Origin of the sequence: Streptomyces sp. NPDC048417, from assembly GCF_040651615.1 — a bacterium.
Taxonomy (GTDB): domain Bacteria; phylum Actinomycetota; class Actinomycetes; order Streptomycetales; family Streptomycetaceae; genus Streptomyces.
The window spans coordinates 1-55448 of sequence record NZ_JBEZKI010000040.1; the positions used below are offsets into that span (position 1 = coordinate 1).

Annotated in this window: 54 protein-coding genes, 2 tRNA genes and 4 pseudogenes (1 of these 60 running past the window's edge); 35 read left to right on the plus strand and 25 right to left on the minus strand. The window is 69.8% G+C overall.

Features of this window, described 5'->3' with window-relative positions; translation table 11 throughout:
• Window positions 1–7: 7 nt before the first annotated feature.
• Entirely contained in the window at window positions 8–118 is a 111-nt protein-coding gene (locus tag AB0D59_RS43410; protein WP_362577025.1) for a hypothetical protein, read from the plus strand.
• A 29-nt stretch (window positions 119–147) separates the two neighbouring features.
• Window positions 148–987: a hypothetical protein gene (locus tag AB0D59_RS43415; RefSeq protein ID WP_362576893.1), complete on the plus strand. Its 840-nt coding sequence runs from the start codon at window positions 148–150 to the stop codon at window positions 985–987.
• A 107-nt stretch (window positions 988–1094) separates the two neighbouring features.
• Here AB0D59_RS43415 and AB0D59_RS43420 read toward each other — a convergent pair.
• Window positions 1095–1844 (minus strand): annotated as a pseudogene (locus tag AB0D59_RS43420) (IS481 family transposase); the annotation flags it as partial.
• Between AB0D59_RS43420 and AB0D59_RS43425 the strand changes: the two are divergent.
• Window positions 1844–2287 (plus strand): annotated as a pseudogene (locus tag AB0D59_RS43425) (transposase); the annotation flags it as partial. The pseudogenes AB0D59_RS43420 and AB0D59_RS43425 overlap by 1 nt on opposite strands.
• Here the strand turns inward: AB0D59_RS43425 and AB0D59_RS43430 are convergent.
• Together AB0D59_RS43430 and AB0D59_RS43435 are read right to left on the minus strand one after the other, a co-directional pair.
• Window positions 2273–2872: a hypothetical protein gene (locus tag AB0D59_RS43430; RefSeq protein ID WP_362576895.1), complete on the minus strand. Its 600-nt coding sequence runs from the start codon at window positions 2870–2872 to the stop codon at window positions 2273–2275. The pseudogene AB0D59_RS43425 and the gene AB0D59_RS43430 overlap by 15 nt on opposite strands.
• 298 nt (window positions 2873–3170) lie before the next feature.
• The gene (locus AB0D59_RS43435; RefSeq protein WP_362576896.1) at window positions 3171–3749 is read right to left on the minus strand and encodes a DUF4241 domain-containing protein; all 579 of its coding nucleotides are present in this window, start codon (window positions 3747–3749) and stop codon (window positions 3171–3173) included.
• A 268-nt stretch (window positions 3750–4017) separates the two neighbouring features.
• Here AB0D59_RS43435 and AB0D59_RS43440 point away from each other — a divergent pair, with 268 nt between their 5' ends.
• Window positions 4018–4194, plus strand: a complete 177-nt coding sequence (locus AB0D59_RS43440) for a hypothetical protein (protein ID WP_362576898.1) — start codon at window positions 4018–4020, stop codon at window positions 4192–4194.
• A 298-nt stretch (window positions 4195–4492) separates the two neighbouring features.
• Here the strand turns inward: AB0D59_RS43440 and AB0D59_RS43445 are convergent.
• Window positions 4493–4564 (minus strand) — tRNA-Cys (locus AB0D59_RS43445).
• A 209-nt stretch (window positions 4565–4773) separates the two neighbouring features.
• Here AB0D59_RS43445 and AB0D59_RS43450 point away from each other — a divergent pair.
• The 4 genes from AB0D59_RS43450 to AB0D59_RS43465 all read left to right on the plus strand — a co-directional run bounded on the left by AB0D59_RS43450 (window position 4774) and on the right by AB0D59_RS43465 (window position 10057).
• The gene (locus AB0D59_RS43450) at window positions 4774–6207 is read left to right on the plus strand and encodes an MFS transporter (protein WP_362576900.1); all 1434 of its coding nucleotides are present in this window, start codon (window positions 4774–4776) and stop codon (window positions 6205–6207) included.
• A gap of 183 nt (window positions 6208–6390) precedes the next feature.
• Window positions 6391–8184, plus strand: coding sequence for a DEAD/DEAH box helicase (locus AB0D59_RS43455; RefSeq protein ID WP_362576901.1), 1794 nt, complete (start codon window positions 6391–6393; stop codon window positions 8182–8184).
• A gap of 364 nt (window positions 8185–8548) precedes the next feature.
• Window positions 8549–9190, plus strand: coding sequence for a helix-turn-helix domain-containing protein (locus AB0D59_RS43460; RefSeq protein WP_362576903.1), 642 nt, complete (start codon window positions 8549–8551; stop codon window positions 9188–9190).
• 78 nt (window positions 9191–9268) lie between these two features.
• Window positions 9269–10057 (plus strand): S16 family serine protease, encoded by a 789-nt coding sequence (locus AB0D59_RS43465; RefSeq protein WP_362576905.1) that lies wholly within the window; start codon window positions 9269–9271, stop codon window positions 10055–10057.
• 50 nt (window positions 10058–10107) lie between these two features.
• Here AB0D59_RS43465 and AB0D59_RS43470 read toward each other — a convergent pair whose 3' ends face one another.
• The 7 genes from AB0D59_RS43470 to AB0D59_RS43500 form a co-directional block, all read right to left on the minus strand.
• The gene (locus AB0D59_RS43470) at window positions 10108–10293 is read right to left on the minus strand and encodes a hypothetical protein (protein WP_362577027.1); all 186 of its coding nucleotides are present in this window, start codon (window positions 10291–10293) and stop codon (window positions 10108–10110) included.
• 16 nt (window positions 10294–10309) lie between these two features.
• Window positions 10310–10894, minus strand: coding sequence for a helix-turn-helix domain-containing protein (locus AB0D59_RS43475; protein WP_362576907.1), 585 nt, complete (start codon window positions 10892–10894; stop codon window positions 10310–10312).
• Between the two features lie 81 nt (window positions 10895–10975).
• Window positions 10976–11857 (minus strand): glycine betaine ABC transporter substrate-binding protein, encoded by an 882-nt coding sequence (locus AB0D59_RS43480; protein WP_362577028.1) that lies wholly within the window; start codon window positions 11855–11857, stop codon window positions 10976–10978.
• Window positions 11858–11943: 86 nt separating this feature from the next.
• The gene (locus AB0D59_RS43485; RefSeq protein WP_362576909.1) at window positions 11944–12798 is read right to left on the minus strand and encodes an ABC transporter permease; all 855 of its coding nucleotides are present in this window, start codon (window positions 12796–12798) and stop codon (window positions 11944–11946) included.
• A complete protein-coding gene (locus AB0D59_RS43490; RefSeq protein WP_362576911.1) occupies window positions 12795–14027 on the minus strand; it encodes a betaine/proline/choline family ABC transporter ATP-binding protein in 1233 nt (410 codons plus the stop codon). The genes AB0D59_RS43485 and AB0D59_RS43490 overlap by 4 nt, the downstream gene beginning before the upstream one ends.
• On the minus strand, window positions 14020–14667 hold the full coding sequence (locus AB0D59_RS43495) for an ABC transporter permease (protein WP_362576913.1): 648 nt from the start codon (window positions 14665–14667) through the stop codon (window positions 14020–14022). The genes AB0D59_RS43490 and AB0D59_RS43495 overlap by 8 nt, the downstream gene beginning before the upstream one ends.
• A gap of 27 nt (window positions 14668–14694) precedes the next feature.
• The gene (locus AB0D59_RS43500) at window positions 14695–15177 is read right to left on the minus strand and encodes an Lrp/AsnC family transcriptional regulator (protein WP_351748245.1); all 483 of its coding nucleotides are present in this window, start codon (window positions 15175–15177) and stop codon (window positions 14695–14697) included.
• Between the two features lie 121 nt (window positions 15178–15298).
• Between AB0D59_RS43500 and hppD the strand changes: the two genes are divergently transcribed.
• Window positions 15299–16447: a 4-hydroxyphenylpyruvate dioxygenase gene (hppD, locus tag AB0D59_RS43505; protein ID WP_362576915.1), complete on the plus strand. Its 1149-nt coding sequence runs from the start codon at window positions 15299–15301 to the stop codon at window positions 16445–16447.
• A gap of 490 nt (window positions 16448–16937) precedes the next feature.
• On the opposite strand, the gene AB0D59_RS43510 is transcribed toward hppD, so the two are convergent.
• Entirely contained in the window at window positions 16938–18440 is a 1503-nt protein-coding gene (locus AB0D59_RS43510) for a tetratricopeptide repeat protein (protein ID WP_362576917.1), read from the minus strand.
• A gap of 91 nt (window positions 18441–18531) precedes the next feature.
• Here AB0D59_RS43510 and AB0D59_RS43515 point away from each other — a divergent pair, with 91 nt between their 5' ends.
• Complete coding sequence (locus AB0D59_RS43515) at window positions 18532–19938, plus strand: FAD-linked oxidase C-terminal domain-containing protein (protein WP_362576919.1); 1407 nt, start codon at window positions 18532–18534, stop codon at window positions 19936–19938.
• A 45-nt stretch (window positions 19939–19983) separates the two neighbouring features.
• On the opposite strand, the gene AB0D59_RS43520 is transcribed toward AB0D59_RS43515, so the two are convergent.
• Entirely contained in the window at window positions 19984–20397 is a 414-nt protein-coding gene (locus AB0D59_RS43520) for an SsgA family sporulation/cell division regulator (RefSeq protein ID WP_362576921.1), read from the minus strand.
• Between the two features lie 239 nt (window positions 20398–20636).
• On the opposite strand from AB0D59_RS43520, the gene AB0D59_RS43525 reads away from it, so the two are divergent.
• Together AB0D59_RS43525 and AB0D59_RS43530 are read left to right on the plus strand one after the other, a co-directional pair.
• Window positions 20637–22178 carry an RDD family protein gene (locus tag AB0D59_RS43525; protein WP_362576922.1) on the plus strand — a complete coding sequence of 514 codons (1542 nt, stop codon included), beginning with the start codon at window positions 20637–20639 and terminating at the stop codon, window positions 22176–22178.
• 68 nt (window positions 22179–22246) lie between these two features.
• Window positions 22247–22948: an RDD family protein gene (locus tag AB0D59_RS43530; RefSeq protein ID WP_362576924.1), complete on the plus strand. Its 702-nt coding sequence runs from the start codon at window positions 22247–22249 to the stop codon at window positions 22946–22948.
• A 71-nt stretch (window positions 22949–23019) separates the two neighbouring features.
• On the opposite strand, the gene AB0D59_RS43535 is transcribed toward AB0D59_RS43530, so the two are convergent.
• Window positions 23020–23313, minus strand: coding sequence for a hypothetical protein (locus AB0D59_RS43535; RefSeq protein WP_362576926.1), 294 nt, complete (start codon window positions 23311–23313; stop codon window positions 23020–23022).
• Window positions 23314–23736: 423 nt separating this feature from the next.
• Between AB0D59_RS43535 and AB0D59_RS43540 the strand changes: the two genes are divergently transcribed.
• Together AB0D59_RS43540 and AB0D59_RS43545 are read left to right on the plus strand one after the other, a co-directional pair.
• On the plus strand, window positions 23737–26085 hold the full coding sequence (locus AB0D59_RS43540; protein WP_362576927.1) for an immune inhibitor A domain-containing protein: 2349 nt from the start codon (window positions 23737–23739) through the stop codon (window positions 26083–26085).
• Between the two features lie 121 nt (window positions 26086–26206).
• Window positions 26207–26539 (plus strand): hypothetical protein, encoded by a 333-nt coding sequence (locus tag AB0D59_RS43545; protein ID WP_362576929.1) that lies wholly within the window; start codon window positions 26207–26209, stop codon window positions 26537–26539.
• A gap of 35 nt (window positions 26540–26574) precedes the next feature.
• On the opposite strand, the gene AB0D59_RS43550 is transcribed toward AB0D59_RS43545, so the two are convergent.
• Both AB0D59_RS43550 and AB0D59_RS43555 read right to left on the minus strand, forming a co-directional pair.
• Window positions 26575–27159 carry an isochorismatase family protein gene (locus tag AB0D59_RS43550; protein WP_362576931.1) on the minus strand — a complete coding sequence of 195 codons (585 nt, stop codon included), beginning with the start codon at window positions 27157–27159 and terminating at the stop codon, window positions 26575–26577.
• A 152-nt stretch (window positions 27160–27311) separates the two neighbouring features.
• Entirely contained in the window at window positions 27312–28658 is a 1347-nt protein-coding gene (locus tag AB0D59_RS43555) for a nicotinate phosphoribosyltransferase (protein ID WP_362576933.1), read from the minus strand.
• Between the two features lie 57 nt (window positions 28659–28715).
• On the opposite strand from AB0D59_RS43555, the gene clpS reads away from it, so the two are divergent.
• The 9 genes from clpS to AB0D59_RS43600 all read left to right on the plus strand — a co-directional run bounded on the left by clpS (window position 28716) and on the right by AB0D59_RS43600 (window position 36851).
• Window positions 28716–29033 carry an ATP-dependent Clp protease adapter ClpS gene (gene clpS / locus AB0D59_RS43560; RefSeq protein ID WP_351701234.1) on the plus strand — a complete coding sequence of 106 codons (318 nt, stop codon included), beginning with the start codon at window positions 28716–28718 and terminating at the stop codon, window positions 29031–29033.
• Window positions 29034–29100: 67 nt separating this feature from the next.
• Entirely contained in the window at window positions 29101–29706 is a 606-nt protein-coding gene (locus AB0D59_RS43565; RefSeq protein ID WP_362576935.1) for a DUF2017 domain-containing protein, read from the plus strand.
• 331 nt (window positions 29707–30037) lie between these two features.
• On the plus strand, window positions 30038–31477 hold the full coding sequence (locus tag AB0D59_RS43570; protein WP_362576937.1) for an amino acid permease: 1440 nt from the start codon (window positions 30038–30040) through the stop codon (window positions 31475–31477).
• Between the two features lie 141 nt (window positions 31478–31618).
• Window positions 31619–32041: a M67 family metallopeptidase gene (locus tag AB0D59_RS43575; RefSeq protein WP_362576939.1), complete on the plus strand. Its 423-nt coding sequence runs from the start codon at window positions 31619–31621 to the stop codon at window positions 32039–32041.
• Window positions 32042–32495: 454 nt separating this feature from the next.
• Window positions 32496–32591, plus strand: coding sequence for a putative leader peptide (locus AB0D59_RS43580; protein WP_362576941.1), 96 nt, complete (start codon window positions 32496–32498; stop codon window positions 32589–32591).
• Between the two features lie 87 nt (window positions 32592–32678).
• Window positions 32679–32957 (plus strand): MoaD/ThiS family protein, encoded by a 279-nt coding sequence (locus AB0D59_RS43585; protein WP_362576943.1) that lies wholly within the window; start codon window positions 32679–32681, stop codon window positions 32955–32957.
• Between the two features lie 7 nt (window positions 32958–32964).
• Entirely contained in the window at window positions 32965–33915 is a 951-nt protein-coding gene (locus AB0D59_RS43590) for a cysteine synthase (protein ID WP_362576945.1), read from the plus strand.
• A gap of 248 nt (window positions 33916–34163) precedes the next feature.
• Window positions 34164–36224: a putative Ig domain-containing protein gene (locus AB0D59_RS43595; RefSeq protein ID WP_362576947.1), complete on the plus strand. Its 2061-nt coding sequence runs from the start codon at window positions 34164–34166 to the stop codon at window positions 36222–36224.
• A 123-nt stretch (window positions 36225–36347) separates the two neighbouring features.
• On the plus strand, window positions 36348–36851 hold the full coding sequence (locus AB0D59_RS43600; RefSeq protein ID WP_362576948.1) for a hypothetical protein: 504 nt from the start codon (window positions 36348–36350) through the stop codon (window positions 36849–36851).
• A 3-nt stretch (window positions 36852–36854) separates the two neighbouring features.
• On the opposite strand, the gene AB0D59_RS43605 is transcribed toward AB0D59_RS43600, so the two are convergent.
• Window positions 36855–37313 carry a type II toxin-antitoxin system PemK/MazF family toxin gene (locus AB0D59_RS43605; protein WP_362576950.1) on the minus strand — a complete coding sequence of 153 codons (459 nt, stop codon included), beginning with the start codon at window positions 37311–37313 and terminating at the stop codon, window positions 36855–36857.
• A 240-nt stretch (window positions 37314–37553) separates the two neighbouring features.
• On the opposite strand from AB0D59_RS43605, the gene AB0D59_RS43610 reads away from it, so the two are divergent.
• The gene (locus tag AB0D59_RS43610) at window positions 37554–38306 is read left to right on the plus strand and encodes an MBL fold metallo-hydrolase (RefSeq protein ID WP_362576952.1); all 753 of its coding nucleotides are present in this window, start codon (window positions 37554–37556) and stop codon (window positions 38304–38306) included.
• 127 nt (window positions 38307–38433) lie between these two features.
• Here the strand turns inward: AB0D59_RS43610 and AB0D59_RS43615 are convergent, their stop codons facing one another.
• Both AB0D59_RS43615 and AB0D59_RS43620 read right to left on the minus strand, forming a co-directional pair.
• Complete coding sequence (locus AB0D59_RS43615; RefSeq protein WP_362576954.1) at window positions 38434–39681, minus strand: PTS transporter subunit EIIC; 1248 nt, start codon at window positions 39679–39681, stop codon at window positions 38434–38436.
• 132 nt (window positions 39682–39813) lie between these two features.
• Entirely contained in the window at window positions 39814–41112 is a 1299-nt protein-coding gene (locus AB0D59_RS43620) for a PTS transporter subunit EIIC (RefSeq protein WP_362576955.1), read from the minus strand.
• Between the two features lie 189 nt (window positions 41113–41301).
• On the opposite strand from AB0D59_RS43620, the gene AB0D59_RS43625 reads away from it, so the two are divergent.
• Window positions 41302–41535, plus strand: coding sequence for a PTS glucose/sucrose transporter subunit IIB (locus AB0D59_RS43625; RefSeq protein WP_362576957.1), 234 nt, complete (start codon window positions 41302–41304; stop codon window positions 41533–41535).
• A gap of 35 nt (window positions 41536–41570) precedes the next feature.
• Here AB0D59_RS43625 and AB0D59_RS43630 read toward each other — a convergent pair whose 3' ends face one another.
• A complete protein-coding gene (locus AB0D59_RS43630; RefSeq protein ID WP_362577030.1) occupies window positions 41571–42773 on the minus strand; it encodes a transposase in 1203 nt (400 codons plus the stop codon).
• Window positions 42774–43398: 625 nt separating this feature from the next.
• Here AB0D59_RS43630 and rph point away from each other — a divergent pair.
• The 3 genes from rph (at window position 43399) to rdgB (ending at window position 45319) form a co-directional block, all read left to right on the plus strand.
• Complete coding sequence (gene rph / locus AB0D59_RS43635; protein ID WP_362576959.1) at window positions 43399–44139, plus strand: ribonuclease PH; 741 nt, start codon at window positions 43399–43401, stop codon at window positions 44137–44139.
• Between the two features lie 130 nt (window positions 44140–44269).
• On the plus strand, window positions 44270–44680 hold the full coding sequence (locus tag AB0D59_RS43640; RefSeq protein WP_362576961.1) for a hypothetical protein: 411 nt from the start codon (window positions 44270–44272) through the stop codon (window positions 44678–44680).
• Window positions 44681–44713: 33 nt separating this feature from the next.
• Window positions 44714–45319 (plus strand): RdgB/HAM1 family non-canonical purine NTP pyrophosphatase, encoded by a 606-nt coding sequence (gene rdgB / locus AB0D59_RS43645; RefSeq protein WP_362576962.1) that lies wholly within the window; start codon window positions 44714–44716, stop codon window positions 45317–45319.
• Window positions 45320–45363: 44 nt separating this feature from the next.
• On the opposite strand, the gene AB0D59_RS43650 is transcribed toward rdgB, so the two are convergent.
• From AB0D59_RS43650 to bcp, 3 genes and pseudogenes are all read right to left on the minus strand, one after another.
• Window positions 45364–45448: transfer RNA gene (locus AB0D59_RS43650), tRNA-Leu, on the minus strand.
• A gap of 53 nt (window positions 45449–45501) precedes the next feature.
• A pseudogene (locus AB0D59_RS43655) lies at window positions 45502–45687 on the minus strand (HNH endonuclease signature motif containing protein); the annotation flags it as partial.
• A gap of 138 nt (window positions 45688–45825) precedes the next feature.
• Window positions 45826–46293, minus strand: coding sequence for a thioredoxin-dependent thiol peroxidase (gene bcp / locus AB0D59_RS43660; protein ID WP_362576963.1), 468 nt, complete (start codon window positions 46291–46293; stop codon window positions 45826–45828).
• Window positions 46294–46389: 96 nt separating this feature from the next.
• On the opposite strand from bcp, the gene AB0D59_RS43665 reads away from it, so the two are divergent.
• From AB0D59_RS43665 to AB0D59_RS43675, 3 genes and pseudogenes are all read left to right on the plus strand, one after another.
• The gene (locus AB0D59_RS43665; protein ID WP_362576964.1) at window positions 46390–46719 is read left to right on the plus strand and encodes a DUF3618 domain-containing protein; all 330 of its coding nucleotides are present in this window, start codon (window positions 46390–46392) and stop codon (window positions 46717–46719) included.
• Window positions 46720–46743: 24 nt separating this feature from the next.
• Window positions 46744–47094: a co-chaperone GroES gene (locus AB0D59_RS43670; RefSeq protein WP_351322974.1), complete on the plus strand. Its 351-nt coding sequence runs from the start codon at window positions 46744–46746 to the stop codon at window positions 47092–47094.
• Between the two features lie 175 nt (window positions 47095–47269).
• A pseudogene (locus tag AB0D59_RS43675) lies at window positions 47270–47620 on the plus strand (SMR family transporter).
• Between the two features lie 20 nt (window positions 47621–47640).
• Here AB0D59_RS43675 and AB0D59_RS43680 read toward each other — a convergent pair.
• Window positions 47641–49968, minus strand: a complete 2328-nt coding sequence (locus AB0D59_RS43680) for a transglycosylase domain-containing protein (protein ID WP_362577032.1) — start codon at window positions 49966–49968, stop codon at window positions 47641–47643.
• Window positions 49969–50600: 632 nt separating this feature from the next.
• On the opposite strand from AB0D59_RS43680, the gene AB0D59_RS43685 reads away from it, so the two are divergent.
• The 4 genes from AB0D59_RS43685 to AB0D59_RS43700 are packed head-to-tail and all read left to right on the plus strand — an operon-like array spanning window position 50601 to window position 54111.
• Window positions 50601–51386, plus strand: coding sequence for an ABC-2 family transporter protein (locus AB0D59_RS43685; RefSeq protein ID WP_362576966.1), 786 nt, complete (start codon window positions 50601–50603; stop codon window positions 51384–51386).
• Window positions 51379–52194, plus strand: coding sequence for an ABC transporter permease (locus tag AB0D59_RS43690; protein WP_362576968.1), 816 nt, complete (start codon window positions 51379–51381; stop codon window positions 52192–52194). Before AB0D59_RS43685 ends, AB0D59_RS43690 begins: the two co-directional genes overlap by 8 nt.
• A 31-nt stretch (window positions 52195–52225) precedes the next feature.
• Window positions 52226–53299 (plus strand): ATP-binding cassette domain-containing protein, encoded by a 1074-nt coding sequence (locus AB0D59_RS43695; RefSeq protein WP_362576970.1) that lies wholly within the window; start codon window positions 52226–52228, stop codon window positions 53297–53299.
• A 32-nt stretch (window positions 53300–53331) separates the two neighbouring features.
• Complete coding sequence (locus tag AB0D59_RS43700; RefSeq protein WP_362576971.1) at window positions 53332–54111, plus strand: DUF1707 domain-containing protein; 780 nt, start codon at window positions 53332–53334, stop codon at window positions 54109–54111.
• Between the two features lie 557 nt (window positions 54112–54668).
• Here the strand turns inward: AB0D59_RS43700 and AB0D59_RS43705 are convergent.
• Window positions 54669–55448, minus strand: partial view of an SGNH/GDSL hydrolase family protein gene (locus AB0D59_RS43705; RefSeq protein ID WP_362576973.1) — the 3' portion only. 561 nt of this gene lie beyond the right edge of the window; the window shows 780 of its 1341 coding nt (coding positions 562–1341); the start codon falls outside the window, past its right edge; it ends in the stop codon at window positions 54669–54671.

Below are 55448 nucleotides of genomic sequence, written 5' to 3' on the forward strand. Positions count from 1 at the left end.
GATGAAGATGCAGCACCGGATCACAGCCCCGGTCACCGGCACGCTGAGCGAACTGCGGGTCGTGGTCGGCCAACAGGTGGAGCCCGGACCGCCGACGAGCCGTGGCCCCACTGCGTAGAGCCGCACGACAGTGAAGCGGCAGACGAGATGCACTCTCCGGACGAGATCCGGATCCTGCGTCGCATCCATGCAGCAGCGGCCGAGCGGCGGCTCCGCGACCCCCAGGCACCCGCGATCACGCCCGAGGAACGGGAGATCGAGCAGCGGCTCCGCAAGGGCCACCCGTGGTTCGACGGCCCGATTCCCATGATCCCCGTGGCCCAGCTCTACGCCCGCGACGTCCCTCTCCCGGCCAGCCCTCCCGGAGCCGACCTTCTCCAGGTCCTGTGGTGCCCTTGCGACCACGAGGAGTTTGCACACCCCCGAACCGCCCTCTTCTGGCGTTCCTCCGCCTCCGTCACCGACGTCCTCGAGGCCCCGCCCGAGCCGCCCGTGATCCAGTTCGACTGGTACCTGCCGGAACCGTGCTTGCTCGCGCCGGAACAGATCACCGAATACCCCAGCCCCCTGGAGCTGAGCAAGGAACTGCAGCAGCAGTTGGGCGACGTGAACCTGTGGGAGACAGCCGGATTCGCGTGGGACAGCACCGGCGCGTTGGACCCGCAGGAGTTCTACTTCCGCAACCTGTGCCACGCCCCCGGGTGGAAGACCGGCGGCTGGACCCGCTGGGGCCTCACCGACCCCATGCCCCGCCCGTGCCCCGAATGCGGCACCGAGACGACCCCGCTCCTCACCATCGCGTCCTCGGAATGGAACTCCGGCAGCAAGAGCTGGATGCCCGAGGAGGAACGGACGAACCCGACTCCGCTCCTCCTCGGCACCCCGCCCTCGAACTTCACTGTCCTCGACATCGCCAGCGCCTACAGCCTGCAACTCCACGTCTGCCCTGCGTCCCCGGAGCATCCCCACATCGAACTGGTCCAGTGAGCCCTCGGGGAAGTCCTCCGCGCCGACGCGTACGCCGCGATCGGCACTGCGATCGACTCTCCAGTCAGTAGCCTTGGCCAACTACCAGATGATCCAAACGACGGGCCCTAGGTGTATTGACCCGCAGGGTTGTTGACGCGGCTGATCGGGGGCTGGCCTAGGAGTGCGGTGTGGCAGCGATGGTAGTTGTAGGTGTGAAGGAATGTGTCGAGGGCTGCTGTTCGCTCGTCGTTTGAGGTGTAGGGCCGTAGGTAGGCCCATTCGTCGAGCAGGGTGCGGTTGAAGCGTTCGACTTTGCCGTTGGTCTGGGGCCGGTAGGCGCGGGTGAGCTTGCCGGTCGCGCCGAGTTGGTGGAGGGCGGCTTTCCAGGCCAGGCCCTTGCGGTAGGCCCAGGCGTTGTCGGTGAGGACCCGTTCGATGCGGGTGATGCCGTGGGCATGGAAGAACGCGGCGGCGCGGGTGAGGAAGCCCGCGCAGGTCGCGACCTTCTCGTTCGGGTGTACCTCGCTGTAGGCGAGGCGGGAGTGGTCGTCGACCGTGGAGTGGATGTAGTCGAATCCCATGCTGCGGATCGGGCGGCCGGCGTCCCGTCCCAGGACCTTGTGGCCGCCTCCGTCGGGGATCCGGCCGAGTTTCTTCACGTCGATGTGGATCAGTTCACCTGGCCGCTCGCGTTCATAGCGGCGGATCACGGTGCCGGTGGGCCGGTCGAGCCAGGCGAGGCTGTGCAGGCCGTGGTGGGTCAGGATGCGGTGCACGGTCGAGGCGGGCAGGGCCAGGACCGGGCCGATCCGCGCCGGCCCGAGCTTGCTGGCCCGCCTCAGCTCGCAGACCTGTTCCTCGATGGCGGCCGGGGATCCATCTGGTTGGGGAAGGTGGGCGTCGCCCTTTGGCCCTGCTGATCACTCCGGGTCAGTGGGGCGACGCCCCGCAGCTCATCCCCGTCATGGAACGTATCCGCGTCGGCCGCCTCGACGGCGGGCGTCCCCGCACCCGGCCAGACCATCTCGGCGGTGACAAGGCGTACTCCTCCCGCCGCACCCGCCGCTACCTGCGGAGACGGCAGATCAAGCACACGATTGCCGAGCCAGGCAATCAGCGGGCCAACCGCAAGCGCCGCGGCTGTCGCGGCGGTCGACCCACTGACTTCGACAAAACGATCTACAAGCGCGGAAACGAAGTTGAACGGACGATCAATGCGCTCAAGGGCTCCCGGGCCATGGCGACCAGGTACGACAAGAGAGCGTATGTCTTCCACGGCACCGTCACCCTCGCCGCGATGCGGTTATGGCTCCGATGAGGACCTGCCGGACAGCTCCCGGCTGTCCTGACGGCCGTAGCGCTCCCTATCCCGCGCCACCCCTTCGGCACTCACCGATGACTGGATGGTGTACACATCTCCGATACGGTCGTCGCCGCGCCGACGCTGTCGCCATTCTTCGTGAGCCCGGAACACCATGACGGACACCTGTGAAGCAGGCTGCCAGTGCCGTGTGAAGGTCGGAGCATTCACGTCCGGGGCGTCTTCCAGGGGTACACCCTGCTTCCCCAGCAGCCGCTCCAGTTTGTCGAACCGGAGGTGGCGGTCGAAGCGCCCGTACCGGTCGCGAATTGCCCTGTTGACGATGCTGCCGCCCAAGTACGACAGCCGATGCACCTGCAAGGTGAAGTGGTGCCCCTCCCAAGGATGGTCCGGTGTTTCCCGAATCCAGAAGAACTCAGCCATTCCGTAGTCGCGCCACAGGCTGTGGTCGTCAAGGGAGTTCTCGGCGAAATCGGAACCCAGCATCGCGGTCACCCGGTCGGGACTGTCCGTCGGATTGGCACCGAGCACCGTTCCGGAGGCGACCACGTCCATGTAGAACGCAAGGGAATGCGGAGTCAACTGGTCTTCCTTGACGGGGCGCCGGGTATCAGAAGCGACGGCCTCAGCATATGCGACCGGGGACGCCACGAAGATCCGCCGGACAGGCCCTGGCTTTCCCCGCACGACGACCGGGGCGAAGGGGTACCTCGTCTATCAGCTGTGACGCTCAGCTTCCTTGACGTCCTCCGGGAAGGCGTCCACCAGGCCGAAGTCGATGATCGAGTTGTCGAGCTCCTCAATCGCCGTGTGCACTCTGGAGGTTCGCCGCGGTCCCAGTCTCGGGCAGTGCGGCCTCGCGCCCATGGTCGGCGGCTCTTTACTCTCCCCCGTCGGCGGAATGGAGCTGGAAGTCGACGACGACGCAACCAACCTGTCCGTCATCGGTGCGGCCGATCCAGACGGGGTAGGCCCCGTCGCCCCGGCCGGCACGGAAGGCGATGAGGTTCGGCTCGGGCTCCGTGCTGGGCAGTTCGACGGTGAAATGGCTGGCGAGGGGTATGAACAGGTCCTCGTCCAGCTGGTCTTCGATCACCGTCAGAGTCGCATCCATAAAAGCCGCTGTGCCGGTATCCACGCCAACCCCGTAGAACTGGCCCTCGCCGAGCAGCCCCAGGTCCTCGTCGGGCCGGAGGGCCATTTCCCACTCGCGGGGCGGGATGTCCAGGAACGTGACCCTGGCCGCAGCGACACCGACCCCGCGTGTCGTGCGCAAAAGCGACAGCGTGACCGGGAACTCGCCCGGGCTCCGGTCTGCAGGAATAGTTCTTCGAGTTCCAGGTCCCAGGCGTTCGTCGGTACGTCGTGGATCACCACTACGGACTGCTCGGAGGGTGGTCATTACATGCGGCGCGAGCACACGTTGGGTGGACGGCCGGCCCAAGACCGTCCCATCCATGGCGCACCCCCGCTACACTCCCCACCGCTGGGCCGTTGACCAGCAGAAATACAGAAGTCCGGCTGGAGTACTAGCTCTACAGCCCGCCGGAGAATTGCACGGACGCTGACGCGGTATTTGTCGTTCACCATGATCGGCCGGATGAGTTGCGTGTGCGGACCGATACAGCGGTAGCGGCGATCTGGCCGGCTGGGGGTGTGGCGGCAAGCCTGTAAAGGGCAGGCCTCGGCCCAGCGACGATCGGAATACGTATGTCGACCGTTCCCTCATGCTCGAATTCTGTTGCCGTGAGATTACCCGTGGGACGTTGGCTGAGGCGCTCGACGATCTGGTCGTTGCAGAGTTGGTGGTGCCGAAGGGGACGCACCGCGAGAAAGTCTCCCACGGGGTCACGGGAACGATTGACGAGATTATCCGCGGTGTCGGCCTGTCCATGCGCGATTAGGTTTAGTCCGACCGCTCATGTGGCTACTCTGATGCCCGGGCTCCGCCGTTGGGGCTGGGCACACCGCTGCCGTCACGGAAGTCGCTGGGCCGATGCACGAGCACGGTTGCGATGACCCACGAGGCATCGAACCCGTTCTGGGGCAGCTTCACAGACTCGGGGGCGACTCTCGTGGAGCGGTGTCACCACGCGGTCGCTCCCCGAGCGCGTTGACTGAGACGGGAACTGAGACGAGGGCCAACAGGGCGACCCCCTTCTTGGAGTGACGCCCTTTCGTTCTGCCTGGTCACGCAACCAGAGGCCATGGCGGGAATCGAACCCGCGTAACTCGCTTTGCAGGCGAGTCCCTAAACCACTCGGGCACACGGCCGTTGCCGACTTCGTCCCTTCGGCCGTGTCGGTGATTTGAAGGTACGGGTGGGTGGGGGAGGGGCTCAAGAGGGGCGGTGGGGCTGCAACGGGACTGCCATGTGGCGTTCATGAATGGGGGGCGGACCGGGGGGGCTACGACCAAGGTCCGAGGTGAGGTGGGGCTCGCGACAGGGGTCAAAGCGGGGCTTGGGCCTTACCGTGGTGAGCATGACCGCACTTGAGCCCAGCGACGCCGTTGTCGCAGATGAGACGACAGATGACGCAGCCCGTGGCGAGGGTGTGCTGGGGCGGTCGTACCGGGCGCTGAGCGTCGGGATCGTGTCCGTGGTGCTGCTGATCGCCTTCGAGGCGACCGCCGTCGGGACGGCGATGCCCGTGGCCGCCCGGGAGCTGGACGGGGTGTCGCTGTACGCGTTCGCCTTCTCCGGGTACTTCACGACCAGTCTGTTCGGGATGGTGCTGTCCGGGCAGTGGTCGGACCGCAGGGGGCCGCTCGGGGCGCTGACGACAGGGATCGGGGCCTTCGCCGCGGGGCTGGTCGTCGCCGGGACCGCTCAGGTCATGTGGGTGTTCATCCTGGGGCGGGCCGTGCAGGGGCTCGGGGGCGGGCTGGTCATCGTCGCGTTGTACGTGGTCGTGGGGCGGGCCTATCCGGAGCGGTTGCGGCCCGCGATCATGGCCTCCTTCGCCGCCGGCTGGGTGGTGCCGTCCATCGTCGGGCCGTTGGCCGCCGGGGCGGTGACCGAGCACCTCGGGTGGCGGTGGGTGTTCCTCGGCATCCCCGTGCTCGTGGTCTTTCCGGTGGCGCTCGCCCTTCCCCAGATACGGCGACGGGCCGGCGGGCCGGTCGCGCAGCGGGCGCGGGAGACCTTCGAACGCCGGCGGATCCGGCTCGCGTTCGGTATCTCTCTCGGCGCGGGGCTGCTGCAGTACGCGGCTCAGGACCTGCGGTGGGTCTCCCTGCTGCCGGGGGTCGTCGGGGGTGCGCTGCTGGTCCCCGCCGTACTCGGGCTGCTGCCGCGCGGGACCTACCGCGCGGCCCGCGGGCTGCCGTCGGTGGTCCTGTTGCGCGGGGTCGCGGCCGGTGCGTTCGTCTCCGCCGAGTCCTTCGTGCCGCTGATGCTCGTCACCCAGCGGGGCCTGTCGCCCACCCTCGCCGGGTTCTCGCTGGCGGCGGGCGGGGTGACCTGGGCGCTGGGTTCGTGGGTGCAGGCGCGGCCGCGCGTGGCGCCGTACCGGGAGCGGCTGATGACCCTCGGGATGGTGCTGGTCGCCGCGGCGATCGCCACCGCGCCCAGCGTGCTCGTGCACGGCGTGCCGGTGTGGATCGTCGCCGTCGCCTGGGGCTTCGGCTGCTTCGGGATGGGGCTGGTGATCGCCTCGTCCAGCGTGCTGATGCTGCGGCTCTCCACCCCGCAGGAGGCCGGCGCCAACTCGGCCGCCCTGCAGATCTCCGACGCCCTGTCGAACGTCGTGCTGCTCGCGGTGGCCGGCGCCGCCTTCGCCTCCCTGGGCGGCGGCAGCATGACGGGGACGGCCGGTTCCGGTTCTCATCCGGTCGCCTTCGCCGTCGTGTTCCTGCCGATGGCCGCCGTGGCGCTCGTCGGGGTCTGGGTGACGACCCGGCTTCGTGATCTGTGACGTGGGTCCCACCCGAGGGGGAGACGGGCTTGTCCGCGCGTTGACCGCCATGGGGCGCCGGTAGGGTGGCCCGGTTGTCATACGCATACGTAGCCGCCCGACCCCCTTACTACGGAGACCGTGACTACCGCCCGCCCGTCGCCCGCCACCACCCTCAACGGAGGGCCCTCCGGGCCCACACCTATGTCTGCCTCTGCTTCCTCGTCCTCCCATCACCTCTCGCCGGCCTTCCCCGGCCGGGCGCCCTGGGGTACCGCCAGCAAGCTGCGTGCCTGGCAGCAGGGGGCCATGGAGAAGTACGTCCAGGAGCAGCCGCGTGACTTTCTCGCCGTCGCCACGCCCGGCGCCGGCAAGACGACGTTCGCGCTGACCCTCGCGTCCTGGCTGCTGCACCACCATGTCGTGCAGCAGGTCACCGTCGTCGCCCCCACCGAGCATCTGAAGAAGCAGTGGGCGGAGGCGGCGGCGCGGATAGGGATCAAGCTCGACCCCGAGTACAGCGCCGGACCGCTCAGCCGGGAGTACGACGGGGTCGCCGTCACCTATGCCGGTGTCGGGGTGCGGCCGATGCTGCACCGCAACCGGTCCGAGCAGCGCAAGACGCTCGTCATCCTCGACGAGATCCATCACGCCGGTGACTCCAAGTCCTGGGGCGAGGCCTGCCTGGAGGCGTTCGAGCCGGCGACCCGGCGGCTGGCGCTGACCGGTACGCCCTTCCGGTCCGACACCAACCCCATCCCCTTCGTGACGTACGAGGAGGGGCAGGACGGGATCCGGCGGTCCGCCGCCGACTACACCTACGGCTATGGCAACGCGCTCGCCGACCATGTCGTGCGGCCCGTCATCTTCCTCTCCTACAGCGGCAACATGCGCTGGCGGACCAAGGCCGGGGACGAGATCGCCGCCAGGCTCGGCGAGCCGATGACCAAGGACGCCGTCAGCCAGGCCTGGCGTACGGCGCTCGATCCGCGCGGTGAGTGGATGCCGGCGGTGCTGCGCGCCGCCGACCAGCGGCTGACGGAAGTGCGGAAGGGGATCCCGGACGCCGGGGCCCTGGTCATCGCCTCGGACCAGGAATCCGCCCGCGCCTACGCCAAGCTCATCCGCGAGATCACCGGGAACAAGGCCACCCTCGTCCTCTCCGACGACACCGGCGCGTCCAAGCGCATCGACGACTTCAGTGCGAGCGACGACCGGTGGATGGTCGCGGTGCGGATGGTGTCCGAGGGCGTCGACGTCCCCCGGCTCGCGGTCGGGGTGTACGCCACCACCATTTCGACTCCTCTCTTCTTCGCCCAGGCCGTCGGCCGTTTCGTGCGGTCCCGGCGGCGTGGCGAGACCGCGTCCGTGTTCCTGCCGACCGTCCCCGACCTGCTGACCTTCGCCAACGAGATGGAGGTCGAGCGCGACCACGCCCTCGACAAGCCGAAGAAGGACGGCGAGGAGGACCCGTACGCCGAGTCCGAGAAGGAGATGGAGGAGGCGAACAAGGAGCAGGACGAGGACACCGGCGAGCAGGAGCAGTTCGCCTTCGAGGCGCTGGAGTCCGAGGCCGTCTTCGACCGGGTGCTGTACGACGGCGCCGAGTTCGGTATGCAGGCGCACCCGGGGAGCGAGGAGGAGCAGGACTACCTCGGCATCCCGGGACTGCTGGAGCCCGACCAGGTGCAGTTGCTGTTGCAGAAGCGGCAGGCCCGGCAGATCGCGCACAGCCGCAAGAAGCCGGACGACGAGGCCGACCTGCTGGAACTGCCCGCGGAACGGCGGCCCGTCGTCTCCCACAAGGAGATGATGGAGCTGCGGAAGCAGCTGAACACGATGGTCAGCGCGTATGTGCACCAGAGCGGCAAGCCGCACGGGGTGATCCACACCGAGCTGCGCCGGGTGTGCGGGGGGCCGCCGAGCGCGGAGGCCACGGCGGGACAGCTCCGGCAGCGGATCGCCAAGGTGCAGGAGTGGGCCACGCGGATGAGGTAGCCGGTCGGCCCCGGGTGAGCGGGGGCTGTTCCCGCCCACGCGTCGGAGCCGGGCATCGACATGGCCTCGCGCCTTTTCGGGCGCGATACCTGAGCGCATACCATCACATACCGAAGTAGTCCGTACCGGAGCGTGACCGGATTCTGGACGGAGGCTTCCGCTCAGCGAACCCCCTTCGCTACTGTCCGGCTACGCACACGCCCCGTGGCAGCGCCGCCGCGGAGCGCAGCCGTGAAGCGACTGGGCCCGGAGCCGCCGGGCCGTCCTGCCGATCGGCGGCCTCTGAAGCGCGTCGCTGACGGGACTCGGCGACGCATCCGCCGCGTCGGAGGCTGCCGACCTCACCACCTAAGGAGTGGGCGTCGTGACCGCGGAGACCTCTCAGACGCTCGACCGGGGCCTCAGGGTCCTCAAGCTGCTGGCCGACACGGACCACGGGCTGACCGTCACCGAGCTTTCCACCAAACTGGGCGTGAACCGGACCGTGGTGTACCGGTTGCTCGCCACGCTTGAGCAGCATGCGTTGGTACGGCGTGACCTGGGCGGGCGAGCCCGGGTCGGCCTCGGCGTCCTGCGTCTGGGACGGCAGGTGCATCCGCTCGTACGGGAGGCCGCCCTGCCGGCCCTGCGGTCGCTCGCCGAGGACATCGGGGCGACGGCACATCTGACGCTGGTCGACGGGACCGAGGCGCTCGCCGTCGCGGTCGTCGAACCGAGTTGGACCGACTATCACGTGGCGTACCGGGCCGGGTTCCGGCACCCGCTGGACCGGGGGGCCGCCGGGAGGGCGATCCTGTCCGCACGGCACTCGCCGAAGGACGACCCCGGGTACACGCTGACCCACGGCGAACTGGAGGCCGGTGCGAGCGGTGCGGCCGCCCCGCTGCTCGGGGTCACCGGGGTCGAGGGGAGCGTCGGCGTCGTGATGCTGGCCGACTCCGTGCCCGAGCGGGTGGGGGCGCGGGTCATGGACGCGGCGCGGGAGGTCGCGGAGGCGTTGCGCTGAGGCGCCGGTGAGGGTCCGGCGAGGGGCCGGGGGCGATGGCCTGAAGTGGTTGCCACGTCGCCGCGTTAGATTGACTCCGTGCTCTCACGTCTCACGCGTCTCCAGGCCGTCGCCGTCTGTGCGGTTCCCGTCGTGGCTCTGATCGGTACGGCCGTCTTCGCGCCGTTGCCGTTCTCGGTGGCCCAGCCCGGGATGACGGCGAACGTGCTCGGCGACAACCAGGGCACCCCGGTGATCACCGTCTCCGGGGCGCCCACCCGGACGACCGGCGGGCAGCTGCGGATGACGACGATCGAGGCGACCGGGCCGGACACCCGGGTGTCGCTGGGCGACGTCCTCGGCAACTGGTTCCGCACGGACCGGGCGGTGATGCCGCGCGACTCGGTGTATCCGAGCGGCGGCAACGTCAAGGAGATCGAGCAGCACAACACCGAGCAGATGGAGCAGTCGCAGGACGCGGCGGCGCAGGCCGCGCTGAAGTACCTGGATCTCAGCGCCGACAAGGTCAAGGTGACCTTGAAGCTGGCGGACGTGGGTGGACCGAGTGCGGGTTTGCTGTTCTCGCTCGGGATCGTCGACAAGCTGGACGGGAACGGCAGCGGGGGAGACCTCACCGGGGGGAAGAACATCGCCGGTACGGGAACCATCAGCGCCGACGGCACGGTGGGGGCCGTGGGCGGGGTCGCGCTGAAGACGCAGGCCGCGCGGCGGGACGGGGCGACGGTCTTCCTCGTGCCGAAGGACGAGTGCGCCGACGCCAAGGCGGAGTTGCCGAAGGGGTTGCGGTTGGTGCCGGTGACCAGTCTCAAGGGGGCTGTATCCGACTTGGTCGCGTTGGAGAACGGGAAGAGCGTTCCTGGCTGCTGAGTTTCGGCTGACCCGCCGGTGGGGGCTGGTCGCGCAGTTCCCCGCGCCCCTTACGGGGCGACTGCCGGGGTCGGCGCTGCCAGGCGCAGGCCGACTTCCACCAGGGTCCAGCCGAGGCGGATGCGGAGTTCCCACCGGGGTGGCCTGGCCTCGGTGGCGAGGCGGTGGGCCGCGGCCTCGGCGCGGAGCTCGGCGGTGCGGGTGTGGTGCAGGGTGAGGTGGGTCTCGGGGTGCAGCATCGGCGTGGGCCTCTCAGTCCGTCTCGATGGGGAACAGGTGCGTGTGGATGCGTACTTGCTCGGCGTCGGGGGTGTCCGCCTCGGGGACGCGGTCCCGGTAGCCGTCGACCACGGCGTGCAGTTCGGAGATGAGTTCCTGGGCCAGGTCCGGGGTGAGCCGGAGCGTCGCGCTGCTCATGTCCCAGACGCGGTTCCACTCCTCGGGCCAGGCCGTGCGGCTGCCGAGCCAGGTGGACAGGTTCTGGATCTGGCTGCCGGCCACTTCGTGGAGGTACACGTCCGCCGCCCCGCGCACGGTCGGATCGGTGTCCGTGAGCAGGGAGTCGTCGAAGCTCAGTCCCTTGTGGACCGCCTTCCACCAGCGTTCCCGTCCTTTGCCCCGCTCGGGGGCGTCCGCCACGAAGCCGTGCGCGGCCAGTTGGCGCAGGTGGTAGCTGGTGGCCCCGCTGGACTCGCCCAGTTTCTCGGCGAGTTGGGAGGCGGTGGCCGGACCGCCGAAGCGCAGCGCGTCCAGCAACTGCATCCGCAGCGGGTGAGCGAGCCCGCGCAGGGAGCGGGCGTCGAGATTGCGGACCTGGGAGTCCTGGGGCTCGTTCATGCGTACAAAGATAGCTATGCAAAGGCTCCTTTGCAACGCATCTTTTGCATCGACTTCTTTGTAACTCCCTCCGGTGCCTCCCTACTTCACGAACCCCTCCGCCTTCATCCAGTCCAGCGCCACCTGGTGCGGGTCCTCCCCGGCGACGTCCACCTTCGCGTTCAGCGTCTGGGCCACCGTGTTGTCCAGCCTCGCCGTCACCGGGTCCAGGACCGTCGCGATCGCCGGCCACTTCTTCAGGGCCTTGGTGTTGATCACGGGTGCCGCGTTGTAGTTGGGGAAGAACTTCCTGTCGTCCTGCATCACCACCAGGTTCATGGACCTGATGCGGCCGTCGGTCGTGAAGACCTCGCCGTAGGTGCAACTGCCCTTCTGCACCTGGGTGTAGATGATCCCGGTGTCCATCTGCGTGATGTTCTTCGCCGGCACGCTCATGCCGTACGCCTTCTCCATGCCGGGCAGGCCGTCGGCGCGGTTGGCGAACTCGCCCTCCACGCACAGCGTCACCGCGCCCGGGTCCGACTTCGCCAGCGCGGCAACGTCCGACAGGGTCTTCGTGCCGTACTTCGCGAAGTTGGCCTGGTTCATGGCCAGTGCGTAGGTGTTGTTGAGCCGGGAGGGCGCAAGCCAGGTCAGGCCGTTGTGCAGGTCGGCGTCGTGGACCGCCTGCCACTGCCGCTGGGGGTCGGGGATGGGGTGGCTGTTGCCCAGGTAGGTGATCCACGCCGTGCCCGTGTACTCGTACATCCCGTCGGCCTCCCCGGACCTGACCGCCTCGCGGGCGCCGATCGACCCCTGGATGCCGGTGCGGTCGAGGACCTCCGCGCCCGCCGCCTCGAAGGCGATGCCCATGATCGCGCCGAGGATCAGCTGTTCCGTGAACTCCTTGGAGGTGACGGTGAGATGGGCACCCTTGAGGGGCTCACCAGCACCGATCGAGCCCGGTGTCACGTCGTCGACCATGGGGGAGCCGCTCGTCAGGCCGCAGCCGGCGGCCGGCAGCAGGGCCAGCAGGACCAGCAGCAGTGCCGGCGGCACACAGAGCCGTCTCACCGGCCCACCTCCAGGCCCCGCGGCCGCAGCAGGATCTCCGCCAGCGAGGCCAGCCAGTCGACCAGCAGGGCCAGGGCCACCGTGAGGACCGAGCCGAGGACCAGGACCGGCATGCGCTGGTTGGTGATGCCGGTGGTGATCAGGACACCCAGGCCGCCGCCTCCGCCGAAGGTGGCCAGCGTCGCCGTACCGACGTTGAGGACCAGGGCCGTACGGACGCCCGCGAGGATCAGCGGGACGGCCAGCGGCAGCTCCACCTTCCGCAGCACGCCCAGCGGGGACATCCCGATGCCGCGCGCCGCCTCCAGGAGGGTCGGGTCGTTCGCCTCCAGGCCCGCGATGGTGTTGGAGAGGACCGGGAGGATCGCGTAGACGATGATGCCGATCAGGGCCGGCTTCTCGCCGACGCCCAGCCAGATGACCAGCAGGGCCAGCAGGCCGATCGCCGGGGTCGCCTGGCCCATGTTGGCGAAGGCCATCGCCACCGGGGTGGCCTTGCGGAAGGTCCTGCGGGTCAGCAGGATGCCCAGCGGGATCGCGATGATCAGTACGAAGAAGGTCGAGATCACCGTGAGTTTCACCTGCTGCCACAGGCACTTGGAGACCTGGCCGTGGGAGAGGGCGTTCGCCGAGATCGTGTCCAGGTGGGCCTGCTGGAACCACAGCCAGGTGGCCAGCAGCAGCGCCACCAGGAACGCCGGCAGGAACGTCAGCTTCCGCCAGGTGATACGGCGGGCCGGCGGGCCCTGCCGCGGCGGCGGGGCCTCCTGTTCCGCCTCGCCCTCGTCGCGGAAGGCGAGGCCCTTGACCTCGTGCTCGCCCTCGGGACGGGCGTCGGGGGACGTGCTCACGCCTTCTGCTCCCCTCCCTCGCCCTCCTGTTCGGCATGGGTCTGGGCGGCCCGGGCCTCCTCGAGTTCGTGCTGGTGCTCCATCGCCTCCAGGCGGTCGGCCTCCAGCAGTTCGTGCACCGAGTTCATCAGGGTCTCCATGTCGACCACCCCGATGAACTCGCCGCGCCGCCCGGTCACCGCGACCCGGCCCGCGTTGTCGGTCAGCACCGCCTCCAGCGCGTCCCGCAGGGTCGCGTCCCGGGTCACCGTGTCGTGCACCAGCGTGCCGGCGCGGGCCAGCGAGCCCCTGGCCCGCATCAGGTCGCCGCGCCGCAGCCACTTGTAGGGGCGGCGGCGCTTGTCGAGCAGCAGGATCTCGTTCGTACCGCTGCCGCGCAGCTTGTTGAAGATCTCCTGGAGCGGGGTGTCCAGGGTGACCGTCGGATAGTCCCCCATCTCGACGTCCCGGACCCGGGTGAGGTTCAGCCGCTTCAGGGCCGCCCCGGCGCCCACGAAACCGGAGACGAAGTCGTCCGCCGGGTTGGTGAGGATCGCCTCCGGGGTGTCGAACTGGGCGATGTGCGAGCGTTCGCGGAGTACGGCGATCCGGTCGCCGAGCTTGATCGCCTCGTCGAAGTCGTGGGTGACGAAGACGATCGTCTTGTGCAGCTCCCGCTGGAGCCGGATCAGCTCGTCCTGGAGATGGTCACGGGTGATCGGGTCCACGGCGCCGAACGGCTCGTCCATCAGCAGCACCGGCGGATCGGCGGCCAGCGCCCGGGCCACGCCCACCCGCTGCTGCTGGCCGCCGGAGAGCTGGCGCGGATAGCGGCCGTGGAACTCGCCGGGGTCCAGGCCGACCAGGTCGAGCAGCTCGTCGACGCGGGCGCGGATCCGGGCCTTCGGCCAGCGGAGCATCTTCGGGACCAGGGCGATGTTCTGGGCGACCGTCATGTGCGGGAACAGCCCGGCGGACTGGATGGCGTAGCCGACCTTGCGGCGCAGCTTCACCGCGTCGATGCCGGTGACGTCCTCGCCGCCGATCCGGATCCGGCCGCCGGTCGGCTCGATCAGCCGGTTGATCATCTTCAGGGTGGTCGACTTGCCGCAGCCGGACGGGCCGACGAAGATCACCGTCTCGCCCGCCCCGATCTCCATGTTCACGTTGTCCACGGCGGGCTGCGCGATGCCCGGGTAGCGCTTGGTCAGGTTCTCCAGCTCGATCGAGGCCCCATGGGATTCAGCCACGGATCCCCCTCGGAATGGTCAGCCGTCCGATCAGGACGTACACGGCGTCGAACAGCAGCGCGAGGATGATGATCCCGACGGTGCCCGCGAGCACCTGGTTCAGCGCGTTCTTGCTGCCCAGGGAGGCCAGCCCGCGGAAGATCTCGTTGCCGAGACCGGGACCGGAGGCGTACGCGGCGATCGCGGCGATGCCCATCAGCATCTGCGTGGAGACCCGGATGCCGGTCAGGATCGGCGGCCAGGCCAGCGGCAGCTCGACCCGCAGCAGCCGCATCAGCCGGGACATGCCGATGCCCCGGGCCGCGTCCACCAGCATCGGGTCGACCCCGCGCAGGCCCACGATCGAGTTCCGCACGATCGGCAGCAGTCCGTACAGCGTCAGGGCGATCACCGTCGGCGGGACGCCGAGGCCCACGATCGGGATCAGCAGACCGATCATGGCGAGGGAGGGGACGGTGAGGATGGTGGCGGTGGTGGTGGTCGCGAGGTTGCCGGCCCACTCGCTGCGGTAGGTGACCACACCGATCACCACGCCGATGAGGGTCGCCGCGACCATGCACTGGAAGACCGCGCTGGCGTGCTGGTAGGCGTCGGTGAGCAGGGTCTGGTGCCGGTTGCCCAGGTACTCCCAGAAGCTCACGTGCGCTCACCCCGAACTCCGAACCGGTCAGGTCGTCCCTTCGCTGTCCGCCGCGGCCTGTTCCACCAGCGGGATGATCCGCAGCGGAACGGGGTTCTCCATGACGATCGCCGTGGAGGCCCGGACAATGCCATCAAAACCGACGACCCGGTCGATCACCCGCTGGAGATCGGCGTTGGAGCGGGCCACCAGCCGGCACAGCATGTCCCCGGTGCCGGTGGTGGTGAGCAGCTCCAGCACCTCCGGCACGGTCGCCAAGTGCGCCCGCACGTCCGGGCCTTGGCCCTGCCGGATCTGCAGCGTGGCGAACGCGGTGACCGGGTAGCCGAGGGCCGCCGGATCCACCTGCGGGCCGAATCCCTGGATCACTCCATTCGACTGAAGCCGGTCGAGCCGGGCCTGCACGGTCCCGCGCGCCACCCCCAGCCGACGGGACATCTCCAGCACGCCGATCCGCGGCTCCCGGGCCAGCAGCACCAGGATCCGGCCGTCCAGATGATCGATCGCCATGCCCGCCTCCGGATGGTCATCCTGCACAGAAAGTCCGCCGATCTGGCCGTACAGCTGAGCATATTGCCCAGTGGAAACGGGAACTATTGCGCACCTTGTGTGCCAGGGTCACTCTTCGACCATGACGCAGACCACACAGCACACTCCCGACGTGACCGCCCGGCAGGACGACCCCTTCCCGGTCAAGGGAATGGACGCGGTCGTCTTCGCCGTCGGCAACGCCAAGCAGGCGGCGCACTACTACTCCAGCGCCTTCGGCATGCGGCTGGTCGCGTACTCCGGACCGGAGAACGGCAGCCGCGAGACTGCGAGCTACGTCCTGGAGAACGGCTCGGCACGGTTCGTCCTCACCTCCGTCATCAGGCCTGAGACCGAGTGGGGCACCTTCCTGTCCCGGCACGTGGCCGAGCACGGCGACGGGGTCGTCGACCTTGCCATCGAGGTGCCGGACGCGCGGGCCGCGTACGCGTACGCCGTCGAGCACGGCGCGCGGTCGGTGGCCGAGCCGTACGAGCTGAAGGACGAGCACGGCACCGTCGTCCTCGCCGCCATCGCCACGTACGGCGAGACCCGCCACACCCTCGTCGAGCGGACCGGCTACGACGGCCCGTACCTGCCGGGGTTCGTCGCCGCGTCCCCGATCGTCGAGCCGCCCGCCCGCCGCACCTTCCAGGCCGTCGACCACTGCGTCGGCAACGTCGAGCTCGGCCGGATGAACGAGTGGGTCGGCTTCTACAACAAGGTCATGGGCTTCACGAACATGAAGGAGTTCGTGGGCGACGACATCGCCACCGAGTACAGCGCGCTGATGTCCAAGGTCGTCGCCGACGGCACCCTCAAGGTCAAGTTCCCGATCAACGAGCCCGCCGTCGCCAAGAAGAAGTCCCAGATCGACGAGTACCTGGAGTTCTACGGCGGGGCGGGCGTCCAGCACATCGCGCTCAACACCAACGACATCGTCGAGACCGTACGGACCATGAGGGCGGCCGGCGTCGAGTTCCTCGCCACCCCCGACTCCTACTACGACACCCTCGGCGAGTGGGTCGGCGACACCCGGGTCCCGCTGGACACCCTGCGCGAGCTGAAGATCCTCGCGGACCGGGACGAGGACGGCTACCTGCTCCAGATCTTCACCAAGCCGGTCCAGGACCGCCCGACGGTCTTCTTCGAGATCATCGAACGCCACGGCTCCATGGGCTTCGGCAAGGGCAACTTCAAGGCCCTCTTCGAAGCGATCGAACGCGAACAGGAACGCCGCGGCAACCTGTAGCCGGGGGCCTCGGCGACCCCGCACCAAGGCCGGTCCGGCACCGCCGGGAACCACCGCCGTGGCCGGACGCCGTTGCGGCGGGAAGAAATCGACGCCGGTCAGTTCCCACCGCCGCGGCGGCGATCAGCCACGACAGCGCATTCCGGCGGTGCCGGGCTGCGCTGTGGTGCCCGGGATCGTTGCGGCGGGGCGGGATCGGCGCAGGTCCCTTGTCTCCGCCGCGGTGACGATCAGCCACGACAGGCGTATTCCGGCGGTGCCGGGCTGCGCTGTGGTGCCCGGGATCGTTGCGGCGGGGCGGATCGGCGCAGGTCTCTTGTCTCCGCCGCGATGACGATCAGCCACGACAGGCGTATTCCGGCGGTGCCGGGCTGCGCTGTGGTGCCCGGGATCGTTGCGGCGGGAGGGATCGGCGTCGGTCAGACTTCTCTCCGCCGCAACGGTGCCTGGCCACGCCGGTGGTGTCCGGCGGTGTTCGGTCGGCGGTGGGTCACTGTGGGGGCTCCTCGTTCGGTGGCTGGTCGCCCAGGGTGGTCAGGGTGGCTCGGGCCACCGGGGCCTGCAGGGGGGAGAAGTAGGGGTTGGTGCGCAGGGCGTCCTGGAGGTGGCGGCGGGCGGAGGCGTCCAGGTCCAGGTCGCGTTCGATCATGCCCCGGTGGAAGGCGTACGACGCGCTGCGGACCCCGCCGCCCTTCGTCGAGTCCGTCGCGATCGAGGCGTAGCGCAGCGCCTCCTGGTCGTCGCCGGCCCGGTGCAGCGCCCACCCGAACGCGTCCGCGACCTCGATGCCCGGCTGCCGATCCCACTCGGCCGCCAGCCGCTCCACCGCCTCCTCGACATCCCCGTGGTCCGCCTCGTACTGCCCGATCAGCAACTCGTCGTCGACCCCGGCGTCCAGCTCCCGCCGCACCTGCGTCTGCAACCGCGCGTACTGCGTCTCCGCCTGGTGCCCCATCCCCAGCGACTCGTACAACTCGGCCAGCTCCAGGGAGACCTGCGGAGTCGGCCGGTGCCTGAGCGCCTCCTGGTACGCGGCCAGCGCCTCCTGCGTGCGGCCCAGCGCGGCCAGCGCCCGCCCCTGCCCGGCCCGCGCCGTCGGCTGGTCGGGGTCCAGGCGGACGGCCGCCGTGAAGTGCCGTAGCGCGTCGTCCCGTTCGCCGCGCTCCCAGGCCAGCTGCCCGGCCTGGGTCAGATACGCGGCCTGCTCGGCCGGGGTCCCGGCGGCCGCCGCCGCGTCCGTCACCTGCGCCACCGCGTCCTCGCGCCAGCCCCGGTCCCGGTACACGGCCGAGGCCCGTGCCATCACGGCCGGTTTCACGGTCGCCCCGACCTTCAGCGCCATCAGCTTGTCGAGCGCGGACCGGGCCGCCTTGTAGTCGCCGAGCCCGTTGTAGGCGTCGATCAGCGCCGGATACGTGGACCACCGCTTCGGCGCCGCCTTCCGCGCCTCCTCGCCGAACCGCTTGGCCGTCGGGAAGTCCCGGCGCGCGTTCGCCAGCGCGGCGAGAGCGGCCAGCGCGTCGGTGTTGCCCTTGCCGGCCACCCGGAGAGAGGTCTGCAGCGCCCTCTCGGCCCGCGGATAGTCGGCGCTGTCGGCGGTCCGGCGCGCCCGCTCCACGTACGCGGCCCCGAGCACCGCCCAGGCCCGCGCGTCCTTCGGCTGCGCCCGCACCCGGCTCTCGCGTGCGCCGATGAGCGAGGTGAGGTCGGGCAGCGCGGCGGGCAGGCCGTTGAGGACGGCCGTCTGCGCGGCCGCCTGGGCCGCCGCCCGGGCCTTCGCCTGGGCCCGGGGCCCGGCCGCCGGGGGCGGCGCGGCGGCGCGCCGCGGTGCCGACTCGTGCGGCCACAGCATCAGCGCCGCGCCGGCCGCCGTCCCGCCCGCCAGCGCGACGACCAGCAGCCGCCGCAGCACCCGGCGACGGCGGCGCGGCGGCGACGGCTCCGTGAGCAGCGAGGTGGTGGGCCCTGACGGTCGGTTATCGAGCGCGCACATGCCCGTACTGTGCGTCAATACGACGACCGCGCCCGGGCGGCCCAAGGAGGTCCGCTGTGGGGTTCACACCGATGGCCCCGGGTGCGAGGCTGTGATCATGAGCCGAATCGAAGCCCCCCGGGACGAGACCACCGGCAACCTCACCGACCGGCTCCTGGCGGGCCTGCCGGCCGACGCGGTGCTCGTCGACCCCGATGTGACCACCTCCTACGCCAACGACATGGCGAGCTTCTGCCCGGCCGGCGTCCCGGCCGTCGTCGTGCTGCCGCGCACGGTCGAACAGGTCCAGCACGTGCTGCGCATCGCCACCGAGCTGCGGGTCCCGGTCGTCCCGCAGGGCGCCCGCACGGGCCTGTCCGGCGCCGCCAACGCCACCGACGGCTGCATCGTGCTGTCCCTGACCAAGATGGACCGCATCCTGGAGATCTCGCCGGTCGACCGCATCGCCGTCGTCGAACCCGGCGTCATCAACGCCACCCTCTCCCGCGCGGTCGAGGAACACGGCCTCTCCTACCCGCCGGACCCCTCCAGCTGGGAGATGTGCACGATCGGCGGCAACATCGGCACGGCCTCGGGCGGGCTGTGCTGTGTGAAGTACGGGGTGACCGCCGAGTACGTCCTCGGCCTGGACGTCGTCCTCGCCGACGGGCGGCTGCTGTCCACCGGCCGGCGTACCGCGAAGGGTGTCGCCGGGTACGACCTGACCCGGCTGTTCGTCGGTTCCGAGGGCTCGCTCGGTGTCGTCGTACGGGCCGTCCTGGCCCTGAAGCCCAAACCGCCGCGGCAGCTGGTGCTGGCCGCCGAGTTCGGCTCCGCGGCCGCGGCCTGCGACGCGGTGTGCCGGATCATGGCGGGCGGGCACGTACCGTCCCTCCTCGAACTGATGGACCGTACGACCGTGAAGGCGGTCAACGAACTCACCCACATGGGCCTGCCGGAGTCGACCGAGGCGCTGCTCCTCGCGGCCTTCGACACCCCCGACCCGGCCGCCGACCTCGCCGCCCTCGGCGCGCTCTGCGAGGAAGCGGGCGCCACCCAGGTGGTCCCGGCCGACGACGCCGCCGAGTCCGAACTCCTCCTCCAGGCCCGCCGGTCCTCGCTGGTCGCCCTGGAGGCCGTCAAGGGCACCACGATGATCGACGACGTGTGCGTGCCCCGCTCCCGGCTCGGCGACCTGATCGAAGGGGTCGAGCGCATCGCGGAGAAGCACGGGCTGACCATCGGGGTCGTCGCCCACGCCGGCGACGGCAACACGCACCCCACGGTCTGCTTCGACGCGCAGGACCCCGACGAGTGCCGCCGCGCCCGCGAGTCCTTCGACGAGATCATGGCCCTCGGACTGGAGCTCGGCGGCACCATCACCGGCGAACACGGCGTCGGCGTCCTGAAGAAGGAGTGGCTGGCCCGGGAGATCGGGCCGGTGGGCCTGGAGATGCAGCGGGCCGTGAAGAACACCTTCGACCCGCTGGGCATCCTCAACCCCGGCAAGCTGTTCTGACCCCACACGGTCCATACGCTCTGTACGCCCTGTCCGTCGGGGACCTCACTGGGCGAGCAGCTGGTCGAGCGCGTCGTCGATGCCCAGCTGCCTGCCCTCGGTCCCCGGGGGCACCACCCGCAGCGTCCGCTCCAGCCAGGCGGACACCTGGGTGGTCGGCGCCTCCAGGAGGGCGTCTCCGTCGGGTGAACTCAGCGCCATCAGCACGACGCTGCGGCCGTCCACCTTCGTCGGCCACACCCGCACGTCCCCGTGCCCGCACGGCCGGAACACCCCCTCCACCAGCAGGTCCCGGGCGAAGGTCCAGTGGACCGGGGACTGCGAGTTGATGTGGAAGCCGACATGGACGGCGTACGGGTCGTCGGAGCGGTAGCCGAGCCGGGCCTGGACCGGGATGCTCCGCTCGGGGGACAGGATGAGCCGCAGCTCCAGTTCGCGCTCCACCACGGTGTGATGCATGACGTTCGTTCCTCTCGGTCGGTCGTCCGGGCGCCTGTGGACGGGCCCGTACGAGGGGAGAGGGCCTGGGGCCGCGAGCATTACGCGGGTTCCGGGAAATTTTTCTCCGGTGCGGTGAAGGGGGCGCACAGGGGTGCCCGGAAAGGGGCGGGTCCTGCGGGACTGGCGGTGGTGGGCACGCGCGTCTGATAGATGTGGAGCCTCCCACACGACCCCCGAGCAGATACGGGATGACGGACATGACCGCCCCTACCCCGGCACCCGGTGACGAACGGCCCCGCGAGGGCTACTACCCGGACCCGTCCATCCCCGGCTACGTCCGTTACTGGAACGGCGCCGCGTGGGTGCCGGGCACCAGCCGCCCGGCCCCGTCCGACGGCGAACCGCTCGCCCCGCCGCCCGGTTCCCGCCCCGCGAGCCCCGCGGTGGAGGAGACCGGACCGCACTTCTTCGACGAGGACCCGCGGCCGGGTGGATCCGGCTGGGCGGCCGAGGGGAGTGCCTGGGGCACCGACCCCCGGGCGGCTGCGGGTTCGCCGCCCCGGCCGGACGGCCGGTCGGCCCACTCGGACGGCTCGGCGCCGATCCCGCCGACGGACCAGGGGGACGTCGACTCCGGCGGCACGTTCATCTTCCGCAGGCCGACGCTGGGGCCCGCGGGCACCCCGCCGGCCGCCCAACCGCCCATGGACGACGGCACGATGACCTTCCGCCCGATCCGCGCCGAGAACGCACCTGACACAGGTGGCGCGGCGGCCGGTACGGGTGCCGCCGGGGCCGGGTTCGGCGGTCAGGGCACCGGCGGACCCGGGGCCGGGGCCGGGGCCGGGGCCGACGGGCAGGGTGCCGGTGCGGCGGGTTCGGGTTCGGGTGGGTTCGGTGCGCCGGGGTCCGGCGGTCCGGGTGCGGCCGGGGCGTCCGGGCCGGGTGGCTACGGCGCTCAGGGCCCTGCCGGTGCGTCCGGTGCGTCCGGTGCGTCCGGTGCGTCCGGTGCGGGCGGGTTCGGCGCGCAGGGGCCGGTCGGCGCCCCCGGCGGCGGCCGCCCCGGCTTCGGCGCCGGAAAGGCCGCCGCCGACCGCGCCGCCGCGGCCCCGGGTCCCGCCGCTCCCCAGGCCGTCGCCCCCGCCGTACCCCCGCAGTCCGGCGGGCCCCAGTCCGCCGCCCCCATGAGCGCCGGGCCCGGCGGGGGGCAGTCCTCCTGGGCGCAGCAGGTGCATCAGCTCGCGGGTGACCAGCAGGTCGCGCCCTGGAAGCCGCCGGTGGAGGACCCCTTCCAGGCGGCCGCCCGGCGGCAGGCGTCGGCCCGCCCGGCCGGACTCGGCAAGCGGTTCGCCGCGCGGCTCGTCGACAGCCTGGTCGTCGGCGCGGTGACCGCCGCGGCCGCCGTACCGTTCGGCACCCGGGCGGCCGACCACGTACAGGACAAGATCGACGCGGCCAAGCTCTCCGGCCGTACCGAGACCGTCTGGCTGCTCGACGGCACGACCGGCCTCTACCTCGGGATCGTGCTCGCCGTCCTGCTCCTCGTCGGCGTCCTCTACGAGGTGCTGCCCACCGCCAGGTGGGGCCGCACGCTCGGCAAGAAGCTGTTCGGCCTGGAGGTACGGGACATCGAGGGCCACGAGCCCCCGGCCTTCGGCGTCTCGCTGCGCCGCTGGCTGGTGTACACGGTGCCCGGGCTGCTGGGCATCGGGATCGTCGGCGTCGCCTGGTGCCTGTTCGACCGGCCCTGGCACCAGTGCTGGCACGACAAGGCGGCGCACACCTTCGTCGCCGGCTGACGGGGCGTCGTACCCCGTACGGCCGCTCGCCGGATGCGGACCCGGCCGCTTCACGGTCCACTCGGGCCATGAGCACCGAACCGCCCCCGGGCTCCGGACAGCCGCCGGAGGACGACCCGTTCAAGAAGCCGCCGCCGTCCGGTGAGCCGGGCGCGGGCCAGGGGCCGGGCTCGCCGTACGACACCCCGTACGGCGGCGCGCAGCCCCCGCCGCCCTCCTACGGCGGCGGCCCCTACGGAACGGGCGGCGGCGGTCCTTACGGCGGAGGTGGCGGCCCCTACGGCGGAGCCGGTGGCTATCCCGCCGATCCGCTCGCCGGGATGCCGCCGCTCGCCGACAGCGGCAGGCGCACCCTCGCCCGGATCATCGACATGGTCCTGGTGCTCATCGTGGTCTGGCTGCTCACCTGGGCCTTCGGGGTGCGCGAGTACGAGGTCAACGGCGACAAGATGGAGTTCGGCAAGTCCTTCGCGCAGTCGCTGGTCGCCGCCGTCCTGTTCGTCGGGTACGACACCCTGCTGACCGCCAAGTCCGGGCAGACCCTCGGCAAGAAGTGGCTCGGCATGCGGGTCGCCGACCTGAACAGCGGCTCCACGCCCTCCGCCCAGACCTCGCTGGTGCGCGCCCTGGTGCTGTGGCTGCCGTTCGCCTTCTGCTGCGCCTGTGTGTGGACGATCATCTGCGGTGGCTGGAGCTACTTCGACAAGCCGTACAAACAGGGGCTGCACGACAAGGCCGCGAAGACGGTCGTGGTCAGTACGAGGAACTGACCGGGGGGCGCACAAGCAGTCGGCGGGTCCGTCAGTCTCACGGACCCGCCGACTTCTCGTGTGTGCGTGCGTCAGGGCGCGGTGGGCTCCCGGACGGGCTCGGCCGTGGCGGCGGCCACGGTCTCCCGGTGCACGGGGACCCGCACCTCGGGCATTGCGGTCGGGGCGGGCTCGGACTGTGCGATCGTGCGCGGCCCGGGGAGCGGAACCGTCATGGCGACCAGCAGTCCCAGACCGAGCGCCGCGAGCGCGATGACCGCGATCCCGATGCCCGAACTCGTCTGTGACAGCAGCAGCATGGCGAGCGTCGAGCAGATCACGGTGCACGAACCGTAGACGAGCTGTGCCGGGGTCGGACGAGGCATGGCAATCGTGTCCTCGGAAGATGTGGGGGTGAGACGGGGAGCCGGCCTTGCTTTCCACCGGCTTCCGGACGTTCCACCGTTCGACTCTATTCGCGTGCATGCCCGAGCGGAACGTCCGGTAAGCGTGACCTAACCCACGGTACCGGTGCACAGGGGGCGCACGGTCGCATGGCATACGGCAACCGGAGGCATATGCGCGCCGGTTGAGCGAGGTCCGTCAGGGGGCGCCTCTATCACAGTGTCCGTAAAGCGAACTTCTCCTCCGCATAGTGCAGTTGAACTGTCCAAGTCAAGGTCTGTCTTTTCTCGTAAACCAGTAGTCAAATGACGTCACTTGAATCGACGCGTTGAACGTGCGCGCACGGATCCCTCCATACATCCGGACACCCCTTCCGTGCGCGCGGGCGCGGGGGAGGACCTCAAGTGACCAACAGATCTTGGACGTTGAGAGCGCTCGCCATCGGGGTGACACTCGCGACGGCATCCGCGGGCCTCACCACCTTCGCGGTCGCCCAGGCCGCGACGAAGCCGGCGAGCTCCACCGTCGACCGGAAGGATCCGTCGACGAAGCAGGACGAGCACAACCTCGACGGCCCCCTGAGCAAGACCCAGGAAGCCCAGCGGCAGGAGGCCCTCGACCAGGTCATAGCAGGCAAGGCCCAGGTCAAGGACCGGGACGGCTCCAAGGTCGTCCAGCTCAAGGGCAAGAAGGGCGACAGCAAGTACGTCGAGCTCGGCCGGGAGAAGACCGACAAGATCTTCACGATCCTGGTGGAGTTCGGCGACCAGAGCGACCCCCGCTACGGCGGCACGGTCGGCCCGCTGCACAACCAGATAGCCCAGCCGGACCGCACCAAGGACAACTCCACGGCCTGGCAGGCGGACTACAACCAGGCCCACTTCCAGGACCTCTACTTCGGCACCGGCAAGAACACCGAGTCGCTGAAGAAGTACTACGAGAAGCAGTCCTCGGGCCGCTACTCGGTCGACGGCGAGGTCACCGACTGGGTCAAGGTCCCCTACAACGAGGCCCGGTACGGCAACAACGCCTGCGGCTCCACCACCTGCTCCAGCGTCTGGAACCTGGTCCGCGACGGTCTGACGTCCTGGGTCGCCGGCCAGAAGGCGGCCGGCGAGTCCGACGCCGCCATCAAGGCCGACCTCGCCCAGTACGACCAGTGGGACCGCTACGACTACGACGGCGACGGCAACTTCAACGAGCCCGACGGCTACGTCGACCACTTCCAGATCGTGCACGCCGGCGAGGACGAGTCCGCGGGCGGCGGCGCCCAGGGCACCGACGCCGTCTGGGCGCACCGCTGGTACGCCTTCGGCACCGACGCCGGCGCCACCGGCCCCACGAACAACAAGCTCGGCGGCACCCAGGTCGGCGACACCGGCATCTGGGTCGGCGACTACACCATGCAGCCGGAGAACGGCGGACTCGGCGTCTACGCCCACGAGTACGGCCACGACCTCGGCCTGCCGGACGAGTACGACACCGCCGGCGGCGAGAACTCCACCGGTTTCTGGACCCTGATGTCCTCCGGCTCCTGGCTGGGCACCGGCAAGGAAGCCATCGGTGACCTGCCCGGCGACATGAACGCCTGGGACAAGCTCCAGCTCGGCTGGCTCAACTACGACGTGGCCAAGGCCGGCACGAAGTCCTCGCACAAGCTGGGCGTCGCCGAGTACAACACCAAGAACAAGCAGGCCCTGGTGGTCTCGCTGCCCGACAAGGAGGTCACGACCACCGTCGTCGCCCCGGCCGAGGGCTCGACCCAGTGGTGGAGCGGCAGCGGTGACAACCTCAAGAACACGCTGACCCGTGAGGTCGACCTGACCGGCAAGTCCTCGGCGGCACTGAGCCTGGACGGCTGGTACGACATCGAGGCCGGCTACGACTACCTCTACGCCGAGGTCTCCACCGACGGCGGCGCCAACTGGACCGCCCTGGACGGCACGGTCAACGGCGAGGCCCTCCCGCGCGACGGCAGCGACAAGCCGGCGCTCACCGGTTCGGTCGACGCGTACACCAAGCTGTCGTACCCGCTGGACGCCTACGCGGGCCAGAAGATCCAGCTGCGCTTCCGCTACCAGACCGACGGCGGGGTCGCCCTCAAGGGCTTCGCGGCCGACGAGATCACGGTGACGGCCGACGGCTCGGCCCTCTTCTCCGACAACGCAGAGTCGGCTGACCCGGCTTGGACCGCGTCCGGCTTCTCCCGCATCGGCGCGTCCTTCACCAAGGACTACGCGCAGTACTACATCGCGGAGAACCGCCAGTACGTGTCGTACGACAAGACCCTCAAGTCCGGCCCGTACAACTTCGGCTTCTCGACGACCCGTCCGGACTGGGTGGAGCACTACCCGTACCAGAACGGCCTGTTGATCTGGAAGTGGGACCTCTCCGAGGCCGACGACAACACCAGCGTCCACCCGGGCACCGGTCTGATCCTCCCGATCGACTCGCACCCGACGGCGCTCAAGTGGTCCGACGGCACGCTGATGCGCAACCGCATCCAGGCCTACGACTCGCCGTTCAGCCTCTACGCGTCGGACGGCATCACCCTCCACAAGGCGGACGTGGCGACCAAGATCAGGCAGTCGTCCGGGGTGTCGGTCTTCAACGACCACAAGAGCACCTACTACGACGCCTCGAACCCGACCGCCGGTGTCAAGATCACTGACACCAGCACGAAGATCAGCATCGTCACGGAGGCCCGAGACGGCTCGACGATCTCCCTCCAGGTGGGCCCTGCGGTGAAGTAACTCGCATCTTCGCAGGTCAGACACGTATCGGCGGTGACCCCCTGGCGGGTCGCCGCCGATCGTGTTTAGGTGCGTCCTGTGGCTTTCTTATTGACACCGACTCGTACGGGGGTATGACCGCATGGCCGCAGGAGGGTTCTGCAAGCTGCCGAACGGCAGCGTGGTGGTGGCACTGAACCTGCCCAGCCCCGCCCCTGCCGGGGGCACCGCCGGGGTGCGGGTACTGGTCCTCGCCCAGAACCGCGCCCGGGCCCTGACCAGGCTCCGCAACCTGGGCATGCGAGCGGTCTACCTGCGGGGCAACGCCGCCCCGCCGACCCCGGACGAGATCACCGCCGTCCTCCACCACCCCGACGGCCTGATATGGCGAACGGCCCCTGACAACGGTGTCACGGTGACGGAGCTGTGGCACCCGATCAGGGCCCTGCTGCGCCGGCCGGCCGCGCAGGCCTGACGCCCCAGCCTCCTCCCGGACCGTTCGAAGCCGGTTCAGACGACGGGCTTCCCGGTCAGCTCCACGCCTGCCTCGCGCAGTTCCTGGAGCGCCGCGGTGGTGGTCGCCTCGGCGACCCCGGCGGTCAGGTCGAGCAGGACGTGCGTGCGGAAGCCCTCCTTCGCGGCGTCCAGCGCGGTGGCCCGCACGCAGTGGTCCGTGGCGATCCCGACGACGTCCACCTCGGTGATCTCCCGGGCGCGGAGCCAGGCGGCCAGCGGGACCCCGTTCTCGTCCGTGCCCTCGAAGCCGCTGTAGGCCGCCGAGTACGCGCCCTTGCTGAACACCGCGTCCACCGCGCCGGAGGCGACCGCCGGGGCGAAGTTCGGATGGAAGCCGACGCCCTCCGTGCCGGCCACGCAGTGCGCCGGCCAGCTGTGCACGTAGTCGGGGTTGTCCGCGAAGTGGCCGCCCGGCGCTATGTGGTGGTCGCGGGTCGCCACCACGTGGCGGTAGCCGGCGGGCGCCTGCCCGATCAGCTCCGTGACCGCGGCGGCCACGTCGGCGCCGCCCGCCACCGCGAGGCTGCCCCCCTCACAGAAGTCGTTCTGCACGTCAACGACGATCAAGGCGCGGCGCATGGTCGGTGTCCTTCGCAGTCGGGAGCGGGTCTGTCGGTCGAGGGGGGAGACGCAGAAAAAAGGGGTGCGGGCCCGGCCTGGACCTCCGAGCGTAGAGACTTACGGGGGCGTAGGGGAGGGGGCTTCGCGGGGCGCGTACGCGGGCACCCGCTCTAGCTACCCGAGCGCCCCTGGACGTACTCCGTCGGAATGACCGCTTCACCACGGGAGAGCTGGGTCGCGGAGAGGGGCAGATTGGCCTTGGCCGCCCTATGGCGTGCGCGGGGCGCATCCAGGGGCTCGCGGGTGACCACCTGGCCGGACTTCACCAGTTCGACCAGCAGCTGCTGGTCCACCAGGTCGGCCGGCACCTCCCCGGTGCCGATGACCTCCGCCTCCGCCACCCCGTCGGCGTCCAGCCGCCGCGCCGCCCACTTGCGGCCGCCCACGGACGTCTTGCCGCCGGACGACTTCTTGGCGACCGGCAGCAGCGGGGCCTTCGGGTCGGCGGACCCGGCGCGGGCGACCAGCTTGTAGACCATGGAGCAGGTGGGGTGCCCGGAGCCGGTCACCAGCTGGGTGCCGACGCCGTACGCGTCCACGGGCGCCGCGGCCAGCGAGGCGATGGCGTACTCGTCGAGGTCGGAGGTGACGGTGATCCTGGTGTCCCGTGCGCCCAGCTCGTCCAGCTGCTGCCGGACCCGGTGGGCGACCAGCAGCAGGTCGCCGGAGTCGATACGGACGGCGCCCAGCTCGGGCCCGGCCACCTCGACGGCCGTACGGACCGCCTCGGCCACGTCGTAGGTGTCGACCAGCAGGGTGGTCCCCCGGCCGAGCGAGTCGACCTGGGCCTGGAAGGCGTCCCGCTCGTGGTCGTGGAGCAGGGTGAAGGCGTGGGCGGAGGTGCCCACCGTCGGGATGCCGTAGCGGAAGCCGGCCGCCAGGTCGGAGGTGGTCGCGAAACCGCCGACGTAGGCGGCGCGGGCGGCGGCGACGGCGGCCAGCTCGTGGGTGCGGCGGGCGCCCATCTCGATCAGCGGGCGGTCGCCCGCGGCCGAGGCCATCCGGGAGGCGGCGGCCGCGATCGCCGAGTCGTGGTTGAGGATGGAGAGGATCACGGTCTCCAGCAGCACGCACTCGGCGAAGGAGCCCTCCACCCGCATGATCGGCGAGCCGGGGAAGTAGACCTCGCCCTCGGGGTAGCCCCAGATGTCACCGCTGAAGCGGTAGCCGGCGAGCCATTTCAGGGTCGGGCCGTCGACGATGCCCTGTTCCTCCAGGAAGCCGAGGACGTCCGGGTCGAACCGGAAGTTCTCCACCGCGTCCAGGACGCGTCCGGTGCCCGCCACGACGCCGTAGCGGCGCCCCTCCGGCAGCCGCCGGGTGAAGACCTCGAAGACGCTGCGCCGCTCGGCCGTACCCGCCCGCAGGGCGGCCTGCAGCATCGTCAGCTCGTACTGGTCCGTGAAGAGCGCCGTCGAGGGAACGTCCACCGGCAGCCCAAGGTCCGCTGTGTTCATGACTGGAGATGCTACCCCCATCTCGTCAGTGTGACGATTTGTGGGGCGCGTGGCAGCATGGGCCATGTGACGTCACCCGCTCCTGTAGAGATCGAACGTACCGAGTCGGCGGAGGAGGTCTTCGCCGTACCCGAGCCCGACGTCCCCTGGGTGACGATCGTGCACAACGACCCCGTCAACCTCATGAGCTATGTGACGTACGTCTTCCAGACGTACTTCGGCTATCCCAAGGACAAGGCCACCAAGCTCATGCTGGACGTCCATCACAAAGGCCGGGCGGTCGTCTCCAGCGGCAGCCGCGAGGAGATGGAGCGCGACGTACAGGCGATGCACGGCTACGGCCTGTGGGCCACCCTCCAGCAGGACCGGAAATGACCCCTCGCCGGCCGGACCGGACGTAGCCAGACTCCTCGACCAGCACCGGAAGCAGCGAACACCCTCCATGCCAGGAATCTTCGAACCGCTCCCCGGCGGCGGCGCGGCCGTCGCGCTCGACGACGTCGAGATCTCCATCATCCGGACGCTGGCCGTCCAGCTCCTGGAGCTCATCGGCCCCGGCCCCGCCGAGGACGCCCCCGACGACCCGCTCGCCGAGCTGTTCGCCGAGGGCCCGAGCGAGGCGCCCACCGACCCGGTGCTGCGCCGGCTCTTCCCGGACGCCTACGGCGACCCGGAGCGGCTGCCCGACTCCTCGCAGGAGGCCGAGGAGCAGCAGGCCCACTCGGCCGAGTTCCGCCGCTACACCGAGAACGACCTCAGGGCCGGCAAACGGGAGAGCGCCCTCGCGGTGATCCGCTCCCTGGACGCGCTGGCCCCGGTGGGGGAGGGCGGCGCGGTCCTCAAGCTGGCGCCCGAGGAGTCCCGGCAGTGGCTCGGCGCCCTCAACGACCTGCGCCTCGCCATCGGCTCCCGCCTCGACATCACCGACGAGGACGACACCGACCTGCTCTACCGGCTCCCGGACGAGGACGCGCGCAAGCCGATGGTGATGGCCTATCTGTGGCTCGGCGGCCTCCAGGAGACCCTGGTCACCACCCTTATGCCGTAATCCGTCCCGATTTCGCGTTCGCTCAGAGGACGCTCAAATCCGGATAACGATCCAGTCACCGTTGCGGCCTGGTATGACCTTTTCGGCCGCACTTTGTCCGGTTCTTCCAGTGGTGTGCGCCACAATCCCTCTCGGTGGAACCCGGTGATCAGTATTGCGGCCGTGATAAATCTTCACGACCGCCCGGCGACACCACCCATGTGTCCGTCCGGGTGCGCCACCGAACCGGCAACAGCCGGTCAGGCACCACTCCAGCAGTCCGGGGGGATCGAAACCCGATCCGCGGCCGACCAGAGGCCCGGGTCGGCATGGAGAAAGGCGCACACCACACATGACCTCCGCTCAGGTCGACACGTCGGAGCAGAGCTCCGAAGCCTCGGAAGAGGGGTACGAGCGCGGACTCGGCAGCCGCCAGGTCCAGATGATCGCCATCGGCGGCGCCATCGGCGTCGGCCTCTTCCTGGGTGCCGGGGCGAACATCGCCAAGGCCGGACCCAGCCTCATCCTCATGTACGCCCTCGCGGGCGGCATCATCTTCTTCATCATGCGGGCGCTCGGCGAGCTGCTCCTGTACCGCCCGGTCTCCGGCTCCTTCGCCGAGTACTCCCGGGAGTTCCTCGGCCCGTTCTTCGGCTACTTCACCGGCTGGACGTACTGGCTGATGTGGGTCGTCACCGGCATGGCCGAACTGACGGCCGCCGCGATCTACGTCAACTACTGGTTCCCGTCCGTCCCCCAGTGGGTGACCGCGCTGGTCTTCCTGGTGATCCTCTTCGGGGTCAACCTGATCTCCGTGAAGGTCTTCGGAGAGCTGGAGTTCTGGTTCTCCATGGTCAAGGTCACCGCCCTGATCGGCATGATCGTGATCGGCCTCGGCGTCCTCACCTTCGGCTTCAGCAGCGCCGGCGACACGGCCTCGGTCGCGAACCTCTACCAGTTCGACGGCTTCTTCCCCAAGGGCGTCGGCTCCTCCCTGATGACCCTCCAGGGCGTCATGTTCGCCTACCTCGCGGTCGAGCTGGTCGGCGTCACCGCCGGCGAGTCCGAGAACCCGGAGAAGACCCTCCCCAAGGCGATCAACACGCTCCCCTGGCGCATCGCGCTGTTCTACGTCGGCGCGCTCACCGTCATCCTGTGCGTCGTCAAGTGGACCGAGTTCGCCCCGGGCGTCTCCCCGTTCGTCGCGGCCTTCGCGAAGATCGGCATCCCGGCCGGCGCCGGCATCGTCAACTTCGTCGTCCTCACCGCCGCGCTGTCCTCCTGCAACTCCGGCATGTACTCCACGGGCCGGATGCTGCGGAACCTGGCCGACAGCGGCGAGGCCCCGGCCGCGTTCCGGAAGCTGTCCGCGTCGAAGACCCCGGCGCTCGGCATCACCGTCTCGGTGCTCTTCATGGGCATCGGCGTGGTCCTCAACTACATCGTCCCGGAGAAGGCGTTCGGCTACGTCACCTCGGTGGCCACCGCGGCCGGCATCTGGACCTGGCTGATGATCCTGATCAGCCACGTCCTCTACCGCCGCGCCGTCGACGCCGGCCGGCTGCCCGCGTCCTCCTTCCCGGCGCCGGGCGGAGCGGTGTGCAGCTGGATCGCCATCGTCTTCCTGCTCTTCGTGACCTGCCTGATCGCCTACGACGGCGACTCCCGGGTCTGCCTGTACGTGATGGCCGGCTGGGCCGCCGCGCTCGGCGTCGGCTGGCTGGTCCTCAAGTCCCGCAACCCGGAGATCGCCGAGCGGAACGAGCGGACGCCGCTGGAGAAGGTGAGCTGACCCCCCTCGCCACCCCTCAGGACGTCCCGTCGCGGGGAGCACTCGTGGCGCCCCCTGCGGCAGCCGCTCAGGACGTCCGGCATATGGGCCGTCCCGTACCAGCCTTCGGTACGGGACGGCCCTCTGCTTATCCTGGCCGACATGCTGACCATCACCCAGGCCCTCGTCGACCAGATCGTCGCCCACGCGCGCAAGGACCACCCCGACGAGGCGTGCGGCGTCATCGCGGGAGCGGCCGGCTCGGACCGGCCCGAGCGGTTCATCCCGATGCTGAACGCGGCGATGTCCCCGACGTTCTACGAGTTCGACTCCGGCGACCTCCTCAGGCTCTACCGCGAGATGGACGACCGTGACGAGGAGCCGGTGGTGGTCTACCACTCCCACACGGCGACGCAGGCGTACCCGTCCCGGACGGACATCAGCTACGCGAACGAGCCGGGCGCCCACTACGTCCTGGTCTCGACAGCGGACACCGACGGCCTGGGCGACTTCCAGTTCCGCTCCTTCCGTATCGTGGAGGGCGAGGTCACGGAGGAAGAGACCAACATCGTCGAGGCCTACTGACCCTTACGGCGACGCCCTCCGCTCCCTCGACGGCCTCTGCTCGGTCGACGGCCTCTGCTCGGTCGACGGCCTCTGCTCGGTCGACGGCCTCTGCTCGGTCGACGGCCTCTGCTCGGTCGACGGCCTCTGCTCGGTCGATGGCCTCGGCTCCGTCGACGCCCTCTGCTCGGTCGACGCCTCTGCTGCCGCGACGCCCTTCGCTGCCCCGACGCCTCTGTTGTCCCACGCTCCCCTCTTCCTGCGCCGCTCACGCAGACTTCTCCGCCGCGACGGTGCTCGGCCGCGACGGCGGATTCCGGCGGTGCCGGACCGGCCGGTGGACAGCTGCGGGCCGGTGGGGGCTGAGCGCGCAGTTTCCCGCGCCCCTGAGGGATGTCTCGGCCCTCGGACGGAAACGGTCCGGGATGTGGAATCACACTCCGGAACCCGCACCGGGAATCGATACGATGACCCCATGGTTTCCTACGACGTGAGCGAGAAGGCGGCGGGCACCCTGCTCGTGGCGCGGCTGCACGTCGACCTGTGCAGGCTGAACAGCGCCATCTGTTGACGTTTCCCTGCCGCCGTACGGCCATGAGCCGCGGCGTGCTGCTGTGCGCGCCCAACCACCCAGACTTTCCGACAGGAGCCCGCAACCATGGCCATCGAGGTCCGCATCCCGACCATCCTCCGCCAGTACACCGACGGTCAGAAGGCGGTGGAGGGCAGTGGTGACACCATCGCCGACCTCTTCAACGACCTCGAGACCCGGCACGCCGGCATCCACGCCCGCATCGTGGACGACGGCAAGCTGCGCCGCTTCGTCAACGTGTACCTGAACGACGAGGACGTCCGTTTCGTCGACGGCATCGAGACCAAGCTCACCGACGGCGACACCGTGACGATCCTGCCGGCCGTCGCCGGTGGCATGGCCTGAGATCGGCATGCGCTACGACTCCCCGTTGGCCGCGGTCGGCAACACCCCCCTGGTGCGCCTGCCGCGGCTCTCGCCGTCCGCCGACGTCCGGATCTGGGCCAAGCTGGAGGACCGCAACCCGACCGGCTCGGTCAAGGACCGCCCCGCCCTGCACATGATCGAGCAGGCCGAGAAGGACGGCCGGCTCACCCCCGGCTGCACCATCCTGGAGCCGACCTCCGGCAACACCGGCATCTCCCTGGCGATGGCGGCGAAGCTCAAGGGTTACCGCATGGTGTGCGTGATGCCCGAGAACACCTCGCAGGAGCGCCGGGACCTGCTGGGCATGTGGGGCGCGGAGATCATCTCCAGCCCGGCCGCCGGCGGCTCCAACACCGCCGTGCGGGTGGCCAAGGAGATCGCCGCCGAGCACCCGGACTGGGTGATGCTCTACCAGTACGGCAACCCGGACAACGCGGGGGCGCACTACGCGACGACCGGCCCGGAGATCCTCGCCGACCTCCCCTCCGTCACGCACTTCGTCGCCGGGCTCGGCACCACCGGCACCCTCATGGGCGTCGGCCGGTATCTGCGCGAGCAGAAGCCGGACGTGAAGATCGTCGCCGCCGAACCCCGGTACGACGACCTCGTGTACGGGCTCAGGAACCTCGACGAGGGCTTCGTACCCGAGCTGTACGACGCCTCCGTGCTCACCACCCGCTACTCGGTGGGCTCGGCGGACGCCGTGACCCGGACCCGGGAACTCCTCCAGCAGGAGGGCATCTTCGCGGGCGTGTCCACCGGCGCCGCGCTGCACGCCGCGATCGGCGTCGGGAAGAAGGCCGTACAGGCCGGCGAGAGCGCGGACATCGTGTTCGTCGTCGCCGACGGCGGCTGGAAGTACCTGTCGACCGGGGTCTACACGGCCGCCACGACCGAGGAAGCCATCGAGACCCTCCACGGTCAGCTCTGGGCATAGTGCTCATCATGGACGCGCCAACCCCCTCCTATGAGGGGGCTAAGCGCTGTCCATGCCGGAGCAAAGATCTTCCTCCGGGGGGACCGGGCTTGACGGAACCCGACTAGTTTCTCCTCCGTCCTGTTCATGCCATGCACCTCGGCATCGCAGGGTGTTCGGAATGTCATGCTCATGACTGCGCGCACTCTGCCGCCGCTACGCGCGTCACGGGCCTGCCTTGTAACCCCACCGATGGAGGCAGTACCCCCATGCGTGAATCACGACGGAGCCTGCGAAGACTCCTGACCGTCGCCTTCCCCGCCCTAGCCCTCGCCGTCTCCGGATTCGTCGCGGCGCCCACCGCCGGGGCCGCCCAGCCCGCGGCCGTGGCACCTCACACCACCACCAAGGTCACCCAGAACGCCAAGGCCCTCACCGACCCCGCCCGCCAGGCCGTGCACAGCACCGGCAAGGCCGGCCAGAAGGTGCCCACCAAGCACCTGTGCGCCACCGCCACCAAGGCCGGCCAGGTCTCCTGCTTCGCGCAGCGCCGGACCGACATCAAGCAGCAGCTGGCCTCCGCGCTCGCCGCCCCCTCCGGCCTGAGCCCCTCGAACCTGCACAGCGCCTACAACCTGCCCTCGACGGGCGGCTCCGGCCTGACCGTTGCCGTGGTCGACGCCTACAACGACCCCAACGCGGCCTCCGACCTGGCCACTTACCGCTCCACGTACGGCCTGTCCGCGTGCACGGTCGCCAACGGCTGTTTCAAGCAGGTCAGTCAGACCGGTTCGACGACCTCGCTGCCGTCGAACGACAGCGGCTGGGCCGGTGAGGAAGCGCTCGACATCGACATGGTCAGCGCGGTCTGCCCGAACTGCAAGATCATCCTCGTCGAGGCCAACTCGGCCACCGACTCCGACCTCGGCGCCGCCGAGAACGAGGCCGTCGCGCTCGGCGCCAAGTTCGTCTCCAACAGCTGGGGCGGCTCCGAGTCCTCCTCGCAGACCAGCGAGGACACCTCGTACTTCAAGCACCCGGGTGTCGCGATCACCGTATCCGCCGGTGACTCCGACTACGGCGCCGAGTACCCGGCCACGTCCCAGTACGTGACCGCCGTCGGCGGCACCGCGCTCTCCACCTCCTCCAGCACCCGCGGCTGGACCGAGTCCGTGTGGAAGACCAGCTCCTCCGAGGGCACCGGCTCCGGCTGCTCCGCCTACGACGCCAAGCCGAGCTGGCAGACCGACACCGGCTGCACCAAGCGCATGGAGTCCGACGTCTCCGCGGTCGCCGACCCGGCCACCGGCGTGGCGGTCTACGACACCTACGGCGGCTCCGGCTGGGCGGTCTACGGCGGTACCAGTGCCTCCTCGCCGATCATCGCCGGCGTCTACGCCCTCGCGGGCACCCCGGGTTCGAGCGACTACCCGGCGAAGTACCCGTACTCGCACACCAGCAACCTGTACGACGTCACCAGCGGCAACAACGGCTCCTGCTCGACGTCGTACTTCTGCACCGCCGGCACCGGCTACGACGGCCCGACCGGCTGGGGCACCCCGAACGGCACCGCCGCCTTCACCTCCGGCACCAGCACCGGCAACACGGTGACCGTCACCAACCCCGGCAGCCAGTCCACCGCCACCGGCAGCTCGGTCAGCCTGCAGATCTCGGCCTCCGACAGCGCGGGCGCGACCCTCACCTACAGCGCCTCCGGCCTGCCCACCGGCCTGTCCATCTCCAGCTCCACCGGCCTGATCTCCGGCACGGCGTCCACCGCGGGCACCTACAGCGCCACCGTCACCGCGACCGACTCCACCGGCGCCTCCGGCTCCGCCTCCTTCACCTGGACCGTCAGCACCAGCGGCGGCGGCACCTGCACCTCCGCCCAGCTGCTCGGCAACCCCGGCTTCGAGTCGGGCAACACCACCTGGACCGCCTCCAGCGGAGTCATCACCAACGACACCGGCGAGGCGGCCCACGCCGGCTCCTACAAGGCCTGGCTCGACGGCTACGGCTCCACCCACACCGACACGCTCTCCCAGTCGGTGACCGTCCCGTCCGGCTGCAAGGCGACCTTCACCTTCTACCTGCACGTCGACACCGCCGAGACCACCACCAGCACCCAGTACGACAAGCTGACGGTCACCGCCGGTTCGACCACCCTGGCGACGTACTCGAACCTCAACGCCGCCACCGGCTACACCCAGAAGTCCTTCGACCTGTCGTCGTACGCGGGCTCGACCGTCACCCTGAAGTTCAGCGGTGTCGAGGACTCCTCCCTGCAGACCAGCTTCGTCGTCGACGACACCGCCGTGACGACCAGCTGACGCCGCCCGTGAAGTGACCGGATCCCGCCCCCGGAAGCCGTCCGGGTGCGGGATCCGTATGTCCGGGGGATACGTCACATCGGCACCAAGGGTTCCGATCCCCCACGGAAAGGCGGACACCCCATGCGCCGTACGACGGTCCACCGCGCGTCGCTCGCCGCGGCGACCCTCCTGCTGCTGGCGGGCTGCGGCTCGCAGAGCGGGAGCACCGACAAGGGCAGCGGCGCGGTGTCCCCCTCGCCGTCCCCCTCCAGCCCCGGTACGAGCCCCGCCACGAGCCCCGGCGCGAGCGGCTCCTCCGGCAGTTGCACGCCCCTGACCTCCGAACTCACCGCCGCCGACAACCGCGACACGGTCTGCGTGGCGGTCGGCGGGCAGCTCCGGCTCACCCTCGACGGCACCCGGCAACGCCCCTGGAAGGCGGTCACGGCGAGCGGCTCCGCGCTGCGGGCCACCAACGCCGGGATCGTGCTCCAGCCCGGGGACGCCTCCGCCGCCTACACCGCCGTGGCCGCCGGCACCGTCACCCTCACCTCGTCCCGCCCGCTGTGCGCCGAGCCCACCGCACCCGGCGGGGTCTCCTGCAAGGGCATCGAGGAATGGCAGGTCACCGTCAGGGTGAAGTGACCCTCAGGGGGCCAGGTGCCGCACCTGGTCCCACAGCACCGGGTCGACCACGCCCACCCGGCGCCGGAACTCCCACACCGAGACCTCGCGCAGCTCGTCCGTCTCCAGGAAGCTCGGCCGGCCCTGGGCGTCCCCGACCGAGCCCGGCGGCAGCGGGATCACCCCGGCCCGCTCGTCGTGGTACTTGCTGGTGATCTTGGCGACGGTAGCGTGGTTGCCGCGCACCGCGAGCACCAGACAGGGCCGGTCCTTGACGCCCGGACCGTCCTCGTAGGGCACGTTGGCCCACCAGATGTCCCCCGGACGGGGCCGCCCCGCCTGCACGCGCGGGCCGCGCGGATACCCCGGCGGGCGGGTGCGGTGCCCGCGCGGACGGTGCCCCCGGCCCCACCCGTCCACGAGCGTGGCGACCAGCGCCAGCAGGACGACTGCCGCGAGCGCGAGCCACCATGACGTGTCCATACGACGACGTTACCGGCGCGAGATAATCGACGCGCGCCCTTGCGCGATCCTTATGCGCCCCTGGTCCAGCCGAACCGGTGACACCACAGGTGAGTTCGCCCACAACGGCCCCTGGCGGAGGAGCGACCGGCCCTTTTGCGCCTTACGCTCGACAAACCGCACGACCCCCGCTCACCTCTCTGTTCTCCGACTTCAGTTCCCGGTTGTTCCGGGTGTTCCGCCAACGGAGGTTTCTGCTTCATGAAGCTCACCGTCGTCGGCTGCTCGGGGTCGTTCCCGTCCGCGGAATCGGCCTGCTCGAGCTACCTCGTAGAGGCCGACGGCTTCCGGCTGCTTCTCGACATGGGCAACGGCGCCCTTGGCGAGCTGCAGCGCCACTGCGGTCTCTACGACCTCGACGCGATCTTCCTGAGCCATCTGCACGCCGACCACTGCATCGACATGTGCGCCTACTTCGTGGCGCGCTACTACCGCCACGACGGCGGCCCGTGCCCCCCGATCCCGGTCTTCGGCCCCGAGGGCACCGAGCACCGCCTCACCACGGCCTACGCCGACACCCCCACCGCCTCCTCGATGAGCGAGGTCTTCGACTTCCACACGGTCAAGCCGTCCACGTTCGACCTCGGCCCCTTCACGGTCCACACCGAGCGGGTCCGCCACCCCGTCGAGGCCTACGGCATCCGCCTCGAACACGCCGGGAAGTCCCTGACGTACTCGGGCGACACGGGCGTCACGGACGCGCTCGACTCGCTGGCCCGGGACACCGACCTGTTCCTGTGCGAGGCGGCCTTCACGCACGGCAAGGAGAACATCCCGGACCTGCACCTCAACGGCCGCGAGGCCGGCGAGTCCGCAGCCCGCGCCGGCGCCCGCCGACTGCTCCTCACCCACATCCCCCCGTGGACCGACCCCGCCGTCAACCTCGCCGACGCCCGCGAGGTCTTCGGCGGCCCGGTGGACCTGGCGGCGCCCAGGGTGACGTACGAGATCTGACCGACGCACCACGACGAGGTGCAGGTACGGCAGACATATACGACAGACAGGTACGACAGCGGTGCAGGCACGACAAAGGCCCCCGCAGCCGCCGGGCTGCAGGGGCCTCGTCATGCCGGGGCCAGGCTCACGCCTTCGTGAGGTCCTCGATCTCCTCCTCGGGCTCGCGGCCCGGGGTGGGGAGGTTGAACCTGACGATGGCGAAGCGGAAGACGAAGTAGTAGATCGCTCCGAACACCAGGCCGATCGGGATGATCAGCCAGGGCTTGGTCGCCAGGTTCCAGTTGAGCCCGTAGTCGATCACGCCCGCGGAGAACGTGAAGCCCGCGTGCACCCCGAGCGCCCAGGTGATCGCCATGGACAGGGCGGTGAGCACCGCGTGGATCGCGTACAGCAGCGGCGCGATGAACATGAAGGTGAACTCGATCGGCTCGGTCACACCGGTCACGAACGAGGTCAGCGCCATCGACATCATCATGCCCATCACGGCCGCGCGGCGCTCCGGGCGGGCGGTGTGCGCGATGGCGAGGGCGGCGGCCGGCAGGCCGAACATCATGATGGGGAAGAAGCCGGACATGAACTGACCGGCCGTCGGGTCACCGGCGAAGAAGCGGGTGAGGTCACCGTGGACGATCTGGCCGGAGGCGTCCTTGAAGTCGCCGATCTGGAACCAGGAGACGGTGTTCACGAACTGGTGCATGCCGACCGGGATCAGCGCGCGGTTGATCAGACCGAACAGACCGGCACCGAAGGCGCCGAGACCGGTGATCCACTCGCCGAAGTCGGAGATGCCGTTACCGATGGGCTCCCAGATCAGGCCGAAGAAGACACCCAGGACGGTGCCGACGAAGGCCATGATGATCGGGACGAGCCGGCGGCCGTTGAAGAAGCCGAGCCAGTCCACCAGCCTGGTCCGATGGAAGCGCTGCCAGACCACCGCGCTCAGCAGACCCATCACCAGGCCGCCCAGCACACCGGGGTTGTTGTAGGTCGCGGCTATGTCCGCGCCGGCCTGGACCTTCGCCTCGGTGACCGGGAACGCCTTGAGAACATTGCTGTAGACCAGGAAGCCGACCAGGGCGGCCAGCGCGGTGGAGCCGTCCGACTTCTTGGCGAAGCCGATCGCGACACCGATGCAGAACAGCATCGGGAGGTTGTCGAAGATCGCACCACCGGCCGTCGCGAACACCGCGGTGACCTTGTCGGGCAGATGCAGCTTGTCGTGGATGTCCTGCTGACCGAAGCGGAGCAGCAGGCCCGCCGCCGGCAGCACGGCGATCGGGAGCTGAAGGCTGCGGCCGACCTTCTGCAGGCCCTGGAACAGACCGGATCCCCACTTCTTTGTGGGAGCCGCCGTCGCGGTGGCGGTTGTCATACTTCCTCCATCGGTGGTGGTCTACACCACTCAGTGGTGTAGACCTGTTGTACACGATGGGGGCGTTATAAGGAACCCGTCAATTCCGCAACCGGAGAACTACGCTTTGTACGCCGAGCGTGGACCGTCCCCTCAGACCTTGGTGACATCCTCCACTTCGTCCTCCGGCTCCCTTCCCGGCGTCTTCAGATCGAACCTCGTAATGGCGAACCGGAAGATCACGTAGTAGACGGCTGCGAAGCACAGCCCGATCGGAATGATGGCCCAAGGCCTGGTCGCCAGGTTCCAGTTGATGACGTAGTCGATGAGCCCCGCCGAGAAACTGAACCCGTCGTGCACCCCGAGCCCCCACGTCACCGCCATCGACACCCCCGTCAGCAGCGCGTGCACCGCGTACAGCAACGGCGCGATGAAGAGGAACGAGTACTCCAGCGGCTCGGTGATCCCCGTGACGAACGACGTCAGCGCCACCGACAGCATCAGACCGCCGATCTCCTTGCGCCGGTGCGGCTTCGCACAGTGCGTCATGGCGAGCGCCGCCGCCGGCAGCGCGAACATCATGATCGGGAAGAACCCCGAGGTGAACTGGCCCGCGTGCGGATCACCCGCCAGGAACATGTTGATGTCGCCGTGCACCGTCCGGCCGTCCGGCGTGGTGTAGCTGCCGAACTGGAACCAGATGGGCACGTTCAGGAACTGGTGCAGACCGATGACGAGCAACGCCCGGTTCGCGAGCCCGAACACCCCCGCACCCCACGCACCCGCCTCCCGCAGCCAGTGGCTGAAACTCTCCAGCCCGTCACCCACCGGCGGCCACACCCACAGACACACCACCGCGAAGACGATCGCCACGAACGACATGATGATCGGCACCAGCCGCCGCCCGTTGAAGAAACCCAGCCAGTCCACCAGCCTCGTGCGGTGGAAACGGGCCCAGAAGTAGGCCGCCAGCAGCCCCATCGCGATCCCGCCGAAGACACCGGGATTCTGGAACGTGAACGTCGACACCGAGCCGTCGCGCACCTGGCACCCGATCCCCGGCAGCGTCCTGGACCCGCCCGGACAGTCCTCCGGGAACTGGTGCAGCACGCCGTAGTAGACGAGGAACCCCGCCACCGCCGCCAGCGCCGTCGAACCGTCCGCCTTCTTCGCCATCCCGATCGCAACCCCGACACAGAACAGCAGCGGGAGCCCGATCGACCCGTCGAGCAGCGCGCCGCCCGCGCCCTGCATCACCTTGGAGACGACCGTCCAGCCAAGACCCTGGTCGCCGAACACATCAGGCTGCCCCAGCCGGTTCAGGATCCCCGCCGCCGGCAGCACCGCGATCGGCAGCTGCAGACTCCGGCCCATCTTCTGCAACCCCTGGAAAAGGGCGTTCCACCGCTCCCGCGCGGGGCCCACCGCGCTGTCGGCGCTCTCGGCACTCATGGGCGCGTCCTCCGGGCCGCTCGGCTCCACCGCAGGGGTTTGGCGACCGCCCGTCCGCTGGTGTAGACCAGTTGACGACGGTTCCGCCGCAGTGCTCGCCATCATTCGGCAGGCGCGGCACGGCCGCTCGAAAAGTTGGGCCAATTGTGGGTTACTGCGACAAAGCGGTTCGGATCAGGGAGAAACGACATGGCCACCAAGGCTGAGAAGATCGTCGCCGGGCTCGGCGGGCTCGACAACATCGAGGAGATCGAGGGCTGCATCACCCGGCTGCGCACCGAGGTGATCGACCCCAGTCTGGTCGACGACGCCGCCCTGAAGGCTGCCGGAGCCCACGGCGTCGTCAAGATGGGCACCGCCATCCAGGTTGTCATCGGCACCGACGCCGACCCGATCGCCGCGGAGATCGAAGACATGATTTGACCGCTTCCCTCCCTGTAAGGAAGGGAATTCCTGGCTCAGGCCGCCTCCTGGAGCGTCGCTCCAGGAGGTCTTCTGCCCTCGACACCAGCCGGGTTCAGACCTGCCCGGACGAGCATCACGCGGGCGGAGTTCTTGTCCCTGGGGGACACAGTTCCGCACGTGGTGCAGGTGTAGGTGCGTTCTGACAGCGGCAGGGCGTGCTTGGTTCTCGCCCCGCACCTGCCGCAGTCCATGGTGGTGTGTGCGGGATGTACCAGGCGTACATCCCGCGCGTGCTTGCGGCCCATCTCGCTCAGGGCCCGCTTGTGGGCTCCGATCGCGGCGTCTGCCGCCTTGCGTGCCAGGGTGGTCTTGGTGAGGAACTTCGGCCGGAAGTCCTCCACTGCGATCACGTCATGATCCTGCACGACCTTCTTCGCCCATTTGCGTGCGGAGTCCTGCCGCTGCCGGGCGATCTTCTGGTGTGCCTTCGCCCGCCACCGTTTCGCCTCCCGGTAACCCTTCGACGCAGCGTGCCCCTTCTCCGGTTTACGGCGGGCCATCATCCGGTCGTACCGGCACAGTGCCCCCTTGGCCTTCCTGCCATGCTCGGGGTGCGGTAGGTCGTAGGCGTCAGCCGTGGTGGTTGCGATCTCCCTTACGCCCCAGTCCACACCGAGCACCTGGCCGGTCGCAGGCATCGGCCCGACCCGGGCCGCGACGACGAACGAGGCGTACCAGTCGCCAACGCTGTCCCGATACACCCGCATCGACGAAGGCTCGTCGGGCAGTTCCCGGGACCACACCACGCTCAGGACGATCCCACCCGCCAGCTTGAGTCGCCCGTCCTTCAGCCGGAAACCACGCCGTGTGTAGTTCAGACTCGGACTGGACTCGCGCTTTTTCTTGTGCCCTGGCAGCCCAGCCCGCCGTATCACCGGCAGCCGATCCTTGATGTCCTTCAGTGCCCTCGAACGGGACTTCCCGAAGTCGCGAATCACCTGCTGCTGCGGCACGCTGGCGCCCTCGGCCAGCCAGGGCGTGACGGCGCGGACCCCGGTCAGCATCCGGTCCAGACGGGCCGGGCCGCACTCCTCCTCGTCCCTGTACGCCTTCTTGGAACGGCTCACGCACTCGTTCCAGATCCACCGGCACCGGTCCCACTCCGCCAGCAGTTTCGAACGAGCCGTCGACGACACGCGCAACCGGTAAGTGAACCGTGCATTGCCCGGCCTGTTCGCCTGCTTCACCGCCGCCACGCCCTCACCCCCGGCCTTCGTCGGCACGCCGCGCTCGGCCTGATCGGCCTCATATAGACCGTATGCGCGACTCTCGCGTGCCCGTACGGCGATTCCGCCGCGTTCACCCTGATGGATGAACGCGTGGTACTCGGGGGCCGAAGGACATCCGTACCGGATGGCCCGCCAAGCCGGGGCCACCGTGGTGAGCGACTGACGGATGGGCTCCTGACGCGGATATCCGTGTAAAGATCACCCGAGAGGCGAGTCAGGAACTCGTCGACGCTTTCAGCAGGTTGCTTCCGCAGTTGTCTTCGACCGCGAAGCCCCTCGACCACGAGGCGATCGACCGGATGGCGACCTGTGATGCCAACATCGTCGCCCGAACACCTGACGCGATCGTAGGCACCCTGACTCTGGTGCTGTTGCCCTTGCCGTCCGGCTTGCGAGCCCGCGTTGAAGACGTGGTCGTCGACAGTGCGGCGCGAGGCCACGGAGTCGCCGGCCTTCTCGCCGATCGACGGGTAGACACCGACGCGCTGCATCTCAGACCAAACCTTGACGGTGCGCACCAACCGCGGCCTGGAGACGGAGAGCGCGTACCGCGACGGGAGCCCCCTCTGCGTAGACGGCTAGGCTCGTCGCCATGTCTCGAATCGACGGCCGCACCCCCGAACAACTCCGCCCGGTCACCATCGAACGCGGCTGGAGCAAGCACGCCGAGGGCTCCGTCCTCGTCTCCTTCGGCGACACCAAGGTCTTCTGCACCGCCTCCGTCACCGAAGGCGTCCCCCGCTGGCGCAAGGGCAGCGGCGAAGGCTGGGTCACCGCGGAGTACTCCATGCTCCCCCGCGCCACCAACACCCGGGGCGACCGCGAGTCCGTCAGGGGCAAGATCGGCGGCCGCACCCACGAGATCTCCCGCCTCATCGGCCGCTCCCTGCGCGCGGTCATCGACTACAAGGCCCTCGGCGAGAACACCATCGTCCTCGACTGCGACGTCCTCCAGGCCGACGGCGGCACCCGCACCGCCGCCATCACCGGCGCATACGTCGCCCTCGCCGACGCCGTCACCTGGGCGAAGGAGCGCAAGCTCGTCAAGGCCGGCCGCCAGCCCCTGACCGGCACGGTCTCCGCCGTCTCCGTCGGCATCGTCGGCAAGGTCCCCCTCCTCGACCTCTGCTACGAGGAGGACGTCAAGGCCGAGACCGACATGAACGTCGTCTGCACCGGCGACGGCCGCTTCGTCGAGGTCCAGGGCACCGCCGAGGCCGAACCCTTCGCCCGCGACGAACTCAACGCCCTCCTCGACCTCGCCGTCGCCGGCTGCAACGATCTCGCCGCCATCCAGCGGGCCGCGCTCGAAGCCACCCTCACGGCAAAGTAAAGGGAACCCAAAAAGCCGAGGTACGGCGGGGCAACCAGGGTGGGCGGCACCGCGTCCCCATAGGTACGGGCGCACGGCCTGAACAACCGTGCGCTCGGCCAGTCGTACACAACGGGAGGGGAACACCGTCATGGCCGCCAGCCGACGCCGAGGACACCGAGGCCGCAGCACCGCCCTCGCCGCCGTAGCCGCGACCACCGCACTCACCGCCGCCCTGCTCACCGGCTGCGACGCCGTGAACAAGGCCCTGGACTGCGTGCAGACGGCCGACTCCATCGCCGACAGCGTCACCGACCTCCAGCAGGCCGTGGAGAACGCGGCGAACGACCCCACCCAGGCCGACGCCTCCCTCGACTCCATCCAGAGCAACCTGAGGAAGATCGGCGACAAGACCGACGACGCCGACGTCAACAAGGCCGTCGACGACCTCGACAAGGCCGTGGACAACGTCCGCACGGCCATCAGGAACGGCGACTCGACCCCCGACGTCACCCCCGTCACCGACGCGGCCGGCGAACTGACGAAGGTCTGCACGCCGTAACCCGCCCACCGGGCCCTTGGGATACTGCGTGCCATGACGACCCGCCTGATCCTCGCCACCCGCAACGCCGGAAAAATCACCGAACTCCGCGCCATCCTCGCCGAGGCGGGGCTGCCCCACGAACTGGTGGGCGCCGACGCGTACCCCGACATCCCCGACGTCAAGGAGACGGGCGTCACCTTCGCCGAGAACGCCCTCCTCAAGGCCCACGCCCTCGCCCGGGCGACGGGCCTCCCCGCGGTCGCCGACGACTCGGGCCTGTGCGTCGACGTCCTGGGCGGCGCCCCCGGCATCTTCTCCGCCCGCTGGGCCGGCCGCCACGGCGACGACAAGGCCAACCTGGACCTCCTCCTGGCCCAGCTCTCGGACATCGCCGAGGAACACAGGGGCGCCCACTTCGCGTGCGCGGCGGCGCTGGCGTTGCCGGACGGCACCGGGCGAGTGGTCGAGGGCCGGCTGCGGGGACTCCTGCGCCACGCACCTTCCGGCACGAACGGCTTCGGCTACGACCCGATCCTCCAGCCGGACGGCGACACGCGGACCTGCGCCGAGCTGACCCCCGACGAGAAGAACGCGATCAGCCACCGAGGGAAGGCGTTCCGGGGGTTGGTGCCGGTGGTGCGGGAGCTGTTGGGCTGAGGAGCGAGAGAGGGGCCGCCCAGACGGGCGGCCCCTCTGCCGGGTGCGGTCGGTGGGACTCGAACCCACACGGGATTTCTCCCACGGGCACCTAAAACCCGCGCGTATTGCCTATTTCGCCACGACCGCTCCAAAACGGACATTCTCTAGAGCTGCCGTTTTGCTTCGCTCAGTGTACGGGGCTACGCCTTTCGACGTGCGCCTCCTCGGCACCAGGTGGCCGTGACCGCATGGCAGTTCGGGCAAAGCAACCGCAGGTTCTCCCGTCGGTCGTCGCTCCAGTTCCCGTTGATGTGATCGACCTCCAGGGTCATGGGCTTGCCGAGCCACTCGGGGCCCGTGCCGCACTCGGCGCACTCCTCGGGCACGAGCCCCCTCCGTCCCGGCCGCGCGTTCGCAGCCCGTACGGAGTAAGGAACCGGTTATCGGACAGTCACGCCCGGAGAAGAGAGAACGGCCCGCGCCAGGTCGTTCCTGGTGCGGGCCGTCGGCGGCAGGTGAGGGGGTCAGATGCCGAGGTCCTTGATGATCTTGGCTACGTGGCCGGTGGCGCGGACGTTGTAGAGGGCCCGTTCCACCTTGCCCTGCTCGTCCACGATGACCGTGGAGCGGATGACGCCCATGTAGGTCTTGCCGTAGTTCATCTTCTCGCCGTACGCGCCGTACGCGTCCAGGACCTTCTTGTCGGGGTCGGCGACGAGGGTGACCTTGAGGTCCTCCTTGTCGCGGAACTTGCCGAGTTTGTCCGGCTGGTCGGGGGAGACGCCGATGACGTCGTAGCCCGCGCCGGCCAGCAGGTCGAGGTTGTCCGTGAAGTCGCAGGCCTGCTTCGTGCAGCCGGGCGTCAGCGCGGCCGGGTAGAAGTAGACGATGACCTTGCGGCCCTTGTGGGCGGAGAGGGACACCTCGTTGCCGTCGGCGTCGGGGAGGGTGAAGTCGGGGGCTACGTCCCCGGGCTGGAGTCGCTCGCTCATCGGTCCAGCGTAACGGGGGGTCCTGACAGTGCGGGGGCGGCGAGAACTGACAGACTGTCCAGGACAGGGAGCACGGGAGACTTCGGAGGGCCCACGGTGGCGGACACGTCGGACACCAGAACCCCGGCGCAGATCGAGGCGGACATCAAGCGCCGCCGCGATGTGCTGGCCGAGACGCTGGACGAGATCGGGGTGCGGGTGCATCCGAAGACCATCGTCGGCGATGCGAAGGCCAAGGTCGCGGCCAACGTCGATCACACCCTCGGGCGGGCCTACGTCCAGGTCAACCGGGTCGTGAGCGAGGTGCGGGCGCAGTTCGTGGACGAGGAGGGCGCGCCGCGGCTCGAACGTGTGGTGCCGGTCGCCCTCGTGGCCGTGGGCGTGGTCGGTCTGCTCGTGTTCGGTAACCGGCGGCGTAAGAGCTGAGCAGAAGCAGGTAGGTTCAAAGGCGTGAGCGCCAACAGAAACGACACCCATCACGACAAGCTGCCCATCCGTATGCTGCACGACCGGGTCCTGGTCAAGCAGGACACCGGTGAGGGTGAGCGGCGGTCGGGCGGTGGGATTCTCATTCCCGCCACGGCGGCCGTCGGGCGCCGGCTGGCCTGGGCCGAGGTGGTCGCGGTCGGGCAGAACGTGCGGACGGTGGAGCCCGGTGACCGGGTGCTGTACGACCCGGAGGACCGTGCCGAGGTCGAGGTGCGCGGGGTGGCCTATGTGCTGATGCGTGAGCGCGATCTGCACGCGGTGGCCGCCGACCGGTTCGAGGGCTCGGAGGACTCGACCGGCCTGTATCTGTGAATCGACGGTAGAGACGGTAGAGACGGTGGAAAAGGGCTGGTGACCGCGGTCACCAGCCCTTTTGTCGTTCCTTTGCTACCTTCGAAGGAGCCAGCCCGACGAGACGCGCCGTACCGGGACCGCTGAGGCAAAGAGGACGCACCCCGTTCAGCGAAACGTCTCGGAGGTGCCTGTCATGGCCTGGGTTGTGCTTGTCGTCGCCGGTCTGCTCGAGGTCGGCTGGTCGGTCGGCATGCTGTGATTTCCGGGGGACACCCCCAGACCCCCGTACACCGACGGGTTCACCCGCCTCGTCCCCAGCCTGTTCACAGGCGGCGGGATCGTCGCCAGCATGCTGCTGCTCTCCTACGCCGCCCGGACCCTGCCCGTCGGTACCGCGTACGGCGTCTGGGTGGGGATCGGGGCGGCCGGGGCGGCGGTGTTCGGGATGGTGGTGCTGGGGGAGCCGGCCACCGCCGCGCGGGTCTTCTTCGTGTGCCTGCTGCTGGTCGCCGTGGTGGGGCTCAAGGCGACCAGCGGTCACTGACCGGGCATGAGGCCGGTCGGCTACTGGAATCCGAGGCCGCCTCCGTCGTCGCCCGCTGTCATCCCGGTCGTGGTGCCGGCGTCGCTGGTTCCGGACGTCGTACCCGTACTGGTGCCGTCGGTGGTGGTGCCGGTGGAGGTGCCGGAGTCGGTGCCCGAGGTCGTCGTACCGGAGTCGGTGCCGGAGGTCGTCGTACCGGACGTGGTCGAGCCGTCGGTGGTGGAGCCGTCCGTGGTGCCGCCGTCGGTGGTGCCCGCGGTGGTGGAGCCGTCCGTCGTACCGCCGTTGTCCTGGTCTCCGCCGGTGGTGCCGCCGTTGTCCTGGTTCTCGCCGGTGGTGCCGCCGTTGTCCTGGCCGCCGGTGCCCGGGGTGGCCGGGTTCTGGGTGGACGGGGCCACGGTCTCGGCGCCGGGCTGGAGGTCGAGGTCGAAGGCGGAGGTCATGGTGCCCTTCAGGGCGTCCTTGGTGTACTGCGACCAGATCTCGGTGGGGGCGCCGCCGCCGTTGATACGGGCGAGGCCGAGCGCGCCGTACAGCGACTTGTGGGCGGCCGTGACCGGGTCCTGGCCCATCACGGAGACGACGGTGGCGAGGTCGGGGGTGTAGCCGGCGAACCAGGCGGCGGTGTCCTCCTCGGCGGTGCCGGTCTTGCCGGCCGCGGGGCGGCCCGCGGCCTGCGCGGAGGTGGCGGTGCCGTTCTCGACGACGCTCTGCAGGATCGAGGTGGTGGTGTCGGCGGCCTGCCGGCTGATGGCCTGCTTCGTCACCGACCGGGGCAGCTTGATCTCCTCCGTGCCGTCCTTGGTGACCTTCTCGACCATCGTGTACGTGCCGTGCTTGCCGTGGTTGGCGAGCGTGGCGTACGCCTCCGCCATGTCCAGGACGCTGGCGGTGGCGGTGCCGAGGGCGATGGACGGGTACGGCTGGAGGTCCTTGGTGTCGGACGGGATGCCCAGGTCGACGGCGGTCTGCTTGACCTTGGACGGGCCGACGTCGACGGCCATCTGCGCGTACACCGCGTTCACCGACAGGTCGGTGGCCTTGCGGACGGTGATCTGGCCGTACGACTTCTCGTCCTCGTTCTCCGGTGCGTAGCTGCCGCCGGACCAGCCCTGGACGGGGCGTTTGTCGGTGCCGTCGTAGTAGGTGTTCGGGGTGATGGTCTGGCCGGACTGGGTGGTGGAGCCGTTGTCGACGGCGGAGGCGAAGACGAAGGGCTTGAAGGTGGAGCCGACCTGGAAGTCACCGCGGGTCGCGCCGTTGGTGTACTGCTTCACGTAGTCGATGCCGCCGTACATGGCGACGACCTTGCCGGTCTTCGGGTCGACGGAGGCGCCGCCGGCGCGCACGTAGTTGTCGGCCTTGTTGTTCTTCTTGTCCAGCTGGGAGATCAGCTTGTCGTCGACCGCCTTGACGAAGGCGTTCTGCTTGTCCTTCTCGATGGTGGTGGTGATGCGGTAGCCGCCGGCCTCCAGGGAGTCGGCGTCGACGATCTTGTTCTTGATCAGGTAGCTCTTGACGGCCTCGACGAGGTAGCCGCGCTGCCCGGACATGCCGGTGGAGGCGGTCTGCTCCTTGGGCATCGGGAACTTCATGCCGGCCCGCTTCGACTCGCTGAGCCAGCCCTTCTTGACCATGCCGTCCAGGACGTAGTTCCAGCGGGCGACGGCCGCCGCCTTGTTCTCGGGGTGGGCGACGACGTCGTACTCGCTCGGCGCGTTGACGAGGGCCGCGAGGTAGGCGGCGCGGGCCGGGTCGAGGTCGGTGGCGTCCTTGCCGTAGTAGGCCTGGGCGGCGGCCTGGATGCCGTAGGCGTTGCGGCCGAAGTAGCTGGTGTTGAGGTAGCCCTCCAGGATCTCGTCCTTGGACTCGCTGCGGTCCAGTTTGATCGAGATGAAGAACTCCTTCACCTTTCGGGTGACGGTCTGTTCCTGCGCGAGGTAGTAGTTCTTCACGTACTGCTGGGTGATCGTCGAGCCGGACTGGGTGCCCTTGCCGGTCGCGGTGTTCCAGGCGGCGCGCAGCATCGCCTTGGGGTCGACGGCGGACTCGGTGTAGAAGTCGCGGTCCTCGGCGGCGAGCACCGCGTGCTGGGCGTCCTTGGAGACCTGGGCGAGGCTGACGTTCTCCCGGTTGACCTCGCCGTCGCGGGCGAGCTGCGAGCCGTCGGCGTACAGGTACACGTTGCTCTGCTTGGTCGCGAACGCGTTGGCGGCCGGGATCTTCACCATCGAGTAGCCGACGAAGAACACGCCGATGAGCAGGAGTATCCCGAGCACGAAGGTGCCGAGCAGGGTGCGCCAGGTGGGGAAAATCCGCCGCCATCCGGTCCGCTTGGGTCGCTTCATCTTCTTCTGGCCCCCGTTCGTCGGCACGTCGGCCGCGGGCGGCTCCGCCCCGGGCGCCGTGGGCGCGACGGGAGCGGTGACCGCGGTGACCGCCGTGGGCGTTTCCGCCTTCGGCGCCCTGACCGCCGCGAGCTGCCGTGTCTGCGTGTCCTGGCTGTCCTGCCGGTCCTGCGTGTCCTGTCTGTTCTCGGCCGCCGCGGGCGGGCGTGCCCTCGGCACCGTGACTGCCGTGAGCTGACGCGTCTGCGTGTCCTGCGGGTTCTGCGGGTCCTCGGCCGCCGCGGGCGGCTCCGGCTGCTTCGCCTCGGCCGCCGGCTGCGGTGGGGTCTGCTTCTCCTCGGCCGCGGCCGGCGGCTCCGTCGGGCCTCCGCCGCCCTGGTTCGGCTGTTGCGGCTGCGGCTCGTCGCTCATGTCGTGCACGGACTCCTGTTTCGCGTCGTACGTTCGTTCCCGTACGACCTCGTACGCTTCTGCGCCCCCTGTTGAAGACTCTCGCACCGTGCGTTCCGTTCCCGGATTCCGGCACGCTTCGGTCACGGAAATTGCGTGGCCTGCGATGTCGTCCGCGCAGTAGGCTCCTGCGCTTCGGTGTCGGGCGGTCCGGGAGGTCGGTTGGCGTGGGCGCTGGACGGTTGTACACGACCGTCGCGGCGGGGGGTTTCAGACGGTACGCGACGTATCGGGCGGCCACCGCGGCCGGGGTTTTCACCAATACGGCCTTCGGGATCATCCTCGTCTACACGTACGTGGCGCTGTGGGACGAGAAACCGCACCTCGGAGGCTATGACCAGGCACAGGCGGTGACCTATGTGTGGCTCGGGCAGTGCCTTTACGCGACCCTCGCGATCCAGGGCGGGGGCGTGGAAAAAGACCTGATGGAGCGTATTCGTACGGGCGCGATCGCGATCGACCTGTACCGTCCGGCCGATCTGCAACTGTGGTGGCTGGCGACCGATTTGGGTCGCTCGCTGTTCCAGCTGCTGGGGCGGGGGGTGATCCCCTTCCTGGTCGGCGCGGTGTTCTTCCCGATGGCGCTGCCCGCGGACGCCGGTACCTGGGCCGCCTTCCTGGCCGCGCTGCTCCTCGCGATGCTCGTCAGTTTCGGCATCCGCTACCTGGTCGCGCTGAGCGCGTTCTGGCTGATGGACGGGATGGGCGTCAACCAGGTCCTGATGATCACGGGGATCTTCTTCTCGGGCATGACCCTGCCGCTGAACGTTTTCCCGGGAGCCTTCGGCGAGGTAGTCCGCGTGCTGCCGTGGGCGGCGCAGATCCAGATGCCGGCGGACGTGCTGATGGGGGAGACCGGTGTGGCACGGGCGTTCGCCTTCCAGGCCGCGTGGGCGGTGGCGCTGCTGGCGGCGGGGCGGCTGCTCCAGTCGGCGGCGACGCGACGGGTGGTGGTGCAGGGTGGGTGAGCGTGTCCGGGAGGGCCTTCGGGCGTACCTGTTGATCGCCGGGATGTGGATCCGCTCCACGATGATCTACCGGACCTCCTTCGCCATCACGATGGCCGGGAACCTGCTGGTGACCGGCCTGGACTTCGCCACGATCCTGCTGATGTTCTCGCAGGTCGACTCGCTCGGCGGCTGGTCGCTGCCCGAGGTCGCCTTCCTGTACGGCCTGTCGGCGACCGCGTTCGGCGTCGCCGACCTGGTGCTGGGCTCGATGGACGTGCTGGGCACCCGGATCCGCGACGGCTCCTTCGACACACTGCTGGTCCGGCCGGCCCCGGTGCTGGCCCAGATCGGCGCGGACCACTTCGCGCTGCGCCGCCTCGGCCGGATCACCCAGGGCGCGGTGGTGCTGGGCTGGGCGCTGGTCTTCGCCGGCATCGACTGGACGCCGGCGAAGGTGCTGCTGATCCCGCTGATGCTGGCCGCAGGCGCGGCGATCTTCTGTGCGCTGTTCGTGGCGGGCGCGGCCTTCCAGTTCCTGGCGCAGGACGCGGCGGAGGTGCAGAACGCGTTCACGTACGGCGGTACGACGCTGCTCCAGTACCCGCCGACGGTGTTCGGGAAGGACTTCGTGCGCGGGGTGACGTTCATGCTGCCGCTGGCCTTCGTCAACTGGGTGCCGGCCGCGTATGTGCTGGGGCGGCCGTATCCACTGCGGCTGCCGGTGTGGACGGTGTGGTCGTCGCCGCTGGTGGCCGTGGTGTGCTGCGTGCTGGCGGGGCTGGCATGGCGGGCGGGCCTCAGGGCGTATCGAAGTACTGGCAGCTGATCCGATGACCGGAGTGGGGAGAGCTGATCTCATGGCGGACATGTCCGGCGGGTTCGACGGGGCCGGCGAGGTGTTCATCGAGGTCGACGGGGTGGAGAAGGTCTTCGAGGTCCGCAGGAAGGCCGGGTTCCTGAAACGGGAACGCCGGCAGGTACGGGCGGTCGACTCGCTCTCCTTCACGGTGGCGCGCGGCGAGATGGTCGGCTACATCGGCCCGAACGGCGCGGGGAAGTCGACCACGATCAAGATGCTGACGGGCATCCTGACCCCGAGCGGCGGCCGGCTCCGGGTGGCCGGCATCGACCCGTCCCGCGAGCGCACCCGCCTGGCCCACCGTATCGGCGTCGTCTTCGGCCAGCGCACCACACTGTGGTGGGACCTCCCCCTGATCGACTCGTACCGCCTGATGCACCGCATGTACCGCATCCCGGACGCCCGTTACGCCGAGAACCTGGACCGCCTGGTCGAACTCCTCTCCCTGGAGAGCCTGCTGGACGTCCCGGTACGGCAGCTCTCACTCGGCCAGCGGATGCGCGGCGACATCGTGGCGGCGCTGCTGCACGACCCGGAGGTGCTGTATCTGGACGAGCCGACGATCGGCCTGGACGTCATCTCCAAGGCCAAGGTCCGTGACTTCCTGCGGGAGCTGAACACCGAGCGCGGCACCACGGTGCTGCTGACCACCCACGACCTCCAGGACATCGAGCAGTTGTGCTCGCGCGTGATGGTCATCGACCACGGGCGGCTGATGTACGACGGTCCGCTCGCCGGCCTGCACGAGGCGGGGGAGAGCGAACGGACCCTGGTGGTGGACCTGGAGCGGGAGCTGCCGCCGGTCGAGGCGGGCGGGTCGGCGCGGGTGGTGAAGGTGGAGGGGCCGCGGCAGTGGCTGGCGTTCCCGGCGTCGGAGTCGGCGGCGCCGCTGGTGGCGCGGATCGCGGCGGAGTACCCCTTGGCGGACCTCTCCGTCCGGGAACCGGACATCGAGACGGTGATCGCGAAGATGCTGCGTTCCGCGGGGACATCGGGGGTAGCGGGGACACCGGGGGCACCCGGGGCACCGGGGGACGCCCCTCAACCCCCGTCGGAGCGCACGACGGCATAGTGCCCGGCGACCGGAACTCGTAGTCTGCACCCATGACCGACGATGCTCCGGAGCTGCGCGCCTCCGACGCCGATCGCGAACGAGTCACCGAGATCCTCAGGGACGCCCTCGCCGAGGGGCGGCTCGACATGGGGGAGTTCGAGGAGCGGCTGGAGGCGACGTACAAGGCCCGCACGTACGGCGAGCTGACGCCGATCACCAGGGACCTCCCGGCGGCCGCCGGTTCGCCGGCGGTGCCGGTGTCGCTGAACAAGGCACCGGCGGAGAGCGGCAGTTGGGGAAGCCGGATAGTCGGCGGCGAGGGCTCGTCCTCCTGGGCGGTGGCCGTGATGTCCGGCTTCCAGCGCAAGGGCCGCTGGACGGCACCCAAACGCTTCAACAGCCTCGTGTTCTGGGGCGGCGGCGAGATCGACCTGCGCGAGGCGAACTTCGCGGACCGGGAGATCGAGATCAACTGCGTCGCGATCATGGGCGGGATGAGCGTGCTCGTGCCGCCGGGCGTCGAGGTCGTGATGCGGGGCATCGGCATCATGGGCGGCTTCGACCACCGTGAAGAGGGCACCCCGCCGGACCCGGCCGCACCGAGGGTGATCGTGACGGGCTTCGCCTTCTGGGGCGGCGTCCAGGTGGAACACAAGGTCACCAGGGCAGAACGCCAACGCCTCAAGGAGGAACGCCGCCAGGAGAAGCTGGACCGCAGATCCTCCCGCCACGAACTCCACGCGGCCCGCCACGAGTGGCGCGAGGACCGCAGGACCGAACGAGAGGACCGCCGCGAGGACCGGAACCGACGGAGACACGGCCACCACTGAGCCCCGGGCAGAACAGCCACCCGGGGCACGACGACTGTTGACTGAGGGCGAGGCAGCCGACTCAGGGCGCGGGTGGCTGTCGAGTGGCGGCGGGGCAGCCGACTCAGGGCGCGGGTGGCTGTTGAGTGGCGGCGGGGCAGCCGACTCAGGGCGCGGGCGACTGTTGAGTGGCGGCGGGGCGGCCGACTCAGGGCGCGGGTGGCTGTTGAGTGGCGGTGGGGCGGCCGACTCAGGCGCGGGTGGCTGTCGAGTGGCGGCGGGGCAGCCGACTCAGGGGCGCGGGGAACTGCGCGATCGGCCCCCACCGGCCCGCGGTGAACCACCGGCCGTCGCCGGTTCGGCGCCGCTGGATACCGGCGTCGTGGCTGATCGCCGTGGCGGCGGGGCAGCTGACCCAGAGGCGCGGGGACTGTCGAGTGGCGGCGGGGCAGCCGCCCCAGGGGCGCGGGGAACTGCGCGATCGGCCCCCACCGGCCCGCAGGTGAACCACCGGCCCGCAGGTGAACCACCGGCCCGCGGTGAACCACCGGCCGTCGGATACCGGCGGCGTGGCTCGCTCACAGTTCCGTCGAGCCGGCTCCCCTCAGGTCGGTCAGGTCGAACTCTTCGGCCATCCTCGCGAAGCCGCTGTCGTTCGGGTGGAGGTGGTCGCCGGAGTCGTAGTAGGGGCGGAGGCGGTCCGGGGCGTAAGGGTCCCGCAGCGCCTTGTCGAAGTCGGTCACCGCGTCGTACACCCGCCCCGACCGGATCCGCTCGTTGATCTCCTGGCGAACCGTTTCCCTCGCCGGCGTCCAACCACGGTGGCCCTGCAAGGGCATCAGCGTCGCCCCCACCACCTTGAACCCGCGCGCATGGGCCGCGCGGACGAGCGAGCGCAGCCCGGCGACGACCGCGTCGGGGTCGGCCAGCCGACGGCTCCGCAGGATGTCGTTGATCCCGAGATCGATGACGACGACCTTGACGGCCGGACGGGACAGGACGTCACGGGCGAAGCGGCCGACACCGCTCTCGTTCTCCGCCGGCCGCCCGAGCCCGTCCGCGAGGACCTGGTTGCCGCTGATCCCCTCGTTGACCACGCTGTAGCGCGGCAGGTCGGAGCCCCCGGCCACGGCCCGCCGCAGCCGTCCCGACAGCACGTCCGGCCAGCGCCGGTTGGCCCCCTCCGTCGAGGTGATCCCGTCGGTCAGCGAGTCGCCGAACACCACCACCGTGCCGTCGGAGTCGTCGCTGAGGACGTCCAGCGCGGTGAGGTACCGCCAGTACGGCGTCTGCCCGGTGTAGGCGGACGCGTCCGCGTCCTCCGTACGGTCGCCGTCCGCGACGTACGACACCTGGCG

Excerpts from the sequence above, each read along its gene's own strand:
- AB0D59_RS43410 (WP_362577025.1), top strand. The coding sequence starts at position 8 with ATGCAGCACCGGATCACAGCCCCGGTCACCGGCACGCTGAGCGAACTG.
- AB0D59_RS43415 (WP_362576893.1), top strand. The coding sequence starts at position 148 with ATGCACTCTCCGGACGAGATCCGGATCCTGCGTCGCATCCATGCAGCA.
- AB0D59_RS43435 (WP_362576896.1), bottom strand. The coding sequence starts at position 3,749 with ATGGATGGGACGGTCTTGGGCCGGCCGTCCACCCAACGTGTGCTCGCG.
- AB0D59_RS43440 (WP_362576898.1), top strand. The coding sequence starts at position 4,018 with ATGCTCGAATTCTGTTGCCGTGAGATTACCCGTGGGACGTTGGCTGAG.
- AB0D59_RS43450 (WP_362576900.1), top strand. The coding sequence starts at position 4,774 with ATGACCGCACTTGAGCCCAGCGACGCCGTTGTCGCAGATGAGACGACA.
- AB0D59_RS43455 (WP_362576901.1), top strand. The coding sequence starts at position 6,391 with ATGTCTGCCTCTGCTTCCTCGTCCTCCCATCACCTCTCGCCGGCCTTC.
- AB0D59_RS43475 (WP_362576907.1), bottom strand. The coding sequence starts at position 10,894 with ATGAACGAGCCCCAGGACTCCCAGGTCCGCAATCTCGACGCCCGCTCC.
- AB0D59_RS43480 (WP_362577028.1), bottom strand. The coding sequence starts at position 11,857 with ATGGTCGACGACGTGACACCGGGCTCGATCGGTGCTGGTGAGCCCCTC.
- AB0D59_RS43500 (WP_351748245.1), bottom strand. The coding sequence starts at position 15,177 with ATGGCGATCGATCATCTGGACGGCCGGATCCTGGTGCTGCTGGCCCGG.
- hppD (WP_362576915.1), top strand. The coding sequence starts at position 15,299 with ATGACGCAGACCACACAGCACACTCCCGACGTGACCGCCCGGCAGGAC.
- AB0D59_RS43510 (WP_362576917.1), bottom strand. The coding sequence starts at position 18,440 with ATGTGCGCGCTCGATAACCGACCGTCAGGGCCCACCACCTCGCTGCTC.
- AB0D59_RS43520 (WP_362576921.1), bottom strand. The coding sequence starts at position 20,397 with ATGCATCACACCGTGGTGGAGCGCGAACTGGAGCTGCGGCTCATCCTG.
- AB0D59_RS43525 (WP_362576922.1), top strand. The coding sequence starts at position 20,637 with ATGACCGCCCCTACCCCGGCACCCGGTGACGAACGGCCCCGCGAGGGC.
- AB0D59_RS43530 (WP_362576924.1), top strand. The coding sequence starts at position 22,247 with ATGAGCACCGAACCGCCCCCGGGCTCCGGACAGCCGCCGGAGGACGAC.
- AB0D59_RS43535 (WP_362576926.1), bottom strand. The coding sequence starts at position 23,313 with ATGCCTCGTCCGACCCCGGCACAGCTCGTCTACGGTTCGTGCACCGTG.
- AB0D59_RS43545 (WP_362576929.1), top strand. The coding sequence starts at position 26,207 with ATGGCCGCAGGAGGGTTCTGCAAGCTGCCGAACGGCAGCGTGGTGGTG.
- AB0D59_RS43550 (WP_362576931.1), bottom strand. The coding sequence starts at position 27,159 with ATGCGCCGCGCCTTGATCGTCGTTGACGTGCAGAACGACTTCTGTGAG.
- AB0D59_RS43555 (WP_362576933.1), bottom strand. The coding sequence starts at position 28,658 with ATGAACACAGCGGACCTTGGGCTGCCGGTGGACGTTCCCTCGACGGCG.
- clpS (WP_351701234.1), top strand. The coding sequence starts at position 28,716 with ATGGGCCATGTGACGTCACCCGCTCCTGTAGAGATCGAACGTACCGAG.
- AB0D59_RS43565 (WP_362576935.1), top strand. The coding sequence starts at position 29,101 with ATGCCAGGAATCTTCGAACCGCTCCCCGGCGGCGGCGCGGCCGTCGCG.
- AB0D59_RS43570 (WP_362576937.1), top strand. The coding sequence starts at position 30,038 with ATGACCTCCGCTCAGGTCGACACGTCGGAGCAGAGCTCCGAAGCCTCG.
- AB0D59_RS43575 (WP_362576939.1), top strand. The coding sequence starts at position 31,619 with ATGCTGACCATCACCCAGGCCCTCGTCGACCAGATCGTCGCCCACGCG.
- AB0D59_RS43580 (WP_362576941.1), top strand. The coding sequence starts at position 32,496 with ATGGTTTCCTACGACGTGAGCGAGAAGGCGGCGGGCACCCTGCTCGTG.
- AB0D59_RS43585 (WP_362576943.1), top strand. The coding sequence starts at position 32,679 with ATGGCCATCGAGGTCCGCATCCCGACCATCCTCCGCCAGTACACCGAC.
- AB0D59_RS43590 (WP_362576945.1), top strand. The coding sequence starts at position 32,965 with ATGCGCTACGACTCCCCGTTGGCCGCGGTCGGCAACACCCCCCTGGTG.
- AB0D59_RS43595 (WP_362576947.1), top strand. The coding sequence starts at position 34,164 with ATGCGTGAATCACGACGGAGCCTGCGAAGACTCCTGACCGTCGCCTTC.
- AB0D59_RS43600 (WP_362576948.1), top strand. The coding sequence starts at position 36,348 with ATGCGCCGTACGACGGTCCACCGCGCGTCGCTCGCCGCGGCGACCCTC.
- AB0D59_RS43605 (WP_362576950.1), bottom strand. The coding sequence starts at position 37,313 with ATGGACACGTCATGGTGGCTCGCGCTCGCGGCAGTCGTCCTGCTGGCG.
- AB0D59_RS43610 (WP_362576952.1), top strand. The coding sequence starts at position 37,554 with ATGAAGCTCACCGTCGTCGGCTGCTCGGGGTCGTTCCCGTCCGCGGAA.
- AB0D59_RS43615 (WP_362576954.1), bottom strand. The coding sequence starts at position 39,681 with ATGACAACCGCCACCGCGACGGCGGCTCCCACAAAGAAGTGGGGATCC.
- AB0D59_RS43620 (WP_362576955.1), bottom strand. The coding sequence starts at position 41,112 with ATGAGTGCCGAGAGCGCCGACAGCGCGGTGGGCCCCGCGCGGGAGCGG.
- AB0D59_RS43625 (WP_362576957.1), top strand. The coding sequence starts at position 41,302 with ATGGCCACCAAGGCTGAGAAGATCGTCGCCGGGCTCGGCGGGCTCGAC.
- rph (WP_362576959.1), top strand. The coding sequence starts at position 43,399 with ATGTCTCGAATCGACGGCCGCACCCCCGAACAACTCCGCCCGGTCACC.
- AB0D59_RS43640 (WP_362576961.1), top strand. The coding sequence starts at position 44,270 with ATGGCCGCCAGCCGACGCCGAGGACACCGAGGCCGCAGCACCGCCCTC.
- rdgB (WP_362576962.1), top strand. The coding sequence starts at position 44,714 with ATGACGACCCGCCTGATCCTCGCCACCCGCAACGCCGGAAAAATCACC.
- bcp (WP_362576963.1), bottom strand. The coding sequence starts at position 46,293 with ATGAGCGAGCGACTCCAGCCCGGGGACGTAGCCCCCGACTTCACCCTC.
- AB0D59_RS43680 (WP_362577032.1), bottom strand. The coding sequence starts at position 49,968 with ATGAAGCGACCCAAGCGGACCGGATGGCGGCGGATTTTCCCCACCTGG.
- AB0D59_RS43695 (WP_362576970.1), top strand. The coding sequence starts at position 52,226 with ATGGCGGACATGTCCGGCGGGTTCGACGGGGCCGGCGAGGTGTTCATC.
- AB0D59_RS43700 (WP_362576971.1), top strand. The coding sequence starts at position 53,332 with ATGACCGACGATGCTCCGGAGCTGCGCGCCTCCGACGCCGATCGCGAA.